The sequence below is a fragment of the Streptomyces sp. NPDC111628 genome (genome assembly GCF_055635195.1).
Map to the genome: position 1 here is coordinate 395,568 of NZ_JBVKBZ010000005.1, position 54,693 is coordinate 450,260.

Annotated in this window: 54 protein-coding genes and 1 pseudogene (1 of these 55 cut by a window edge); 35 read left to right on the forward strand and 20 right to left on the reverse strand. The window is 75.0% G+C overall.

Annotated elements, in window-relative coordinates:
- Window positions 1–65 precede the first annotated feature (65 nt).
- A pseudogene (locus tag ACZ7MF_RS27640) lies at window positions 66–284 on the forward strand (glycosyl hydrolase family 28-related protein); the annotation flags it as partial.
- A gap of 233 nt (window positions 285–517) precedes the next feature.
- Here the strand turns inward: ACZ7MF_RS27640 and ACZ7MF_RS27645 are convergent.
- Together ACZ7MF_RS27645 and ACZ7MF_RS27650 are read right to left on the reverse strand one after the other, a co-directional pair.
- On the reverse strand, window positions 518–1,396 hold the full coding sequence (locus ACZ7MF_RS27645; protein WP_471480633.1) for a serine hydrolase: 879 nt from the start codon (window positions 1,394–1,396) through the stop codon (window positions 518–520).
- Between the two features lie 658 nt (window positions 1,397–2,054).
- Complete coding sequence (locus tag ACZ7MF_RS27650) at window positions 2,055–2,987, reverse strand: LysR family transcriptional regulator (protein WP_356862155.1); 933 nt, start codon at window positions 2,985–2,987, stop codon at window positions 2,055–2,057.
- 115 nt (window positions 2,988–3,102) lie between these two features.
- Between ACZ7MF_RS27650 and ACZ7MF_RS27655 the strand changes: the two genes are divergently transcribed.
- Both ACZ7MF_RS27655 and ACZ7MF_RS27660 read left to right on the forward strand, forming a co-directional pair.
- On the forward strand, window positions 3,103–4,230 hold the full coding sequence (locus tag ACZ7MF_RS27655; protein ID WP_471480635.1) for a CE1 family esterase: 1,128 nt from the start codon (window positions 3,103–3,105) through the stop codon (window positions 4,228–4,230).
- A gap of 17 nt (window positions 4,231–4,247) precedes the next feature.
- A complete protein-coding gene (locus ACZ7MF_RS27660; RefSeq protein ID WP_471480637.1) occupies window positions 4,248–5,903 on the forward strand; it encodes a penicillin-binding transpeptidase domain-containing protein in 1,656 nt (551 codons plus the stop codon).
- A gap of 28 nt (window positions 5,904–5,931) precedes the next feature.
- Here ACZ7MF_RS27660 and ACZ7MF_RS27665 read toward each other — a convergent pair whose 3' ends face one another.
- Window positions 5,932–7,071 (reverse strand): cytochrome P450 family protein, encoded by a 1,140-nt coding sequence (locus ACZ7MF_RS27665; RefSeq protein WP_471480639.1) that lies wholly within the window; start codon window positions 7,069–7,071, stop codon window positions 5,932–5,934.
- A gap of 134 nt (window positions 7,072–7,205) precedes the next feature.
- On the opposite strand from ACZ7MF_RS27665, the gene ACZ7MF_RS27670 reads away from it, so the two are divergent.
- Window positions 7,206–8,015, forward strand: coding sequence for a TetR/AcrR family transcriptional regulator (locus tag ACZ7MF_RS27670; protein WP_471480641.1), 810 nt, complete (start codon window positions 7,206–7,208; stop codon window positions 8,013–8,015).
- A 12-nt stretch (window positions 8,016–8,027) separates the two neighbouring features.
- On the opposite strand, the gene ACZ7MF_RS27675 is transcribed toward ACZ7MF_RS27670, so the two are convergent.
- The 3 genes from ACZ7MF_RS27675 to ACZ7MF_RS27685 all read right to left on the reverse strand — a co-directional run bounded on the left by ACZ7MF_RS27675 (window position 8,028) and on the right by ACZ7MF_RS27685 (window position 9,897).
- Window positions 8,028–8,276, reverse strand: coding sequence for a twin-arginine translocase TatA/TatE family subunit (locus ACZ7MF_RS27675; RefSeq protein WP_356862165.1), 249 nt, complete (start codon window positions 8,274–8,276; stop codon window positions 8,028–8,030).
- Between the two features lie 103 nt (window positions 8,277–8,379).
- Window positions 8,380–8,835 (reverse strand): tellurite resistance TerB family protein, encoded by a 456-nt coding sequence (locus ACZ7MF_RS27680; protein ID WP_471480643.1) that lies wholly within the window; start codon window positions 8,833–8,835, stop codon window positions 8,380–8,382.
- Between the two features lie 108 nt (window positions 8,836–8,943).
- Window positions 8,944–9,897, reverse strand: coding sequence for a sporulation protein (locus tag ACZ7MF_RS27685; RefSeq protein WP_471480644.1), 954 nt, complete (start codon window positions 9,895–9,897; stop codon window positions 8,944–8,946).
- A gap of 270 nt (window positions 9,898–10,167) precedes the next feature.
- Here ACZ7MF_RS27685 and ACZ7MF_RS27690 point away from each other — a divergent pair, with 270 nt between their 5' ends.
- The 11 genes from ACZ7MF_RS27690 (at window position 10,168) to ACZ7MF_RS27740 (ending at window position 23,687) form a co-directional block, all read left to right on the forward strand.
- On the forward strand, window positions 10,168–11,547 hold the full coding sequence (locus ACZ7MF_RS27690) for a hemolysin family protein (protein ID WP_471480646.1): 1,380 nt from the start codon (window positions 10,168–10,170) through the stop codon (window positions 11,545–11,547).
- Entirely contained in the window at window positions 11,544–12,566 is a 1,023-nt protein-coding gene (locus ACZ7MF_RS27695) for a hemolysin family protein (RefSeq protein WP_471480648.1), read from the forward strand. The genes ACZ7MF_RS27690 and ACZ7MF_RS27695 overlap by 4 nt, the downstream gene beginning before the upstream one ends.
- Window positions 12,567–12,640: 74 nt before the next feature.
- Window positions 12,641–13,156 carry a hypothetical protein gene (locus ACZ7MF_RS27700; RefSeq protein WP_471480650.1) on the forward strand — a complete coding sequence of 172 codons (516 nt, stop codon included), beginning with the start codon at window positions 12,641–12,643 and terminating at the stop codon, window positions 13,154–13,156.
- Window positions 13,157–13,244: 88 nt separating this feature from the next.
- Window positions 13,245–14,702 (forward strand): MFS transporter, encoded by a 1,458-nt coding sequence (locus tag ACZ7MF_RS27705; protein ID WP_471480652.1) that lies wholly within the window; start codon window positions 13,245–13,247, stop codon window positions 14,700–14,702.
- 155 nt (window positions 14,703–14,857) lie between these two features.
- A complete protein-coding gene (locus ACZ7MF_RS27710; RefSeq protein ID WP_471480654.1) occupies window positions 14,858–15,856 on the forward strand; it encodes an alpha/beta hydrolase in 999 nt (332 codons plus the stop codon).
- On the forward strand, window positions 15,853–17,061 hold the full coding sequence (locus ACZ7MF_RS27715) for an acyltransferase family protein (protein ID WP_471480656.1): 1,209 nt from the start codon (window positions 15,853–15,855) through the stop codon (window positions 17,059–17,061). The genes ACZ7MF_RS27710 and ACZ7MF_RS27715 overlap by 4 nt, the downstream gene beginning before the upstream one ends.
- Window positions 17,062–17,150: 89 nt before the next feature.
- Window positions 17,151–18,188, forward strand: a complete 1,038-nt coding sequence (locus ACZ7MF_RS27720) for a fatty acid desaturase family protein (RefSeq protein WP_471481207.1) — start codon at window positions 17,151–17,153, stop codon at window positions 18,186–18,188.
- Window positions 18,189–18,254: 66 nt separating this feature from the next.
- Window positions 18,255–19,496 (forward strand): sensor histidine kinase, encoded by a 1,242-nt coding sequence (locus ACZ7MF_RS27725; protein WP_471480658.1) that lies wholly within the window; start codon window positions 18,255–18,257, stop codon window positions 19,494–19,496.
- Entirely contained in the window at window positions 19,493–20,170 is a 678-nt protein-coding gene (locus ACZ7MF_RS27730) for a response regulator (protein ID WP_471480660.1), read from the forward strand. Before ACZ7MF_RS27725 ends, ACZ7MF_RS27730 begins: the two co-directional genes overlap by 4 nt.
- Window positions 20,171–20,331: 161 nt before the next feature.
- Window positions 20,332–21,174 carry an ABC transporter ATP-binding protein gene (locus ACZ7MF_RS27735; RefSeq protein WP_471480662.1) on the forward strand — a complete coding sequence of 281 codons (843 nt, stop codon included), beginning with the start codon at window positions 20,332–20,334 and terminating at the stop codon, window positions 21,172–21,174.
- A complete protein-coding gene (locus ACZ7MF_RS27740; RefSeq protein ID WP_471480664.1) occupies window positions 21,171–23,687 on the forward strand; it encodes an ABC transporter permease in 2,517 nt (838 codons plus the stop codon). The genes ACZ7MF_RS27735 and ACZ7MF_RS27740 overlap by 4 nt, the downstream gene beginning before the upstream one ends.
- A 413-nt stretch (window positions 23,688–24,100) precedes the next feature.
- Here ACZ7MF_RS27740 and ACZ7MF_RS27745 read toward each other — a convergent pair whose 3' ends face one another.
- From ACZ7MF_RS27745 to ACZ7MF_RS27755, 3 genes are read right to left on the reverse strand one after another with little or no spacing between them, the layout of a single operon-like run.
- Entirely contained in the window at window positions 24,101–26,653 is a 2,553-nt protein-coding gene (locus ACZ7MF_RS27745; protein ID WP_471480667.1) for an FtsX-like permease family protein, read from the reverse strand.
- A 2-nt stretch (window positions 26,654–26,655) separates the two neighbouring features.
- Complete coding sequence (locus ACZ7MF_RS27750; RefSeq protein WP_471480669.1) at window positions 26,656–27,414, reverse strand: ABC transporter ATP-binding protein; 759 nt, start codon at window positions 27,412–27,414, stop codon at window positions 26,656–26,658.
- Window positions 27,411–27,680 (reverse strand): hypothetical protein, encoded by a 270-nt coding sequence (locus ACZ7MF_RS27755; protein WP_471480671.1) that lies wholly within the window; start codon window positions 27,678–27,680, stop codon window positions 27,411–27,413. Before ACZ7MF_RS27755 ends, ACZ7MF_RS27750 begins: the two co-directional genes overlap by 4 nt.
- Window positions 27,681–27,912: 232 nt before the next feature.
- Here ACZ7MF_RS27755 and ACZ7MF_RS27760 point away from each other — a divergent pair, with 232 nt between their 5' ends.
- From ACZ7MF_RS27760 to ACZ7MF_RS27770, 3 genes are all read left to right on the forward strand, one after another.
- A complete protein-coding gene (locus ACZ7MF_RS27760) occupies window positions 27,913–29,163 on the forward strand; it encodes a sensor histidine kinase (RefSeq protein WP_471480673.1) in 1,251 nt (416 codons plus the stop codon).
- 436 nt (window positions 29,164–29,599) lie between these two features.
- Window positions 29,600–30,271 (forward strand): hypothetical protein, encoded by a 672-nt coding sequence (locus ACZ7MF_RS27765; RefSeq protein ID WP_471480676.1) that lies wholly within the window; start codon window positions 29,600–29,602, stop codon window positions 30,269–30,271.
- 257 nt (window positions 30,272–30,528) lie between these two features.
- A complete protein-coding gene (locus ACZ7MF_RS27770) occupies window positions 30,529–30,732 on the forward strand; it encodes a cold-shock protein (protein ID WP_003975194.1) in 204 nt (67 codons plus the stop codon).
- 50 nt (window positions 30,733–30,782) lie between these two features.
- On the opposite strand, the gene ACZ7MF_RS27775 is transcribed toward ACZ7MF_RS27770, so the two are convergent.
- On the reverse strand, window positions 30,783–32,159 hold the full coding sequence (locus tag ACZ7MF_RS27775; RefSeq protein WP_471480679.1) for a hypothetical protein: 1,377 nt from the start codon (window positions 32,157–32,159) through the stop codon (window positions 30,783–30,785).
- A gap of 113 nt (window positions 32,160–32,272) precedes the next feature.
- Between ACZ7MF_RS27775 and ACZ7MF_RS27780 the strand changes: the two genes are divergently transcribed.
- Window positions 32,273–33,556: a molybdopterin-dependent oxidoreductase gene (locus ACZ7MF_RS27780; RefSeq protein WP_471480681.1), complete on the forward strand. Its 1,284-nt coding sequence runs from the start codon at window positions 32,273–32,275 to the stop codon at window positions 33,554–33,556.
- Between the two features lie 349 nt (window positions 33,557–33,905).
- On the opposite strand, the gene ACZ7MF_RS27785 is transcribed toward ACZ7MF_RS27780, so the two are convergent.
- The 3 genes from ACZ7MF_RS27785 to ACZ7MF_RS27795 are packed head-to-tail and all read right to left on the reverse strand — an operon-like array spanning window position 33,906 to window position 36,045.
- A complete protein-coding gene (locus ACZ7MF_RS27785) occupies window positions 33,906–34,694 on the reverse strand; it encodes a class I SAM-dependent methyltransferase (RefSeq protein WP_471480683.1) in 789 nt (262 codons plus the stop codon).
- Window positions 34,691–35,332 (reverse strand): TIGR04282 family arsenosugar biosynthesis glycosyltransferase, encoded by a 642-nt coding sequence (locus ACZ7MF_RS27790; protein WP_471480686.1) that lies wholly within the window; start codon window positions 35,330–35,332, stop codon window positions 34,691–34,693. The genes ACZ7MF_RS27785 and ACZ7MF_RS27790 overlap by 4 nt, the downstream gene beginning before the upstream one ends.
- Window positions 35,329–36,045, reverse strand: coding sequence for a glycosyltransferase family 2 protein (locus ACZ7MF_RS27795; RefSeq protein WP_471480688.1), 717 nt, complete (start codon window positions 36,043–36,045; stop codon window positions 35,329–35,331). The genes ACZ7MF_RS27790 and ACZ7MF_RS27795 overlap by 4 nt, the downstream gene beginning before the upstream one ends.
- A gap of 114 nt (window positions 36,046–36,159) precedes the next feature.
- Here ACZ7MF_RS27795 and ACZ7MF_RS27800 point away from each other — a divergent pair, with 114 nt between their 5' ends.
- Complete coding sequence (locus tag ACZ7MF_RS27800; RefSeq protein WP_471480690.1) at window positions 36,160–36,912, forward strand: response regulator transcription factor; 753 nt, start codon at window positions 36,160–36,162, stop codon at window positions 36,910–36,912.
- A 2-nt stretch (window positions 36,913–36,914) separates the two neighbouring features.
- Window positions 36,915–38,027, forward strand: a complete 1,113-nt coding sequence (locus tag ACZ7MF_RS27805; protein ID WP_388518944.1) for a sensor histidine kinase — start codon at window positions 36,915–36,917, stop codon at window positions 38,025–38,027.
- 17 nt (window positions 38,028–38,044) lie between these two features.
- Here ACZ7MF_RS27805 and ACZ7MF_RS27810 read toward each other — a convergent pair whose 3' ends face one another.
- The gene (locus ACZ7MF_RS27810; protein ID WP_471480693.1) at window positions 38,045–39,049 is read right to left on the reverse strand and encodes an NAD-dependent epimerase/dehydratase family protein; all 1,005 of its coding nucleotides are present in this window, start codon (window positions 39,047–39,049) and stop codon (window positions 38,045–38,047) included.
- 199 nt (window positions 39,050–39,248) lie between these two features.
- Here ACZ7MF_RS27810 and ACZ7MF_RS27815 point away from each other — a divergent pair, with 199 nt between their 5' ends.
- The 5 genes from ACZ7MF_RS27815 (at window position 39,249) to ACZ7MF_RS27835 (ending at window position 41,700) form a co-directional block, all read left to right on the forward strand.
- A complete protein-coding gene (locus tag ACZ7MF_RS27815) occupies window positions 39,249–39,644 on the forward strand; it encodes an LPXTG cell wall anchor domain-containing protein (protein ID WP_471480695.1) in 396 nt (131 codons plus the stop codon).
- Window positions 39,641–40,267: a class F sortase gene (locus ACZ7MF_RS27820; protein WP_471480696.1), complete on the forward strand. Its 627-nt coding sequence runs from the start codon at window positions 39,641–39,643 to the stop codon at window positions 40,265–40,267. The genes ACZ7MF_RS27815 and ACZ7MF_RS27820 overlap by 4 nt, the downstream gene beginning before the upstream one ends.
- Window positions 40,268–40,329: 62 nt before the next feature.
- On the forward strand, window positions 40,330–40,821 hold the full coding sequence (locus ACZ7MF_RS27825) for an RNA polymerase sigma factor (protein WP_003975205.1): 492 nt from the start codon (window positions 40,330–40,332) through the stop codon (window positions 40,819–40,821).
- Window positions 40,805–41,350 carry a hypothetical protein gene (locus ACZ7MF_RS27830; protein WP_471480697.1) on the forward strand — a complete coding sequence of 182 codons (546 nt, stop codon included), beginning with the start codon at window positions 40,805–40,807 and terminating at the stop codon, window positions 41,348–41,350. Before ACZ7MF_RS27825 ends, ACZ7MF_RS27830 begins: the two co-directional genes overlap by 17 nt.
- The gene (locus ACZ7MF_RS27835) at window positions 41,347–41,700 is read left to right on the forward strand and encodes a DUF952 domain-containing protein (protein WP_471480698.1); all 354 of its coding nucleotides are present in this window, start codon (window positions 41,347–41,349) and stop codon (window positions 41,698–41,700) included. The genes ACZ7MF_RS27830 and ACZ7MF_RS27835 overlap by 4 nt, the downstream gene beginning before the upstream one ends.
- A 7-nt stretch (window positions 41,701–41,707) precedes the next feature.
- On the opposite strand, the gene ACZ7MF_RS27840 is transcribed toward ACZ7MF_RS27835, so the two are convergent.
- The 4 genes from ACZ7MF_RS27840 to ACZ7MF_RS27855 form a co-directional block, all read right to left on the reverse strand.
- Window positions 41,708–42,037 carry an SCO5918 family protein gene (locus ACZ7MF_RS27840; protein ID WP_471480700.1) on the reverse strand — a complete coding sequence of 110 codons (330 nt, stop codon included), beginning with the start codon at window positions 42,035–42,037 and terminating at the stop codon, window positions 41,708–41,710.
- A gap of 78 nt (window positions 42,038–42,115) precedes the next feature.
- Window positions 42,116–43,699 carry a DEAD/DEAH box helicase gene (locus ACZ7MF_RS27845; RefSeq protein ID WP_471480702.1) on the reverse strand — a complete coding sequence of 528 codons (1,584 nt, stop codon included), beginning with the start codon at window positions 43,697–43,699 and terminating at the stop codon, window positions 42,116–42,118.
- 283 nt (window positions 43,700–43,982) lie between these two features.
- The gene (locus tag ACZ7MF_RS27850) at window positions 43,983–44,186 is read right to left on the reverse strand and encodes a cold-shock protein (protein WP_003975209.1); all 204 of its coding nucleotides are present in this window, start codon (window positions 44,184–44,186) and stop codon (window positions 43,983–43,985) included.
- Window positions 44,187–44,470: 284 nt separating this feature from the next.
- Entirely contained in the window at window positions 44,471–45,328 is an 858-nt protein-coding gene (locus tag ACZ7MF_RS27855; RefSeq protein ID WP_471480704.1) for an oxidoreductase, read from the reverse strand.
- 162 nt (window positions 45,329–45,490) lie between these two features.
- Here ACZ7MF_RS27855 and ACZ7MF_RS27860 point away from each other — a divergent pair, with 162 nt between their 5' ends.
- Together ACZ7MF_RS27860 and ACZ7MF_RS27865 are read left to right on the forward strand one after the other, a co-directional pair.
- Window positions 45,491–46,153 carry a DNA-binding response regulator gene (locus ACZ7MF_RS27860; protein WP_356862229.1) on the forward strand — a complete coding sequence of 221 codons (663 nt, stop codon included), beginning with the start codon at window positions 45,491–45,493 and terminating at the stop codon, window positions 46,151–46,153.
- 106 nt (window positions 46,154–46,259) lie between these two features.
- Complete coding sequence (locus ACZ7MF_RS27865; RefSeq protein ID WP_471480706.1) at window positions 46,260–46,991, forward strand: ferritin-like domain-containing protein; 732 nt, start codon at window positions 46,260–46,262, stop codon at window positions 46,989–46,991.
- A 75-nt stretch (window positions 46,992–47,066) separates the two neighbouring features.
- Here ACZ7MF_RS27865 and ACZ7MF_RS27870 read toward each other — a convergent pair whose 3' ends face one another.
- Complete coding sequence (locus ACZ7MF_RS27870; RefSeq protein WP_356862233.1) at window positions 47,067–47,651, reverse strand: TerD family protein; 585 nt, start codon at window positions 47,649–47,651, stop codon at window positions 47,067–47,069.
- 130 nt (window positions 47,652–47,781) lie between these two features.
- Here ACZ7MF_RS27870 and ACZ7MF_RS27875 point away from each other — a divergent pair, with 130 nt between their 5' ends.
- From ACZ7MF_RS27875 to ACZ7MF_RS27885, 3 genes are all read left to right on the forward strand, one after another.
- Window positions 47,782–48,402, forward strand: coding sequence for a VOC family protein (locus ACZ7MF_RS27875; RefSeq protein WP_471480708.1), 621 nt, complete (start codon window positions 47,782–47,784; stop codon window positions 48,400–48,402).
- Between the two features lie 78 nt (window positions 48,403–48,480).
- Window positions 48,481–49,770, forward strand: a complete 1,290-nt coding sequence (locus tag ACZ7MF_RS27880; RefSeq protein WP_471480710.1) for a phosphatase PAP2 family protein — start codon at window positions 48,481–48,483, stop codon at window positions 49,768–49,770.
- 108 nt (window positions 49,771–49,878) lie between these two features.
- Window positions 49,879–50,304, forward strand: coding sequence for an ATP-binding protein (locus ACZ7MF_RS27885; RefSeq protein WP_356862239.1), 426 nt, complete (start codon window positions 49,879–49,881; stop codon window positions 50,302–50,304).
- Window positions 50,305–50,339: 35 nt separating this feature from the next.
- Here ACZ7MF_RS27885 and ACZ7MF_RS27890 read toward each other — a convergent pair whose 3' ends face one another.
- Window positions 50,340–51,815, reverse strand: coding sequence for a SpoIIE family protein phosphatase (locus tag ACZ7MF_RS27890; RefSeq protein ID WP_471480712.1), 1,476 nt, complete (start codon window positions 51,813–51,815; stop codon window positions 50,340–50,342).
- A gap of 258 nt (window positions 51,816–52,073) precedes the next feature.
- Between ACZ7MF_RS27890 and ACZ7MF_RS27895 the strand changes: the two genes are divergently transcribed.
- The 4 genes from ACZ7MF_RS27895 to ACZ7MF_RS27910 form a co-directional block, all read left to right on the forward strand.
- Window positions 52,074–52,427: an ArsR/SmtB family transcription factor gene (locus tag ACZ7MF_RS27895; protein ID WP_356862243.1), complete on the forward strand. Its 354-nt coding sequence runs from the start codon at window positions 52,074–52,076 to the stop codon at window positions 52,425–52,427.
- A 48-nt stretch (window positions 52,428–52,475) separates the two neighbouring features.
- Entirely contained in the window at window positions 52,476–53,099 is a 624-nt protein-coding gene (locus tag ACZ7MF_RS27900; RefSeq protein WP_471480714.1) for a carbonic anhydrase, read from the forward strand.
- A gap of 163 nt (window positions 53,100–53,262) precedes the next feature.
- The gene (locus ACZ7MF_RS27905) at window positions 53,263–53,784 is read left to right on the forward strand and encodes a toxin-antitoxin system HicB family antitoxin (protein ID WP_471480716.1); all 522 of its coding nucleotides are present in this window, start codon (window positions 53,263–53,265) and stop codon (window positions 53,782–53,784) included.
- Window positions 53,785–53,907: 123 nt separating this feature from the next.
- Window positions 53,908–54,693: the 5' portion of a DUF4097 family beta strand repeat-containing protein gene (locus tag ACZ7MF_RS27910; protein ID WP_471480717.1), read on the forward strand. 57 nt of this gene lie beyond the right edge of the window; only the first 786 of its 843 coding nucleotides appear in the window; the start codon lies at window positions 53,908–53,910; its stop codon lies off the right edge, out of view.

Consider the following 54,693-nt stretch of genomic DNA (forward strand, 5'->3'; position numbering starts at 1 on the left):
CGGCACGGGGCGGTGCCGGCCTCGGGCCGCCGTCCGTCCCGCGTCACCGGTGGAAGGAGCAGCCCATGACCGCGCCGTGGACGGCGGACGCCCATGAGTACGGCCTGGTCGGGGACGGCACCGCCGACGATCGGCCGGCCCTGCAGGAGCTGGTGGACGTGCTGGGCGACGCCACCGCCGAGGACGGGCGGCCGCGCACGGTGCGCGTGCCCGCCGGGCGGTACGTGCTCCGGAACGAGCCGGTGCTCTGGCGCAGCGGCGTCTCGCTGATCGGCGCCGGACGCGGCGCCACCTGCTTCGCGCTGTCCAACCGTTCCTATTCAGTGAGCAGGAGTGAGTCTTGGACCCATTCCTGTGCACTGCGGACATCCCGAACGGTTTTGGATGTCCTGGTCACCCGCTTTCGCGCCGCGTCCGGGGGCACGGATCGTGTCCGCGGTCCGGGAAGGCGGGGGCGGGTTCCCGCACGCCCACACAGTCAACGGCCAGCAGTTCCCAACCCCGGTGCCCTCGCTCGTCAGGGTGCGCGCAATGAGTCCACCGCGATCCGGGCCGCGGTGCCGATCACCGCGTCCGCCGCCGGGAGTACGGCCGCGGTGTGGGCGGTGCGGGTGAAGACGGCCACGGCGTAGCGGCCGCCGTCGGGGTACTCGACGACGCCGACCTCGTTGCGCAGGGTGGGCAGGCTGCCGGTCTTGCCGGCCACGTGCACGTCGTCGAAGGGGAAGCCCGAGGCCAGGCGGTGCGGCCACACCTGGAGGCCCATGATCCGGCGCATCGCGGCGCCGTACTCGGGCGGGCAGGCCTCGTCCCGCCACACCGCGCCGAGCAGGCGGGTCATGTCCCGGGGGGTGCTGTGGTTGGTGCGGGCCGGGTCCAGGGCACGCAGCCGGGTGATGACGTGCGGGTCGGTCAGCGCCGGGGCACCGGCGGGCCCGGCGTCCTCGCGCATGGTGCCCAGCATCTCGCCGAAGCCGTACACCGCCCGCGTCCGGGTGAGGCCGAGCCGGGCCGCGGTGCGGTTGACGGCGTCCAGGCCGACCCGGCGCAGCAGCAGGTCGGCGGCGGTGTTGTCGCTGACGGACATCATCAGGAACGCGGCGTCGCGCAGGGACAGCAGGACCGGGTCGAGCATGGCCGCGAGCCCGGTGGGTCCCGGGGTGCGTCCGGTCGGCGGGCACTCGATCCGCTCGGTGAGGTCCAGCTCCCCGGCCGCCGCCAGCTCGTGCAGCGTCACCAGCACGCACAGCTTGTGGACACTGGCCGTGCAGACCGGCTGGTCCGCCCCGGCCCCGACCTGCGCCCCCGAGTCGATGTCCACGGCGTGCAGCCACCCGGTGACCCCGGCATCGGCGAACGCGGCGTCCAGCCGGGCGGCGGTGACGGTATCGGTCATGACCGGCCCTCCGATGCCGCGTTGGGCCCGACTGGCCGGACGCTCGCAACGACCCGCGCCCCGGCCCGGGCACGCGCGTTCCGGAGGGCGCCGCCGAGGGTGTGTGGGCGGGCAGGGATCGTCGGGCGTCGGTGGTCGGTGTCGATGGGGATGCCGGGGTGCGCCGGTTGGTGGCGGAGCGTGGTGTCGGCGGTCGTGGTCGGGCCCCCGGTGCCGGGGTCGGGGCGGCCTGGCCGGGCGGTCGTGGCGACGAGCGCCCCGGTCCGGGCGCTGGCGTTGGTGGGGGTCGTGGGGTGCGCCGGTTGGTGGCGGAGCGTGGTGTCGGCGGTTGTGGTCGGGCCCCCGGTGCCGGGGTCGGGGCGGCCTGGCCGGGCGGTCGTGGCGACGAGCGCCACGGTCCGGGCGCTGGCGTTGGTGAGGGTGGTGTGGGGCGCCGGTCGGTGGCGGAGGGTGGTGGCGGTCGTGGTCGGGCCTCCGGTGTCGGGGGCGGGGCCTGCCGGCCGGGCGGTCGTGGTGGTGCGTGCCCCGGTCCGGGCGCGCGTGTTTCGGAGGGTGTCGACGAGGGTGTGTGGTCGGGCTTCCGGTGTCGGGGGTCGGGGGTCGGCGTTGGTGGGTGTGGCGGGGTGCGCCGGGCGGTGGGCGAAGGCGGCGGTGTCGGTCAAAGCCAGTACTCCGATGCCGGGCGAAGGTGCAGGGGCCGGGCGGGTGCCTCGGAGTGGGCGCCGGCCGTGGTGCGCAGGGCGTGGGTGGCCGCGTCCGCGAAGGCGCCGACGGCGGCGTCGCCGCGCCCTTTGGGCCAGGCCGCGGAGTGCCGCCAGGCGGGCGGGGCCCCGGCCAGCGGGCGCCAGACCAGGTCCTGGTCGCCGGGGGCCACGAGCCGGGTGTCCCGGGGGCCGAGGGCGACGGCCCCGGACGACAGGACCAGGCCGCGGACGAAGCTCGCGCCCTGCCCGTGCCGTACCGCGGCGGGCGTGTAGCCGCCCCGGGCGCAGGCGGTGAGCAGGTCGTCGTAGACCGCGGGCGCGTCGGCGCGCGGGAAGAGGACCAGGTCGTAGCCGGTGAGGGCGGCGAGCGGCACGGCGTCCAGCTCCGTCTGGGGCGCACCGCGCGGCAGCAGTACGCCGAGGTCGCGGCGGAGCACCGGGCCCAGCTCCAGGCCGGTGACGTCGCACGGGTGGTGGATGAGGCCGACGTCCAGCTCGTGGGCGGCGAACCCGGCGAGCTGCTGCGCGGTGGTCAGCTCGTGCAGCTCCAGTTCGAGCCCCGCGTGCCGGCGGCGGAAGTCGGCCAGCAGCGCGGCGACCGTCTCGCCGGAGATGTCGGGGGACAGGGCGGCGCGCAGCAGACCGCTCTCGCCGTCCCGGATGCGGCGCGCCGCGGTCCGCAGCGCCTCGGCGCGGGCCAGCAGCTCACGGGCCTCGGCGAGCAGCAGCGTGCCCGCCTCGGTGATCGTCACCTGCCGGCTGGTGCGCTCGAAGAGCCGGACGCCCAGCTCCTTCTCCAGCCGCTGGATGCGCTGCGACAGGGGCGGCTGGGCCATGCCGAGCCGGGCGGCGGCACGCCCGAAGTGTGACTCTTCTGCAACAGCCACGAAGCACTCCAGGTGCCGCACCAGGTCCACGACCAGTAATCATATCGGGGATTGATCGATCCGACATTCATATCGGTCTTGGACAGGGGCTCGGCGGGGTTGCTCTCCTCGGGCCATGCGCTCCTTCCGTGAACGTGACCGTGCCCCCGCCCGCGCCGGTGACCGCGTCCGTGACCGTGACCGTGACCGTGGCCCCGCACTCCGCGCCCGTCGGTGGCCCGGCGCGCTCGCCCTCGCCCTCGTCCTCCCCCTGGCCGGCTGCGCCACCGACGCCGACTCCGGCCGTCCGGAAGCGGCCGCGTCGAGCGGCCCGTCCGCCACCGGCAGCAGCGCGGGCAGCGGCGCGGGCAGCGGTACGACCACCGCGGCGCCGGAGGTCCGCGCCCAGCTCCGGGTGGACGGTGACGTCCGCCAGTACCTCCTGCACCGGCCCCCCGCCCCTGCCCCTGCCGCCGACGGCGACGGCGACGACGGCACGAGGCCCCTCCTCATCGCCTTCCACGGTCGCGGCGCCGACGCGGCCGAACTGCGGGCGAAGACCCGGCTGGAGCGGGCCGCCACCGCGCGCGGCATGCTCGTCGCCTTTCCCGAGGGCCTCGGCCACGGCTGGGGCGCGGGCACCCGGGCGACGAAGCAGCGCCCGGACCCCGGCCTGGACGTGCGGTTCACCGAGGCGCTGATCAAACACCTGGTCCGCACCGAGCGGGCCGACCCCGGTCAGGTCTACGTCGCCGGGTTCTCCAACGGCGGCTCGATGGCCCTGCGCATGGCCGCCGAACGCCCGGCCCTGCTCGCGGGTGCGGCCTCGGTCTCCGGCCAGCTGCCCACGGGTGACGCCGCGGTGGAGCCCACCGGGCCCGTCCCCGTCATGGTCGTCTACGGCGCCGACGACCCCGTACGGCCCCTCGCGGGCCTGCCCTCCCCGCCCCCGGATCCCGAGGAGCCGATCCTGCCGACCCGGTCGGCCCGGGACAGCGCGGCGGCGTTCGCGGCGGCCGGGGGCGCGGGCGAGCCGGTCACGCGGGCGGAGCAGGGCTACGACCGGACGGTGTGGCGGCTCGCGAAGGACGCCCCTGGCGGCACCCGGCCGACCGACGGCACCGTGCAACTTCTCGTCGTCGACGACGCCGGTCACACCTGGCCCGGCTCGACCGTCCCCCCGCCCGAGGGGTTCGGCCCCGTCAGCGAGGCCCTCGACGCCACCGACACGATCCTCGACTTCCTCACCGGCACCGGCCGCTGACCGACAAGGACCTTCCCATGCCCGACGCTCCTCACCTCACCTCTCCCCACCTCACCCCTCCCCGCCGCCGCAGGCCCCGCAACGGTGTGCGGGCCGTCGCCGCCGTGGGTGTCGTCCTCGCGATTGCCGCGGGCGGTTCGTACGCCGCCGGGTTCGGCCCCTTCGCGCGTGGCGACGACGGACCCGACCCCGCCGCGATGAAACAGGCGCGAGCCTTCCTCGCCGACTGGGCCGCCGGGCGGCTGCCGAGCGCGGCCGGACGCACCACCGAGCCCGGCAAGGCGCAGGAGGTGCTCCAGAGCTTCACCGCGGGGCTCGACATCGAGAAACCGAAGCTGACGGCGGCCGACGACGGTGTGCAGGAGGACGAGGACGGCACCCTCGGCATCCCCTTCACCGCCCGGATGCCGGTCACCGGCCTGGGCACCTGGACGTACGAGTCGGAGCTGCCGCTGCGCGAGCAGGACGACGGCGGCTGGAAGGTGGACTGGCGGCTGTCGCTGGTGCACCCGCGGCTGAGCGGGACGGAGAAGTTCCGTCTGGAGCGCGAGGAGAGCGCCCCGCCGAAGGTCACGGATCGCGCGGGGGTCTCCCTCGTGGGCGCCGACTACCCGTCCCTGGCCCCGCTCCTGGGCCGGCTCGCCGGTGACGCGGGCGGCGGCGGTCCGCGCGGCGCGGTCGAGCTGGTCGACCGGACCAGCGGCGAGACCGTGCGCACCGAGGCGTCCTTCGGCAAGGCGCCCGACCCGGCGACGGCGGACCGGCCCGTGCGCACCACCCTGGACGCCGGCTGGCAGTCGGCCGCCGAGCAGGCCCTCGGGAAGGCCGACGGCAAGAACGCCTCCCTCGTCGCCCTGCGCATCGACAACGGCGAGGTGCTCGCCCTCGCCAACTCGCCCTCCTCCGGCTTCAACCGGGCCGCCTCCGGCACCTACGCACCCGGCTCCACCTGGAAGATCGTCACCAGCAGCGCCCTGCTGCTCAAGGACGCGGTCGCGCCCGACGACGTCGTGGACTGCCCCAAGTACCTGACGGTCGGCAAGGAGTTCCACAACGTGGAGACCTCCGAACACCCCGGCGCCACCTTCCGCAAGGACTTCACGGAGTCCTGCAACACCGCCTTCATCAGCCTGCGCGGCAAGCTCGACGACGGGGAGCTGGGGAAGGTCGCGCGCACCTACTTCGGGGTCGGCCAGGAGTGGCACATCGGCATCCCGACGTACGACGGCTCGGTGCCGGCGCCCAAGGACGAGACGGAGAAGGCCGCGTCGATGATCGGGCAGGGCCGGGTCCAGGCCAACCCGCTGATCATGGCGTCGGTGACGGCCACCGCGGTCTCCGGAGAGTTCCACCAGCCGTCCGTCACCGCGGGCAACGAGGACGAGACCCGCACCGAGCCGCTCCCCGACGAGGTCGTCACCCAGCTGCGCGGGCTGCTGCGGGCCACCGTCACCGACGGCACCGCGCGCGTCCTGGCCGACCTGCCGGGTGAGATCGGCGCCAAGACCGGCACCGCCGAGGTCTCCGACGACCAGGACAACAACGGCTGGCTGGTCGCCCACCGGGGCAACGTCGCCGTCGCCGTGGTCGTCGAGGAGGGCGTCACCGGCGGCGGCTCGGCGGGGCCGGTCGTGCACAGCCTGCTGTCGGCCGTACCGGAGGACCCTTCCTGAATCCGTCCCGAGCCCGTCCCGAGCGGGATCAGCCGAGCCGCACCGGCAGTTCCACCAGCCCCCGCAGCAGCGTGCTGGTGCGCCAGGTGAGCGTCGCCGGGTCGGCGGCGAGGGCGAGCGCGGGATGCCGGTCGAGCAGCAGGCGTACGGCGACGGCGGCCTCGACCCGGGCCAGCGGGGCGCCCAGGCAGTGGTGCAGGCCGTGGCCGAAACCGAGGTGGCCCTGCGGACGGCGGCCGATGTCGAAGCGGTCGGGGTCGGGGAAGTGCGCCGGGTCGCGGGAGGCGGCGGCGAGGGAGACGAGCACCGGGTCGCCCGCCGCGATCGCGGTGCCCGCCAGTTCCAGCGGCTCGGCCGCGAAACGGAACGCGGAGGCGTGGACGGGCGAGTGGTACCGCAGCGACTCCTCCACGGCGGCCTCGGCCAGCGCCGGCTCGGCGCGCAGGCGGGCAAGCTGGTCGGGGTGGGTGAGCAGGCCGTGGACGGTGGCGGAGATCAGGTTGACGGTCGTCTCGTGCCCCGCGACGAGGATGAGGAAGGCCATGCCGAGCAGTTCCCCGGCGGTGAGCCCGCCGCTGTCGGCGGCGCCGACCAGGTCGCCGAGCAGCGTGCCGTCCGGGGTGCGGCGCTTGGCGTCGGTCAGCTCGGTGAGGTAGCCGGTCAGCGCGGTCGCCGCCGACCCGGCCGCCTCGGGCGAAGTGGGCATGACCAGCTCGTTCGACCAGGTGTGGAAGCCCCGGCGGTCGGCCTCGGGCACGCCCAGCAGCTCGCAGATCACGGTGACGGGCAGCGGCAGCGCGTACCGGGCGACCAGGTCGGTGGTGCCCGCTCGCGGCAGCGCGTCCAGCAGCTCGCCCGCGATGCGCTCGACGCGCGGGCGCAGGGCGGCGGTCCGGCCCGGCGTGAAGTGTCCGGCGACCAGGCGGCGCAGCCGCGTGTGCTGCGGCGGGTCGCTCTGGAGCATGTTGTGGCCGATGGCGTGCCCGCCGTCGCTCTGCCAGGACGCGGAGTGCCGGATGTCGTTGCGCAGCCGGGGGTCGGTGAGCGCGGCCCGCGCCGCGTCGCGCGTCACCACCAGCCAGCTCTCCCCGCTGCCCGGCACGAGCACCCGGTGCACGGCACCCCGGGCCCGCAGGGCGGCCAGTTCCTCGGGGGTGGGCGCGGTCATGGGGCCTCCTGGGGAAGGCAACTAAACGGGGAGTAGTCCCCATTTCGTCGGTCGACGATAACATCGGCGTTCGGAGCACGGGGAGCACTCCCCGGTTTCGTACGACCGGAGACCCGGAGACCCGGAGGACGAGGATGACCGTCGGCGCACGCGACGGAGCGCCCCGGCAGCGACGCGACGCGCGGCGCAACCGGGAGCTTCTGCTGGAGGCGGCCCACGAGGTGTTCACCGAGCAGGGGCTGGACGCGGCGCTGGACTTGATCGCGCGCCGGGCGGGGGTCGGCAACGCGACGCTCTACCGCCACTTCCCCACGCGTGCCGCCCTGGTGGACGCCGTGTTCCGGGACTCGCTGACCGGCACGATGGACGCCGGGGAGCGGGCCAGGAAGGCGCCGGACGCGTGGGCCGGGCTCACCGGCTATCTGGAGGTGGTCTTCGGCACCCTGGCCGCGGACCGGGGCTCCAACGACCTCATGACCACGCACCTGCGGGATGTCGAGAGCTTGGAGGCCGTGCACGAGCACAACCGCCGGACCGTGGAGACGCTGTTGACCCGTCTGCGCGAGGAGGGCACCGTCCGTGCCGACGTCACCACCGAGGACGTCCTGTTCGGGCTGGCGGCGCTCGGCCGCGCCGTCCCGGCACTGACCGCCGCGACCGCGGCGACGACGGCTGCCGCGTCTGCGGCCGCGACGGATGCCGGGTCCGCGGCGACGACGGATGCCGGGGCCGCGGCGACGACGGCTGCCGGGTCCGCCACCGCGGACGTACCCGCGCCGGACGCCTGGCGCCGCCCCCTCGCCCTGTTCCTGGGCGGCCTGCGGGCCGCACCGGCCGCCGCGGCCCTGCCCGCGCCCGCGCTCACCGCCGCCGAACTCGGCGAGGTCCTGCGCGAGCTGGGCCCGCACCGCACCCGCGCCGGGGACCGCGAGCCCGGCGCGTGAGACGGGCCGGGCTCAGCCCCGGGGGCCGGTGCCCGTGTCGGTGCCGCTGCCGGTACCGGTACCGGGGTCCCCGCGCTCGACCGTCTCCCCCGGGATGACGCGCGGCGTCCCCGGTTCGTCCGCGTCCCTCGCCGCGCGGGCCTCGGACTTGAGGATGCGGGCCGACTTGCCCGCCGAGCGGGTCAGCTCGGGGAGCTTCTTGACGGCCAGGACGGCCGCGACGACGACGAGAATGATCGCGAGCTCGCTGAGTCCGAACACGGCGCTCTCCTGATGGACGTACGGTGCGGGCCCGCGGCACGGGCCCGCGCACGGAATCTACGGCACGGCCGGCGGGCCCGGCGCCCGCGGGGCCCGGTGGTTCTCAGAGGTCGAACTCGTGCGGCGGCAGGTCGAGGGCGTAGCACGCCTCGCGGACCACGGCGCGCTCGTCCTTGTCGAAGTCCCCGTCGGCGCCGCCGATCACGATGCCGATCTGGACCACGGCCCGGGCCTCGGCGGGCTTCTTCTTCGCCTTGGCGATCTCCTGGAGGATGCCGACCTTGCCGAAGGCGAAGTCGGCGGTCAGCTTGTCCAGGTTCTCCTCGAAGCGGCGGCGCAGGTCGTCGGCGGGGAAGTTCTGCAGCACCTCGTTGGTCGAGATCAGCTGGGCGACCCGCTGCCGCTCCGAGGCGTCGACGGTGCCGTCGGCCGTGGCGACCAGCGCGCACATCGCCATGCTCGCGTCGCGGAAGGCGCCGCTCTTGAGGTCGTTCTTCTTCGCCACGAGCTGCGTCTGCATCTGCGACGCGGACTCCTTGAAGCGGTCCCACAGGGCCATGAGAACTCCGTACTCCGTACCGGTCGGACGGGAAGGGGGATCGGGCTGGTCGGGGCTGGTCGGGGAGACCGGGACCGGCCCCGAGCCTCTACAGCACTGTAGAAGCTATCAGCCTTCCCCGTCGTCGGAGTCGCCCTCGAAGAAGTCCCCCGCCTCGTCGACGACTTCGGCCGCCACCATCCCCCCGGCGATCCCCGCGGCCCCGGCCATGACGGCCGCGCCGACCCCGGAGTCGTGGCCGTACACCGCGTGGGAGCCGTACGACGCCCGGTGCTCGACCAGCTCCCGCATCCAGCCGTCGACGAGGGCGTCCCAGCCCTGCGGTCCGGCGGGGCCCTCGTGCGGGACGGTGAAGCGGCTGAGCGCGTCGTGACCGCCGTGGTCGCCGTGGCCGCCGGAGAGCGGGCCGCCGTGCTTGTCCGCCTCCAGCACCACCTCGAGGGCGCCGGGTACGGCCAGGAAGGTCAGCTCGATCTCGTCGACCTGGTGGGCGTAGCGCGGGGGCGGGGTCAGCTCGATCTCCTGGTAGAAGGGCAGCTGCTGCCCGGTGCCGCCGATGCGGCCGTACTCCAGGTCGGCGGAGCGGAAGCCGAAGCCGAGCCGGCCGAGGGCCGCCAGGACGGCCTCCTGGGCCGGCAGCGGCGCCACGGCGAGCGGGTCCAGGTCGCCGCTGTCCCGAGCGCCGGCGACCGCCAGCTCGGTGCGCACGCCGAGCACGACGCCCAGCTGCTGCCCGTACAGCTCGGTGGCCGGGGTCTCCCAGGGCAGCGGCACCGTGAACGGGATGCTCGTCTCCTCGCCCGCCGCGAGCCGGAAGGCGCCGCCGACGACGTGCCGGTCGAAGACGAGCACGCCCTCCCCGTCGCCGTACTCCTCGTGCTCGGTCTCCACGCGGGCCACCAGCTCCAGTGCGACGTGCTCGACGTCGTGGTCGGCGGTGCCGCCGACGAGGTGGACCCGGCCCGACAGGCTGCCTCCCGGCCGGGCGGCGCCCGGGTCGAGCGTCGTGTCCACCGTGGGTCCGCCCACGCCGAGGGAACCGAGCAGCCGCTTGAACACCATCGAGGCGTTCTCTCCTTCACGTTCGTGTGGGGAACAACCGGAGCCGTCCGGCCGTTCTCTACAGGCGAGTAGAAGCATAGGGGTCTCAGGACTCCCGATCTCTTTGCTCGTCCTTTACCATGAGGGGGAACCCTCGGGCGCCCGGCTGGTACCGGTGCCCACCGACCCCGTTAAGGAGTCCCGTTCCGTAATGGAGCCTCCCAGTACCGGCCGTGCCGCGGCCGGCCCGCCAGTGCCCCCGTATGCGCGTGAGGGAAGCGGGGTGGCACGGTGACCGAGGTCCTGCTGCTCCTGCTGGCCCTCCTCCTCACCCTGGCCTGCGCGCTCTTCGTCGCTGCCGAGTTCTCCCTGACGACCGTCGAGCGCTCCGACCTGGAGCGTGCCGCCGAGTCCGGTGAGCGCGGCGCTGACGGCGCCCTGAGGGCCGTACGCTCCCTGACCCTCCAGCTGTCCGGCGCCCAGCTCGGCATCACGGTGACCTCGCTGGTCATCGGCATGCTGGCCGAGCCGTCGATCGCGGTGCTGCTGCGCGGCCCGCTGACGGCGATCGGCCTGGGCGGCGCCGCCTCCACGGTGGCGACCCTGCTCGGCGTGATCCTCTCCACCGTCGTCCTGATGGTCGTCGGCGAGCTGGTCCCCAAGAACTGGGCGATCTCCCGCCCGCTGGCCGTCGCGAAGGTCGTCGCGGGCCCGCAGCGCGGCTTCACCACCGCCTTCGGCCCCTTCATCCGGCACCTGAACAACACGGCGAACCGTTTCGTGCGCCGCTTCGGCCTGGAACCGGCCGAGGAGCTGGCCTCCGCCCGCAGCGCCGAGGAGCTGGTCGCCCTCGCCCAGCACTCGGCCGCGGAGGGCGCCCTGGAGGCGGACTCGGCGGAACTCTTCGTCCGTACGCTCCACCTGAGCGACCTGACCGCGGAGAACGTGATGACCCCGCGCGTGGACGTCAAGGCCCTGGAGGCCCACGCCACCGCCGCCGACGCCGCGAACCTCTCGCACGCCACCGGCCTGTCCCGCTTCCCGGTCTACCGGGACAGCCTGGACGAGGTCGTCGGCACCGTCCACATCCGCGACGTGCTGGCCCTGGAGCCGGAGCGGCGCAGGTCCACCTCCGTCACCGAGCTGGCCACCGCGCCGCTCCTGGTGCCGGACAGCCTGCCCGCCGACCGCCTCCTGGAGCGCATGCGCGCCACCCGCACCATGGCCGTCGTCATCGACGAGTACGGCGGTACGGCGGGCGTCGCGACGGTCGAGGACATCGTCGAGGAGGTCGTCGGCGAGGTGCGCGACGAGCACGACCCGGTCGAGATACCGGACCTGCTGCCCGCCCCCGCGGACCCCGACGGCCGCGCGGCCTGGGAGGCCGACGGCTCGCTGCGCCTGGACCACCTGGAGCGCATCGGCCTGACCGCGCCGGAGGGCCCGTACGAGACCCTGGCCGGACTGGTCGCCACCCACCTGACGCGCATCCCCGCCAAGGGCGACGTGGTCGCCCTGGACGGCTGGCGCATCGACGTCCTCGACGTCGACCACCACCGCGCCGACCGCCTCCGCGTCACGGCCCCCGTGCCGGAGGACGCCCGGTCGGCCCACGAGCAGCAGCCGGCCGTCGCCCGGTCGGCGCGGGACGAGCGGGAGCTGGCCCGATGACCGTCGTACAGCTCTTCATCGGCGCGCTGACGCTGCTGACCAACGCGTTCTTCGTGGGCGCCGAGTTCGCCATGATCTCGGTGCGCCGCAGCCAGATCGAGCCGCGCGCGAAGACGGGCGACAAGCGAGCCCGGATGACCCTGTGGGGCCTGCAGCACATCTCCCAGATGATGGCCACGGCCCAGCTCGGCATCACCGTCTCCTCCCTGGTGCTCGGCGCGGTCGCGGAACCGGCCATCGCGCACCTGATGGAGCCGGTGTTCGAGGCGGTCCACATGCCGCACGCGCTGGTCCACCCGGTCGCCTTCGCGATCGCCCTGGCCCTGGCGACGTACCTGCACATGCTGATCGGCGAGATGATCCCGAAGAACATCGCGCTGGCCGCCCCGGCGACCACCGCGCTGATCCTCGGCCCGCCGCTGGTCGCCCTCACCCGGGCCCTGAAGCCGGTCGTCTTCGGCATCAACGCCTTCGCCAACACGCTCCTCAAGCTGCTGCGGGTGGAGCCCAAGGACGAGGTCGAGGCCGTCTTCACCGACGACCAGCTGGCCCGCATGGTGGTCGACGCCAGCGAGGCCGGACTGCTCACCCCGGCCGACGGCGAGCGCCTGCGCGACGCGCTGGAGCTGGGCACCCGCCCGGTCGGCGAGATCCTGGTCCCGGCCCAGAAGATGCGCACCGTCCCGCACACGGTCACCCCGGCCGAGCTGGAACGCATGGCCGCCGACGCGGGCTACTCCCGCTTCCCGGTCACCGGCCCAGGCGGCACCGTCCTCGGCTACCTGCACATCAAGGACACCCTGGGCCTGACCGACCGCGAGAGCCCCTTCCCGCGCACCGCCCTGCACCGCGTCACCCGCGTCCGCATCGACACCCCCCTGGACGACACCCTCACCGCCCTGCGCACCGAGGACAGCCACCTGGCCGCCGTCACCGGCGAAACGGGCTCGGTCCTGGGCTTCGTCACGATGGAGGACGTCCTGACAGAACTGGTGGGCCCGACGACGCCGGTGGCCTGACGCCGGGAACCTTCCACCGGCCAGGTTCGTCTCCTCCGGCGACAACGGCATCCGTACTGTCGGAGGAGACGCCCATGGCCATGGTCGGCCTGTTCTGGATCACTGAGGGCTGTGCGTACGTGGGGGGCAAACCCACCGGTGCGGCGCCCGGTGTGCGGCTGACCGAGGGCGGGGTGGAGATCCTGGGGCCGGAGCAGGACCGCCGGGCCTGGGCCTGGGACGAGGTGCGCGGGCTGGACGTGCGGGATGTCGCCGTGCGGTCCCCTGCGCGGCGGCTGGCGTCCATGGCGTTCGACTCGGTTGTCGTGCTGATCACGGGCGACGGTGAGCAGCCGCCGCTCTTCACGGTGCTGGTGGAGACGGAGGGCGACGGCACGGTCGAGGCGAGCGTTCTGGCCGCCGTCACCGGGGGTATCCACACCCCGGACGAGTACGACCTCTCCCGTACCCTTCTCGCCCGCCTCGCCGACGGCACCACCACCGTCGGTGAACTGCTCGGCTGGCGCCGGGACGAGCCCGAGGACGTCGCCCCCACGAAGGAGCAGCGCTTGGCGCTGCTGCGGGAGTGGACGGCGGCGGCCTCCGTCTGAGCGCGGTTACCGCATTTCGGCGGACTTCCCGGCCGCCGCACCCGTGTGACACCCCTTCACCGGCGCGGCAGTGATAGGGGTCGGGGATGTGACGCGAGCGGAGACGGGTGCCGGCGGTTCTGCGGACGGGCCGCGGCGGGGTGCGCAGGCCGCGCTGCTCGCCGCCACGTTCATGGGCATCCTCGACGTGCTGATCGTCAATGTCGCCGCGCCCTCGATCCAGCGCGACCTGGGGGCGGGATTCTCCGACATCCAGCTCGTGATCAGCGCATACGTGCTCGCCTACGCCGTCGGCCTGACCACCGGAGGACGACTGGGCGGCGCCTACGGGCACAAGCGGGTCTTCGTCACCGGCCTGCCGGCGTTCGCGGTGATGTCGACGGCGTGCGCGGCGGCGCCGAACGTCGACGTGCTGGTGGTCCTGCGCATCGGGCAGGGACTGGCCGCCGCCCTGATGCTCCCCCAGGTGCTGGCGCTGATCCAGACCGTCTTCCCGCCGGAGGAACGCCCCCGGGCGCTGGCACGGTACGGCGCGACCCTGGGGCTGGGAGCGATCGCCGGGCAGTTGCTCGGCGGGCTGCTGCTCGACCTCGACGTGCTCGGCCTGGGCTGGCGTTCGGTGTTCCTGGTCAACGTGCCGGTCGGCCTGGCCGCCGCGGCGGGCGCCGCCGTACTCCTCCCGGCGTCGCGGCCCGGACCGCGCCGGCGGCTCGACGTTCCCGGGCTGTTGCTGGCCGCGCTCGCCATGACGCTGCTCGTCTACCCGCTGATCCGGGGCCAGGCGAGCGGTTGGCCGCTGTGGATCTGGCCGTCGTTCGCCGGCTCGGTGCTGGCGCTGGCCGCGCTGTGGCGGGTGGAGCGGAGCTGCGCCGAGGCCGGCGGCTCGCCCCTCGTGCGGCCCTCCCTCCTGCGCAGGCGCGGGTTCAGTCTCGGCCTGGCCGTCGTCGTCGCCTTCTACAGCGGCAACTACGGGCTGTTCCTGCTGCTCGCCTACGTCTTCCAGGAGGGCATGCACCTGTCGCCGCTCGGCTCGGGCACCGCCTTCCTGCCGCTCGGCGTCGGGTTCGCCGCCGCGTCGATGGCCGGACGGCGACTGGTCGACCGGCACGGCAAGAACGTGCTGGTCGCAGGCGCCGGCACCATGGCGGCCGGCTATCTCGTTCTCATCGTCACCCTGTTGCCCGGCCCCGCGTCGTCCGCGCCCCTGGCAGCACTCGCCATGGCCCCGGCGCTGCTCGTCGCCGGTGCGGGCGGCGGCCTCGTCGCGGCACCGCTGGTCGGCAGCATCCTCGCCACCGTCCCCGCCGAGGACGCCGGTGCGGGATCCGCCGTGCTGCTCACCGTCAACCAGGCGGCCATCTCCCTGGGCGTGGCCGTCTTCGGCACGCTCTTCGTCGCCCTGCTCGGCACCGATCCGCAGGCCGCGGCGGCGAACGTGACGGTCACGGACTTCACGGACGCGCTGATCGGCTGCTCGTGGCTCCTGGTGGCCCTCGCGGTGATCACCGGCCTCCTGATCCGGCGGCTGCCACGACGGGCGGGGTGAGCCGACAATCCCGGGGATCCGGCCCACTTCCCGGTCTGCTCCACCCCCTACCGGGGTATCACCCCCGGCTTGGCTCCCCAGAGTGACGTCCCGGCTCGCACCGTCTTCCTACCTTCCCTCCGTCAGCGTCACGACGAGACGGAGGAGGCGGACGAATGGGTCGCTTCAGGAGCTTCAAGAGGGTCCTGACCACCGCCGTACTGACCACGCTCCTGGTCGGCGGCGCCGCCGGCTGGGCGTCGGCGAGCAGTGAGAGCGCGCCCGGCGGCCCGCTCCCCGGTACCGCCGCCTGGCTGGCGGACGACTCCCTCGGCAGGGAGCTGCCGGACCCCGCCACGGCCTCCCCGGCCGAGGTGGCGGCGTTCTTCGCCGGGCTGAGCGGCGCCCAGCGGCACGGACTCGTCGAGGATCATCCGACCGTCGTGGGCAACCTCGACGGCGTCCCCGTGCACCTCCGTTACGAGGCCAACGCGCCCGCGGGGGACCGGGTGCTGGCCTACGACCCGCGCGGGCGGGGGACGATCGCGCGGGTCGTGGGCGACCTGGAGAACGCCGCCCACGTCTCGGTGATCGTCCCGGGCTCGGACATCGACGCCTCGGCCTTCGACCGTACGGCGCAGCGTGCCGCCGATCTCCAGGCGGCGGCGGGCGACGACACGGCCGTCATCGCCTGGGCCGGGTACACCACGCCCTCCGGCATCGGCCCGGACCTGGCGACCGGGCGGCTCGCCGAGGCGGGCGCCGAGCGGCTGGTCCGTCTCACCGAGGGGCTGGACGCGGCCGGTCTGCCCGACCCCTCCCTCTTCTGCCACAGCTACGGCTCGGTGGTCTGCGGCCTCGCCGCCGACGACACCGACGCCGAGGACATCGTCGTCATGGGCTCGCCCGGCATGCGCGCCGACGACGTCGGCGACCTCGGCACCGACGCCCACGTCTGGGCGGCGAAGTCTCCCGACGACTGGATCGACCGCGTCCCCAACGTCGAGTTCCTGGGCCTCGGCCACGGCGCCGACCCCACCTCGCCCGGCTTCGGCGCGACCGTCCTGCCCGCCGACGACGTCCCGGCGCACGACGAGTACTTCGCGCCCGGCACGTCCACCCTGGCCGCGTTCGCGGCGATCGCGGACGGAGAGCTGGACGGAGAGCTGTCATGAGGGCGCTCACCAAGCTCGCGAAGTTCAGCACCGGGATCGACGAGCGGACCCCGGCCCACCGCGACCGTGCGATCGACGGCCTGCGCGCGCTGGCGCTGCTGGCCGTGCCCACCGGTCACTGGCTGGTCGGCGGCTTCACCCTCGACGGCGGCGGACTGCACAACGCCAGCCCGCTGGCCACGTTCGGCGCCTTGGCCCCGGCGAGCTGGATCCTCCAGATGCTGGGCATCTTCTTCCTGGTCGGCGGCTACTCCTCGTACCTCTCCTACCGGCGTCGCAAGGGGTCGGTCCGGGAGTGGACGGTCGGGCGGCTCAGGCGGCTGGGGCGTCCGGTCCTCGGTGTCACCGCCGTATGGGCGCTGCTGCTTCCCCTTCTGCACTACGGCCTCGGTGTGCCGGGCGACACCCTGCACACCGCCTCCACGCTGGTCGTCCAGCCGTTGTGGTTCGTCGGCGTCTACGCCGTGATCACGGCTCTCACGCCGTACTGCGTCCGCGCGTCCCGGCGCCTCGGGGCCTGGGCCGCGGCGCCGTTGGCCGGGTCCGTCGCGGTGGTCGACTTCCTGCGGTACGGGCCCTTCGCGGACGCGATGCCCTCCTGGCTGAGTCTGCTCAATCTGCTGCCGGGCTGGATGTTCGCCTACCAACTGGGCGTGTCCTGGGCGGACCGGCGGATCGGCCGGCGCGGGGCCTGGCTGCTGCTGGCGGGCGGTACGGCGCTGTTCGCCGTGCTGCTGCTCGCCTTCCACTACCCGATGTCGATGGTGGGCGTGCCCGGCGAGGCCCGGACCAACTCCCACCCGCCGTCCCTGCTGGTCCTGGCACTCGCGGCCGCCCAGTCCGGTGCGGCGATCCTGCTGCGCGACCGGCTGGCCCGGCTGCTGCGGCGGCCCGCCCTGTGGGCGCCGGTGGTGATCGTCAACCTGTCGGCGATGACGATCCTGTGCTGGCACCAGACGGCGATGCTCGCCGCCGCCGTCCCCGGCTCGTACTTCGGTGAGATCCCCGGGCTGACCGCCGTACCCGACACCGGCGGATGGGTCCTTGCGCGGCTGGCCTGGATGCCGCTCTTCGCGGGGCTGCTCGTGGCGATCGCGAAGTTCGCCCGGCCGCTGGAGGCCCCGTGGGACCGCACCGGCACGGCCCGGCGTGCGGCGGCGGCGGTGCTGGCGGCGGGCTTCGGCTACTTCGCGCTGGCGGCGTGAGCCGGCAACTCCCAGCGACCCGGCCCGACCCGACCCGGCCCGACCACCATCCCCGAGCACACCATCAAGGAGCCCCCATGCCCCCGCCCATGCCCCTGCCCCGAGAAGACGTCCCGGCGGACACCGGCAGTGAGTTCACGCCCCTGCTGCGCGTCGTCAAGGAGCAGCAGCTGCTCGAACGGCGCACCGGCTGGTACGCGCGCACCATAGCGGTCAACGCGCTGGGTCTCGCCGCCGTCGGCACCGGCATGGCGCTGCTCGGCGGCTCCTGGTGGGTGCTCGCGCTCGCGCCCGTCCTCGCCGTCCTGTGTGCCCGTACGGCGTTCGTCGGCCACGACGCGGGCCACGCCCAGATCAGCGGCAGCCGCGCCGTGAACCGCCGTATCGGACTCGTCCACGGCAATCTGCTGCTCGGCATGAGTTACGCGTGGTGGAACGACAAGCACAACCGCCACCACGCCAACCCGAACCACATCGACAAGGACCCCGACGTCGCCGCCGACGTCCTCGTGTTCACCAGCGGGCAGGCCGCCACGCGCACGGGCTTCCGCGGCCGGCTCACCCGGTACCAGGCGTGGCTGTTCTTCCCGCTGACCCTGCTCGAAGGCCTCGCCCTGAAGCTGCACGGCTTCCAGCACCTGCGGCGCCAGCAGGGCCGGGCGCGCCTGGTGGAGGGCGCGCTCCTGGTCGCCCACGTCGCCGGGTACGTCACCCTGCTCCTGACGACCATGCCGCTCGCGCACGCCCTCGTCTTCGCCGCGCTCCACCAGGCCCTGTTCGGGCTGCACCTGGGCATGGCCTTCGCGCCCAACCACAAGGGGATGGACATGCCCGACCCGGACCCCGACGCGGAGAAGTGGGGGCACCTGCGGCGCCAGGTCCTCACCTCCCGCAACATCCGGGGCGGCTTCCTCACCGACTGGTTCCTCGGCGGCCTCAACTACCAGATCGAGCACCACCTGTTCCCCAGCATGCCCCGCCCGCACCTCGGGCTCGCCCAGGCCGCGGTCAAGGCCCACTGCCGCGACCTCGGCATCCCCTACGCGGAGACCGGCCTCGTCGACTCCTACCGGCAGGCCCTGCGGCACATGCACGAGGTGGGAGAACCGCTGCGTGCCGACATCTGAGGAGCCGACGCCGTGCGCCCCTCCGGACGCCGTCGCGGCGCACACCGGGCACCTAGGCTGGTGCCCATGACCCCAGTGGAGGCGGAACGCCCGCGCGCGCTGCTCGCGGGCGCGTCGCGGCGGTGGGTGCGGCTGCTGCCGTGGGCCGTGGCGTTCGTGCTGTGCGTCGCGCTCCTGCCGACGACCATCGTGGTCCTCACCGCCGACTACGGGCTGAACGGGGGCCTCGCGAGCGCGCTGGCCGTCGCCCAGGCCGCCCCGCTGCTGCTCGCCGTCGTACGGCCGCTGCACGCCTGGTACGTGGTCTTCGCCGCGGACGTGGCCGGTGCGCTCGCCCTGCTCACCGTCGACTTCCAGGAGCGGCTGCTGTGGCCGTTCCCGCCCATGGAACTCGTCGGATACGTCGGCCTCTGCCTCGCCCTGGGCCTGCGCGAGCGGCGCCGCACGCTGCTGCTGGTGTGGCTGGCGACGGCGGGCGCCAACGTCGGCCTGGGGTTCGTCGCGCCCCACGGCACCGGCGCCAAGGACCTGTTGCTCACCATCCTCGGGGGCGTCGCGCTCCTGCTGGGCGGCGTGCTGCGCGAGCGGTACGAGGTGCAGCGCAGGCTGGTCGAGCAGGAGACGATCAGCGAGGCCGAGCGGGGCCGGCGGACGCTGCTGGAGGAACGCGCCCGCATCGCACGGGAGCTGCACGACGTGGTGGCGCACCACATGTCCGTCATCACCGTGCAGGCGGACACCGCGGAGTACCGCCTCGCGGCGCTGCCGCCGGACGTGCGGGAGGAGTTCACGTCCATCGCCGCGACCGCGCGGGAGTCGCTCGGCGAGATGCGACGCCTCCTCGGGGTGCTGCGCAACGAGGAGGCGCACGGCGAACTCGTGCCCCAGCCGGGCCTCGCACAGATCGGGCAGCTGGTGGAGGCGACGGCGCGGACGGGCGGGCCGGTGGAGTTCACTCCCTGCGACGCCGAGGTGCCGGAGGCGGTGGGCCTGTCGGCGTACCGGATCGTCCAGGAGGCCCTCGCGAACGTCGTACGGCACGCGCCCGGCGCCGCGACGCACGTGTCGCTGTCGGTGTCGGGGCCCAGCGACGGGCAGGGCGGGGAGCGGCTCACCGTCCTGGTCGTCAACGACCCGCCGCCCGAGCCGCCCGCCGGGCCGCTCGAAGTGGGCGGCACCGGGCACGGGCTGGTCGGCATGCGCGAGCGGGTAAGGCTCGTCGGCGGCACCCTCGACGTGGGGCCGCTGCCGGACGGCGGCTTCCGGGTCGCCGCACAACTCCCCCTGACGGAAGAGGAGACCACGTGACGACGCGCGTCATCATCGTCGACGACCAGGCCATGGTGCGGGCCGGCTTCGCCGCGCTGCTGGCCGCCCAGAGCGACATCGACGTGGTGGGCGAGGCCCCCGACGGCGCGCAGGGCGTCGAGCTGAGCCGGCGTACGCATCCGGACGTCGTCCTCATGGACGTGCGGATGCCCGAGATGGACGGGCTGGAGGCCGCGCGCCGGCTGCTGTCGCCCCCGCCGGGGGTGACCCACCGGCCGAGGGTGCTGATGCTCACCACGTTCGACGTCGACGACTACGTGTACGAGGCGCTGCGGGCGGGCGCCAGCGGCTTCCTGCTGAAGGACGCGCCGCCGGCCGACCTCATCGCGGCGGTCCGCGTCGTGGCCTCGGGCGACGCGCTGCTCGCGCCCTCCGTGACGCGCCGCCTGATCGCGGACTTCGCCAAACAGCGCCCCGCTGCCGCACGGGGCAAGCCCGCGCTGCGGCTCAAGGGGCTGACGGAACGCGAGACCGAGGTCCTCACCCTGGTCGCCCGCGGCCAGTCGAACACGGAGATCGCCCAGACCCTGGTGCTGGCCGAGCAGACGGTCAAGACGCACGTCAGCCGCGTCCTCACCAAGCTCGACCTGCGCGACCGCGCGCAGGCGGTGGTCTTCGCCTACGAGTCGGGGCTGGTGGCCCCGGGAGAGTAGGCCCGCCCGGCCGGTCCCGCGCACCCGGCCGCTCTCCTTCGCCCCCTACCGGGGTATCACCTCCACATTGGCTCCCGGGTATGACGCCCGGCGCCGAGCCGTCCCCGCACTCTTCACCTCGTCACCAAGACGCACGAAGCACGGACGAGGGAGACGGCACCATGAGGCTACGCAAGGGCAAGCGGCAGAAGGCGGACGACCGGGCGGGGGCGGACCACCGCCCCGAGGTCCCGGCCGCCACGCCCGGGCTCGCCGTCGAGCTGCGCGGGGTCCGGCGGCAGTACGGCCGCGGCGCGGGCACCGTGCACGCCCTCGCCGGCATCGACCTCGCCCTGCCGCGCGGCACCTTCACCGCCGTCATGGGCCCGTCCGGGTCCGGCAAGTCGACCTTCCTTCAGTGCGCCGCCGGGCTCGACCGGCCGTCGGCGGGATCGGTGCGCCTCGGCGGCACGGAGATCACCGGCATGAACGAGAACGAGCTGACCGAGCTGCGCCGCAGCCGCCTCGGCTTCGTCTTCCAGGCCTTCAACCTGCTGCCGTCGCTCACCGTGGAGCAGAACGTCCTGCTGCCCATGCGCCTGGCCGGGCAGCGCCAGGACCACCGCCGCGCGGCCGAGGTGCTCGCCCAGGTCGGGCTCGCCGACAAGGCACGGCGCCGGCCCGGCGAGCTGTCCGGCGGCCAGCAGCAGCGCGTGGCCGTCGCCCGCGCCCTGGTCACCGCCCCCGACGTGATCTTCGCCGACGAGCCCACCGGCGCCCTCGACACCGGCACCGCCGCCGAGGTCCTCGGCCTGCTCCGGCAGGCGGTGGACACCCTCGGCGCCACCGTCGTCATGGTCACCCACGACCCGGCCGCGGCCGCCTGGGCCGACCGGGTGCTGTTCCTCGCCGACGGGGCCTTCGCCGACCACCTGGAGCGGGGTTCGGCGGAGCAGATCGCGGCGCGGATGACCGCGCTCACCGGCCGGGCGCGGGCGATGGCCGGGGCGGGGGTGGCGGCATGAGCCTCAAGCCCAACGGCCTGGCCCGCGCGGCCGTACGTTTCAAGCCCGCCTCGTTCGCGGGCACGTTCGTCGCGCTGATGATGTCGGCGCTGATCGTCGCGGCCTGCGGTGTCCTGCTGGAGACCAGCCTCCGCGCCTCGGTGCCGGCCGAGCGGTACGCGAACGCACCGGTCGTCGCGGCGGCCGACCAGTCCGCTCGCGTCGTCGCCGACACCGTCGACGGTCCCGAGGAGACCGAGTACCCGCTGCCCGACACCGCCCGCGTGGACGCGGGGCTCGCGGCGAAGGCCGCCGAGGTGCCGGGCGCGGCCACCGCCGTACCGGACTTCACCTTCCCGGTGCACGGTGACGACTCGTCAGGCGGCGCGCTCACCGGCCACGGCTGGGGCTCGCACGCCTTCACCGGTACCGCGCTGTCGAAGGGCGCCGCACCGCACGCGGGCGAGGTCGTTTTCGGCGCGGACGCGGCCCGTACCGCCAAGGCGGGCGTCGGCGACACCGTCGTACTGGAGACGGCCGACGGCCGCGCCGACTTCCGGGTGTCCGGGCTGGCCGAGGCCGGTGCCGGGGACACCGCGGGCGAGGGGGCGGGCGGCGGGGCCACGGCCTGGTTCGCCGACGCCGAGGCGCCCGTGCTGGCCGGGCACCCCGGCCAGGCCGACGCCGTCGCCGTGATGGCGAAGGACGGGGTCGACCCGGACGCCCTCGCCGCCGCCGTGGAGAAGGCCCTCACCGGAACGGGCGTGCAGACGCTCACCGGGGACGACCGCGGCGAGGTCGAGGACCACGGGCTGGCGTACGGCAAGGAGACGCTCTTCGCGATCGGCGGTTCCTTCGGCGGGATCGCCACCCTGGTCGCGGTCTTCACCGCGGCCGGCACGGTCGCCCTCTCCGTGGGCCAGCGCACCCGCGAGTTCGCGCTGCTGCGTGCCGTCGGAGCCACCCCGCGGCAGATCCGCCGCGCGGTCGCCTCCGAGGCGCTCCTGGTCGCCCCGCTGGCCGGGCTGCTCGGCTGCCTGCCCGGCATCGGGCTCGCGCACTGGTGGTTCGGGCAGATGCAGGACCGCGGCGCGGTTCCCGAGGCGGTCGAACTGCACGTCTCGGGGTTCCCGCTGCTGGCCGCCGTCGGCGTCGGTCTGCTCACGGCGCTGGGCGCCGGCCTCGCGGCCGGGCGCAGGCCCGCGAAGATCAAGCCGGGGCAGGCGCTCGCCGAGGCCTCGGTGGAGCGGCTGCGGCCGGGTGTCGTCCGTACCGTCCTCGGTCTCGCCGCGGTCGGCGGCGGCTCGGCGCTCGCCGGTGTGGCGGCCTCCGCCGCCGGTTCCGACGCGGCCAACGCCTCCCTCGGCGTGGTCATGCTCTTCATGCTGGCCGTCGCGCTGCTCGGCCCGATCCTGGCCCGGGTGTGCGCGGCCCTCTTCGGCCTGCTGCTGCGCGGCGGTGACGCCTCCGCGTCGCTGGCCGCCGCCAACTCCCGCACCAACGCGCGCCGGCTGGCCTCCGCGATCACGCCGATCGTGCTGGCGATGGCCTTCGCCTCGACGCTGGTCTTCATGCACACGAGCGAGAGTCACGTCGCCTCGGAGCAGCTCCGCGACGGCATCACGGCCGACCACGTCGTCACCGCCCCGGCCGGCCTGCCCGCCGACGCCGCCGACCGGGCCGCCCGCGCGCCCGGCGTCGACGCGGCCGTGAGCCTGCTGGACACGCAGGTGCTGGTGCCCGTCCGGGGCGGCGGCGAGACGTCGCTCCAGGGGACGGCCACCCAGGGCATCTCGGGCTCCGGCGCCGAGCTCGCGAAGGTGCAGGACCTGGACGTGCGCGAGGGCAGCCTGGACCGCGTGGGCGAGGGCCGCATCGCCATCGACAGGACCCTCGCCACCGCCACGGACACCGGCCTCGGCGACAAGCTGTCGCTCTACCTCCCCGACGGCACGAAGGCCGCCCCGGAAGTCGTCGCCGTCTACGGCCGCGGCCTGGGCCTGCCGGCCGTGACCATGGACCGCGCCTCCCTGGACGGGCACGTCACGTCCGCCTTCGCCGACACCCTGCTGGTCAGCGGCGGCGACGCCGAGCCGCTCGCCCCCCTCGGCGAGGTCACCGACGCCTCCGGCTACGCGCTCGCACAGAACGTGGACCGCGAGTTCGGCGCCTGGGCCAACTACATGATGGCCGCCGTCCTGGGCGGCTTCGCCGCCGTCGCCGCGGTCAACACCCTGGTGATGACGGTCCTGGACCGCCGCCGCGAACTGAACACCCTCCGCCTCGTCGGCTCCACCCGGCGCCAGGTGCTGCGCATGCTGGGCTGGGAGAGCCTGCTGGTCTCGGCGGCGGGCGTGGCCCTGGGCACCGCCATCGCCATGATCACGCTGACCCCGATGATGCGCGGCCTGACCGGCGAGTTCCCGCACGTCCCGCCGCTGCTGTACGCCGCCTTCGCGGCAACCGCCGCAGCCCTCGGCCTGGCCGCCGTCACCCTCCCGGCCCGCACGGCCCTGCGCGACCGGGGTGCCTGACACCTCGACCGCCCGCGCGGACCCACCGGGCCACCCGACGAGGGCCCGCCGGCAGGCGTCCGGGTCGTGGTGGGTCGCGCGTCTCCCGTCCGGTCGGGGGACGCGCCCTGCCGGTCCGGTCGGGAGGCGCGTCGCGGCCGTGCTGACGGGTGTCTGCCGACGGGCCCCGGGGAGCACCTCCTCCCGAGGGCCCGCCGGCAGGCGTCCGGGTCGTGGTGGGTCGCGCGTCTTCCGTCCGGTCGGGGGACGCGCCCTGCCGGTCCGGTCGGGGGGCGCGTCGCGGCCGTGCTGACGGGTGTCTGCCGGCGCGCCCCCGCCCGCCCGGTCGGCGGCGGTCCAGTGGCCCCGACCGAGCGCCCCGCCCGCCTGGTAGCCGCCCGTCCGGCGGCCCCGGCCCGCCCCCAGTCATCGGGTCACCCCGCTCTCAGCCCGTCCGCCGGAGGTGTGCGCAGGGCGTGGCGGGTGGGGAGTTCGGTCGTGAGGTACGACGTCAGCGCCACCGTCGCCGCCACCGCCGGGAGGAGCCAGGCGGGGCCCGCCGGCCAGGGGCGGCCGAGGAAGCCCTGGCCGAGGAGGGCCAGGGGGAGGGCGGACAGCAGGAGGCCGGAGACGAGGGCCGCGGCGGCGATCACCGTGGCCTCGCGGCGCATCATCGCGCGGATCTGCCGGGGCGTCGTGCCGACCAGGCGCAGCGCGGCGATCTCCGTCCGGCGCTGGGCGGTGGCGGCGACCAGCTTGTTGGCGATGCTCAGCAGCAGATAGCCGAGGAGCACCACGACCACCGCCAGGTTGATCCACACCTCGGGCGGCGCGTCCGCGCCGGTGGTGTCCGCGGCGGTGCTCGCGAGGGCGAGGCCGGGGCGGCCGGCGGCCAGCGCGGTGAGGCCCGCCCCGGCCCTGGACGTGCCGTCGGTGCGGACCAGGGCCCGCTGGTCCAGGCCGGTCGTGGTGTGCCCGGCGGCCAGTTGGCGGGAGAGGACGACCGGGCCGAAGCCTAGCCCCCGGTCGTACACGGCGACCACCCGGGCCTCGACGCGCGCCCCGTCGCCGAGCACCAGGCGCACCCGCTTGCCGACCCCGGCGTCACGGGTGCGGGCGGCCTCGGCGCTGACGGCGACCGTCGCCCCGGTCAGCCGGTCCAGGCCGCCGTCCCGCACGCCGAGGTCGAGGACGTCCCCGGCGTCCGGCGTGAGGATCATCGCCGAGGCGGACTCGACCGCGGGCTCGCCCAGCTCCTCGTACTCCCACACCACCGTGGTCGTCCCGGCCGGCGCCGCGGCCCGTACGCCGGGCACGTCCCGCACGGCAGACAGGGTGCCGTCGGGCAGCCCGCCCAGCGCCGGTGCCGTCAGCTCGTACTGCGCGAGCGTGCCGGTGCGGGTGTCGTCGGAGGTGGCGGCCAGCACCGTGGTCTGGGTGAGCGTGTACGTCAGGACGAAGACGATGCCCATGGCCAGCGGGCTGACCACACCCGACAGCCGCAGCGCGTAGGCCCGTACGTTGGACAGCGCCAGCCACGTCGGCGCCGCGACCCCGGGCCGCAGCCGTCGTACGGCGGCCTCGCCCGCGCTCCTGACCAGCGCCGGGCCGCACAGCGCCAGCCCGATCGCGGCGAGGATGCCCGCGATGGAGGTGACCGAGGCGCCGAGGACCGTCCGGGACAGCAGCGGCACCACCGAGAGAGCGCAGGCGCCGAGGATCAGCAGCAGCCCGGCCCCGGTCCGTGCCCGCGACGGGGTGCGCGGCTCGCTGCGCGACTCGGCGACCGCCTCGGTGGCCGGCATCCGCGAGGTGCGCCAGGCCGCGCACCGGGCGGAGAGCTGCACGGCCGCCGCGATCAGGAGCACCGTGGCGAGGGCGGGCAAGGGACTGACGGTGAGGGGGAGTTCGGACGGGAGTACGTCGCGGTCGGCCAGCAGCTCCCGGAAGTGGCCCGCCAGCAGGTAGCCGGCCGCCACGCCCGGCACCAGGGCGAGGGCCGCGACGACCGTCGACTGCCCGGCGGCCAGCCGCCGGATCTGCTTCGGCGTCGCGCCGACCGCCCGCATCAGCGCCAGGTCGCGGCGCTGCCCGGCGATGGTCACGCCCAGCGCCCCCGCGACGACGAACCCGGTGATCAGCAGCACGATCCCGCCGAGCGAACCGGCGAGCAGGATCAGCAGCGAGCGCGCCGAACCCACGCCCGGCGCCACCGCCTCGCCCCGGTCCGCGCCGGTGGTCACCCGGAGACCTGTGCCCGCGACCTCCTCGCGGACGGCGGCGGCCACCCGCGCCCCGGCACCGTCGGCGGCCCGCAGGCCGATCAGGTCGACGGTCCCCGCGCGCGGGCCCTGGCCCCCGGCGTCGCGCCCGGCCAGCGCGGCGGCCGTCCCGTCCGCGAACCAGACGCCGCCGTCCGCACCCGGGGCGTCGACCAGCGCGGAGATCCGGTAGGCGGTGGCGGGGCGGCCGCCCGCCACGATCCGGACCCGGTCGCCCACCGCGAGGCCCGCCGCGTCGGCCGCCGCCGCGTCCACGGCGACCCCCTTCGCACCGGATGGCACCCGCCCCTCGACGCGCGCGCCCGCCAGCAGCCGGGTCGAGGACCAGCCGTGACCCGCCGTCCCCGGGTTCTGGGCGACGGGGACGGGCCGTCCGCGCCCGTCGAGGAGAGCCGCCGGGAAGCCGATGTCGCCGACGGCCGCGGTGACGCCGGGCAGCGCGGCCAGCCGGTCGACGAGCGAGCCCGGGACCGTGGCCCGCTCGGGCAGCGCGACCGGCAGGTCCCCGCTCGGGTGGAACTCCTGGTCGGCGGCGACCACGACGTCCGCGCCGCCGAGCCGCCCGGGCGGCAGCTGCGAACGCAGCCCGGACTCGGCGAGCACGCCGGTGGTGGTGATCAGGGCCGCGCCGCCCAGCACCGCGCACGCCACGGCGAGCAGTGCGGTGATCCGGTGCGCGGCCATCCGCAGGGCGAGGTGCAGCATGCCTACCGCTCCCCCAACGCGACGAGACGCTCGGCCAGTTGCGGGGCCGTCGGCCGCTCCAGGGCCTCGACCACCCGGCCGTCGGCCATCACCAGCGCCCGGTGGGCGCGGGCCGCGGCGGCCGGGTCGTGGGTGACCATGACCACCGTCTGGCCGAGGTCGTCGACGAGATCGCGCAGCAGGCCGAGCACCTGGTGGGCGCTGCGCAGGTCGAGCGCGCCGGTCGGCTCGTCCGCGAAGACGACGGCGGGCCTGGCCGCCAGCGCCCGTACGACGGCGGCCCGTTGCTGCTGGCCGCCGGACAGCTCGGCCGGACGGTGCGACAGCCGGTCGGCCAGCCCCACCCGTTCGGTCAGCGTGCGCAGCCAGTCCCGGTCCGGGCGCCGACCGGCCAGCCGCAGCGGCAGCGTGATGTTGTCCTCGACGCTGAGCGAGGGGATGAGGTTGTACGCCTGGAACACGAACCCGACGCGTTCGCGGCGCAGTTCGGTACGGCGGGTCTCGTTCAGGCCGGAGATCTCCCGCCCGTCGATGCGGACGCTGCCGGAGGTGGGGGAGTCCAGCCCGGCGGCGCAGTGCATCAGGGTGCTCTTGCCGGAGCCCGAGGGCCCCATCACGGCGAGGAACGTGCCGCGCTCCACGGTCAGCGACACCTCGTCGAGTGCGCGGACACCGCCCGGGTAGGTCCGGGCGACCCGGTCCAGCGCGATGGCGGGCGCCCGGCGCGCGGTGACGGTCGCGGCGGGGACGGCGGTGCTCATCGCCGCCCCCGCAGGCCGCGTACGACGAGGGCGCCGGCGGCGAGGACGGTGACCACACCGCTGGCCAGGTGGAGCGGGGCGGCGGCCCCGGTGAAGGAGAGGGCCATGTTGGCGACCGCGCTGAGCACCACGACGGCCCACAGCAGCGCACGCACGACGTCCCCGCGGGAGACGGCGTCCGGGCCGTCGCCGTGGGCGGTGGGGATGGTCCGGGCTGTGCCCAGGCGGTAGGGGTCCTGGTGGTCCTGGCGGTCCTGGTGCGTCATGGCTGCGGCCTCCGTCGGCGTCGCTCTCGGTCGTCTCCGACGCTAGGGAGCGAGACCCCCCGCGGCCGATCCCGTGGGCCGCCCGGTCCGGGGTACAGCAGGCTGTACTTTCCGGCTCCGCACCCGCCGAAGGCCCGTCCGGCGGCATAGGGTCGGGCACGCCGTACGCACGCCGTACGCACGCCGTAAGCACGCCGGAGCGGTGCGTACGGCCCGGAGGGGAGGCAGAGGGATGACGGTCCCGGTCGCGTCCGTGCGGGAGACCGCCGTACGGACCCTGCGCGCCGCCCGTGCCGCGACGGGGCAGCTCGTCGGCGGGCTCGGTACGGCGTTCCAGGGGCTGGGCGTGCTGGTGCTGCTGGCGGTGGCCGCCGTGACCGCGCCGGCCGGCGTGGGGCTGCTGCTCGCCCCCGGCGCACTGCGGGCCCTGCACGCGCTGGCCCGCCGGGAACGCGAACGCCTGGCCGGCCGGGGCATCGAGATCGTCCCGCCCGACCCGCCGCCCACCCGGCTGCGGCTGGCCCTGGCCGACCCCACCACCCGGCGCGAGCTGGGCTGGCTGGTCCGGCACGCCACCCTGGGGTTCCTGCTGGGCCTGCTCGGCCTTCTGCTGCCGCTGTGCGCCGTCCGGGACACCACCTTCCCGCTGTGGTGGCGGCTGAGCCCCGGGGACGCGACGACCACGTCCATCGGCATCGGCACCGCCCACAGCTGGCCGGACGCGCTCGCGGCGGTGCTGCTGGGCGTGGGCTGGACCGCGATCGTCCTGGGCCTCGGCCCGGGCATGGCACGCCTTCAGGCCGCCCCGGCCCGGCGGCTGCTGGTGGCGGGCCCGGACACGGACCTGTCCCTGCGGGTGGCCGAACTGACCGCGACCCGGGCCGCGGCCCTGGACGCGCACGCCACCGAGCTGCGCCGGATCGAACGGTCCCTGCACGACGGCGCGCAGAACCGGCTGGTGTCGGTGACGGTGCTGCTGGGCGCGGCACGCCGGATGGCGGCGCGGGACCCGGCGGGCGCCGACGAACTGCTGGAGCGGGCGCAGTCCGCCGCCGAGCAGGCGCTGGCGGAGCTGCGTTCGGTGGCCCGCGGCATCCTGCCGCCGGTCCTGGCCGACCGGGGCCTCGCCGGCGCGCTGTCGGGCCTCGCGGCGGACTGCGGGGTGCCGTGCCGCGTCGAGGCCGACGTGCCCGAGCGGTGCGCGGCCTCCGTCGAGGCGACGGCGTACTTCGTGGTGGCCGAGGCACTCACCAACATCGCGAAACACAGCGGCGCCGCCCACGCCTCGGTCACGGCCCGGGCCCGTGGCGGCCGGCTGCGCCTGCTGATCGAGGACGACGGCCGGGGCGGCGCCGACGAGGAAGGCGGCTCGGGCCTGACCGGCATTCGCCGCCGCGTCGCGGCCCTGGACGGCACCCTCCACCTGACCAGCCCACCCGGCGGCCCCACCACCCTGGACGTGGACCTTCCCTGCGGGCGGTGACCCACCCGGATCGGGGCGGGGGGCCGGGAGCGCCCTGGGTCCGACCGGGGTCTGTGGCCGTGTCGCAGTGTTGGACGCCCTCCCGGGCCTGACCAGCCGGCCCGGCGGCCCCACCACCCTGGACGTGAGACCCCCCTGCGGGCGGTGACCCACCGGGACGGGGCCGGGGGTCGGGGTGCCTCGGGTCCGACCGGCATCCGCCGCCGCGTCGCGGGGTTGGACGGTCCCCCGCTGGGCCTGTCCAGCCGGCCCGGCGGCCCCACCACCCTGGACGTGGACCTTCCCTGCGGGCGGTGACCCATCGGGACGGGGCCCGGGGCCGGGAGTACCGTGGAGGGACCGGGGGAATTCCGTGCACCGGACCCGACACCGGTGCCGCTCCCGGCGATCGACGACACCGGGCCGGGCCCGCCGAGCCCGGGGCAGGACTCGCCTCATGACGGTGCACGTGCCGGTGCGGCCGGCGACCACAGAGCCTCACGAGCGGCCCGCCGGCACCCACCGGCCGGGCCCGCGGCGGCCGGGGCCGGTACAGCGCTCCTCGCCGCAGGCCGGGGAGCGGCTGCGGCCACTGACCCGGCGTCAGATCGAGGACCGGTTCGCCGAGCTGGGCGACCTGTACGCGCAGACCTCCGGCGGCGGCCCCCGGGCGTGGAACGTGGCCCGGGGCGCCTTCCTGCGCCGGCTGGCCGCCGACGTACGGCGTCCGGGCTTCGGCCTGCTGATAGCGGAGACCACCGTCCTGGCCGGCTGCGCCTACGGCTACCCCGTGCCCGGCGGCGACCCGCGCGGCGTGCGGGGTCTGGAGCGGTACCTGACCGGGAGCGTGCTGCCCGTCGCCGCGTCGGGCAGGCTCTTCCTGGTCTCCGGGATCGTCGTCCCGGCCCGGGTGCGCCGGGAGCACCACGACCGGGCCTGGAACCTCGCCCGCCGCCTGCAGGCCCGCCTGCTCGCCGAGCACGACGCCGCCCTCGGCGTCACGCTGGTGGACCGAGCCGACGGCGCGACCGTACGGGCGCTGCGTTCCTGGGGCTGGCGCTACGCGGAGGGCGACACCCTCCAGTCGTCCGTGCTCGGCCCGTACGGCGTCCTGGTCCTCGGGCCCTGAGCGACACCGCGTGGTGGGTGGAAATCCCGACCCCGTTGAAACATATATTCGTTCAGAGCGGGAATAAATTCCGGCGCGAAAAATACCGATCTCTGTCGGCGATTTCTTACCGGGTTGTCGATTCATTTCGTGCTAGGCTGGACATCAGTTGCAGTTGTGGTTGCCATTTGTGTTACCGGGTTTCCGGGCAGGTGATCATCGCGGCGATGGGGGGCTCGCACAGTGCGGGCCTTCAACACTGCCTAGGAGAAAAAAGCATGGCTTCCGGTACCGTGAAGTGGTTCAACGCCGAAAAGGGCTTCGGTTTCATCGCGCAGGACGGCGGCGGCGCCGACGTCTTCGCCCACTACTCGAACATCGCCACCCAGGGCTTCCGCGAGCTCCAGGAGGGCCAGCGGGTGAACTTCGACGTCACGCAGGGCCAGAAGGGCCCGCAGGCGGAGAACATCGTTCCCGCGTAACACCACGCGTGTCGAGGGCCCGCACCGCACGGTGCGGGCCCTTCGTGTGTTCACCAGCCGGTCGCCACCAGGTGGTTCAGGAGCAGCGCCAGTACCGCCTGCGCCGTCAGCCAGCCGCGCGGCCGGGTGAGGAACGCGCAGGCCGCAAGGAGCCACAGGGCGAAGGGGAGCCAGATGCGTTCCGTCTCCGCCTTGCTCATGCCGGACAGGTCGGCGGCCAGCAGGGCCAGCAGCCCGGCGGCCACGAGGACCGCCAGACGGACCTCCCCGGCCCGCCCCTCGTCCGCCCCCACCTTGTCCGCCCGCACGCCCTCGGCGCGCCGCCGGACCAGTACGCCCCCGGCCCGCCGCAGTCCCGCCACCGTCGCCAGGCCCGTGATGAGCACCGTGCAGGCGAGGTTGGCCCACACCCAGTACGCGTAGGGGCGGACACCGGCCGCGCCCTCGTAGTACCGGGTGACCAGCAGGTGGTACGCCTCCCACCAGTCGAACCCGGCCGCCGTGAACGCCACCGGCACCACCGCCGCCCCCGCCAGCAGCGGCACGAACAGCACCGGCCGCGCCCGCACCCCGCGCCGGCCGAGCAGGAGCACCGCCGCCGCGACCACCGCGAACAGCGTCAGGCCGTACGAGAGATAGCAGGTCAGCCCGAAGAGCAGCCCCGAGCCCGCCGCCCACCACAGCGAGCGCCCGGTGACCGCGAGGGCCAGCAGCGCCACCGCCCAGGCGGCGACCGCCGCGAAGCAGCCGTCGGCGGACGTGCCCATCCACACCGCCGCCGGTGCCAGGGCCAGGAACGGCGCCGCCCGCCGGGCGAGCCGTTCGCCCGCCAGGGTCCGCACCGCGACCAGCACCGCCACGCAGCCCGTCGCGCCCACCGTGATGGTCAGGGCCCCGGCCCAGCCCCCGCCGCCGAGCCCGATCCGGTCCAGCAGTACGTAGCCGAGCGTGGCCCCGGGCGGGTGACCGGCGACGTGGGCGGGCCAGTTGTCGGGGGAGTGGAGCAGGATGTGCCCGTTGAAGTCGCGCAGGGTCGCGGGGATGTCGTGCCAGCGGTCGATGACCGAGAGGTACTCCTGGCGCGTGGTGAGCCGTCCGGCGATGCCGCGTTCCCAGCCGTCGACCAGGGCCAGCGACCAGGTCCAGGCCATCGCCGTGCCCCAGGCCGCGGGCAGCAGCGCGCGCCACGGCAGCCGGGCGGCGACGGCCGGGCCGTACGCCACCGCCCCCACCGCCACCAGGACGGCCGCCGGGGTGCCGGGGCCCAGGTGCGGGTCCCAGCGGCCCAGCAGGGGCGGCCAGCCGACGATCAGGTCGTCGTAGGTGTACACGTACCGGCCGACCAGGACGGCGGCCGTCACGAGCAGCACGGCGGCCGCTGCGGCGTACAGGTCGCGCGGGACGGCGCGCGGGCGGGTCTCGGTCACCCCGGCACCGTAGGCCGGGAGATCACACGACGGGCGGTGCGCACGGCGGACGTCAGCGTTTCGTCATGGGTCGCGGACCGTTCCGGCGGCCGGTCCCGGCCTACGGTCGGGACATGCGCGACCTCGCCCCACGGCTCCCCTCCTCCCCGGGTTTCTGGCGCAGCCCGCTGCGCGGCCCCCGGTTCACCTCGGTGCTCGGCCTCGTCCTGCTCGTCGGCATCACGGTGCTGTTCGTGACGGGACTGGTGTCCTACGCCGCCTACAACCCCGATCTGGCGCCGGTCAACGACAAGACCCCGGACAAGGGGATCCTCGGCTTCTACCTCTTCGCCTGGCCGACCGACCCGCCCTGGCTGTACCGGCTCACCCAGGGCGTGCACGTCACTCTCGGGCTGACCCTGATCCCGGTGCTGCTGGCCAAACTGTGGTCGGTGGTGCCGAGGCTGTTCACGCTGCCGCCGGTCCGCTCGCTCGCCCACGCGCTGGAGCGGATCTCGCTGCTGCTGCTGGTCGGGGGCGCGCTGTTCGAGTTCGTGACCGGCGTGCTCAACATCCAGCTGGAGTACCTGTTTCCCGGCTCCTTCTACCCGCTGCACTTCTACGGTGCCTGGGTCTTCTTCGCCGCGTTCGTCGCCCACGCCGTGCTGAAGACGCCGCAGGCGCTGCGCAACCTCCGGGCGATGCGCGAGGAGCGGGAGGAGCGCGAGGAGCGGGAGGAGCGGGGCGAACGGGAGGAGTTGGACGACCTGGTCTCCCCGCGCCCGGCCGCGCCCACCGTCACGCGGCGCGGGGCGCTGTGGTTCGTCGGGGGCGGCTCACTGCTGATGTTCGCCACCAACGCCGGGCGCAGCTTCGACGGGCCGTTGCGGGCCACGGCCGTGCTCTCCCCGCACGGCGGGCCCGAACCGGGCGGCGGGCCGAACGGGTTCCAGATCAACAAGACCGCCGCCCACGTGGGCATCGACCCGGCCGAGACGGGCGAGGACACCTGGCGGCTCGTTGTCACCGGGCGCTCGGGGACCGTCCGGTTCAGCCGGGCCGAGCTGCTCGCCATGGAGCAGCACAGCGTGGCCCTTCCCATCGCCTGCGTCGAGGGCTGGTCGACGTCCGACCAGTGGTGGCGCGGCGTGCGGCTGCGGGACCTCGCCGCCCGCGTGGGCCACGAGGACGACCCGCCGGACGTGTTCGTCGAGTCCCTCCAGCGGCGCGGCGCCTTCCGCAGCGGGGCCCTGCGCGCCAACCAGGTGGCCGACCCGCGTTCCCTGCTCGCCCTGTTCGTCAACGGCGAGGAACTGAGCCCGGACCACGGCCACCCGGCCCGGATCATCGTGCCCGCCGCGCCCGGCGTGCTGAACACCAAGTGGGTGGCGCGGATGACGTTCGGAGACCTCCGATGAAGCTCGTGCGCAGGCCGTCGCGGCCGGGGCGGCCGTCGGCGCCGCGGCGCGTGGTCGGCAGCCCCTTCCAGATCCTCCTGCTGGCCTGCTCCTTCGCGCTCGCGGGCTACGCGGGCGTGCGGCTGCTCGCCGGCGACTGGCTCGGCGTGGTCCTCTGGTTCGTGGGAGCGGCGCTCCTGCACGACCTGGTGCTGCTGCCGCTGTACGCGGTGCTGGACCGGGCGGTCACGGGCGGTCTCGGCGCGGCCCGCCACCGGGAGTGGACCTCGTACGTCCGGTTCCCCGCGGCCTTCTCCGGGCTGCTCCTGCTCGTGTGGTTCCCGCTGATCGGCGGCCGGGTCGACGCGAGCTACGCGGGGGTCACCGGGCTGTCGGCGGACGGCTTCCTCACCCGCTGGCTGCTGATCACGTCGGCGCTGTTCGGCGGCTCGGCGCTGCTGCTCGCCCTGCGGCTGCTGCGCAGCGCGACGAAGCGGCGCTCCCCCGAGGTCCACTGACCGGCGGTCCGCCAGCCGGCGGCGCCCGCGCGGCGCAGCAGGGCGCGGGTGCCGATCCGCGCCCAGGGGAAGGGGCTGCCGGGCGCCGCGTGGCCGTCGGTGACGTCGACGAGCTGCACGTGGACGCGTTCGTCGACGTCGGCCGGGGCCGTCTCGGCGATCAGCAGACCGCCGGGCGCGAGCAGGGCGGCGACGCGGCCGAGCAGGGCGTGGGGGTCGCCGCCGATGCCGACGTTGCCGTCCATGAGGAGCACGGTGTCCCAGCGTCCCTCGCCGGGCAGCGGCTCGAACACGGAGCGCCGCAGCGACTGCCCCCCGAGCCCCACGGTGCGGGACACGGCGGCCTCGCTGACGTCGATGCCGAGGACGGTGCGGCCCCGGGCGGCGAGTTCGGCCACCAGCCGGCCGGGGCCGCAGCCCACGTCGAGCACGGCCCCCTCGCACCGGTCGAGGACGTCCAGGTCGACGGCGTCGGCCCGCGCGCACCAGCGCTCCACCTCCAGCGGCAGCAGCCAGCCGTCGGTGCGGCGCAGGAACAGCGGCCCGTGTCCCGACCGCAGGGCGGCGGCGTAGGGGTCGGAGGTCTCCCAGGCGGGGGCGGGGGACGGCCTGCCGGGCGCGAGTCGCGCGGCGCCCTTCACCGGCTCGCCCGCCGCCGGTCCGCGGCCGGTGCGCAGGCCGCCAGCCGGGCGGCGAACCGGCCGCCCGGGGCGAGGGCGGCGACGGCGCGGGCGTCGGCCGCGGTGTCGACGTCGCGCAGCGGCGGCAGCTCCCGCACCCGCAGCCCCGCCGTCAGGAGCCGCTCGCGCTGCACGGCCCCGGTCACCGGCGTCGACATGGGCACCCCACGCAGCAGCGCGGGTTCGGGCCGGGCCAGGCCCAGTGCCCAGAAGCCGCCGTCCTCGGCCGGGCCGAAGTACGCGTCGCAGTCGCGGAAGTCCACGTCGAGGAGGTCGGGCGTCACCTGCGGGGTGTCCATCCCGATCAGCAGGGCGGGCCCCGCACACCCGGCGAAGGCGTCCGCGAGCCGTTCGTCGAGCCCGCCCGCGATCTGCGGTACGACGTCGAAGCCGGGCGGCAGCCACGGGCCCGGGGCGCCGTCGAGCACCAGGACCCGGCGCCGCGCGGGCGTCGCGGCCACGGCGGCCAGGGTGTCGGCGAGGGCCGCCTCGGCCAGCGCGGCCGCCTCGGCGGGCGTGAAGGGCGGGGTGAGCCGGGTCTTGACCCGGCCGGGTCGCGGTTCCTTGGCGATGACGAGGAGGGTGGTCGTGGCGGTCACCTCGGGCTCCCCTCACGGATCTGGCCGCGGGCCGGCGGCTCGGCCAGCACGCGGCGCATGTCCCGTACCGCGTGCCAGGTGCCGCGCCAGGTCCCGGTCACCTTCGAGGCGCCGGTGCGGGGCAGGTACGGGACGTCGTGCTCGGTGATCCGCCAGCCCGCGTCGGCGGCCCGCACCACCATCTGCAGCGGGTAGCCGCTGCGCCGGTCGGTGAGGCCGAGGCCGAGCAGCCGTTCGCGGCGGGCGGCGCGCAGCGGGCCGAGGTCGTGCAGCCGCAGGCCGGTGCGGCGGTGCAGCATCCGGGCGAGGGCGAGATTGCCCGCGCGGGCGTGCGCGGGCCAGGCGCCCCTGGTCTGCGGCCGTCGGCGGCCGAGCACCAGGTCGCAGACCCCGGCGCGGACCTCGTCCACGAAGGGGATCAGCAGCGACGGATCGAGGGAGGCGTCGCAGTCGCAGAAGCAGACGACGTCGGCGGTCGCGGCTCTCAGTCCGGCGTGGCAGGCGGCGCCGAAACCGCGGCGCGGCTCGGTCACGACCGTGGCGCCGAGCGAGCGGGCGAGGTCCGCCGAGCCGTCGGTGGAGCCGTTGTCGACGACGAGCGCACGCCAGCCGGCCGGGACACGGGCCAGGACCCAGGGGAGGGCTTCGGCCTCGTTCAGGCAGGGGAGTACGACGTCGACGTCGGGAGCGGGCGAGGTGGTCACGGCGTTCACCCTACGAACCGGAACCGGACGAATCGGGCTTCCACTCCTTACGAAACACGGACGTCGCGCACCCGGCCCCGCCCGGGAGGGCCGCCGGCGAGGCGACGGTGCGAGGCTGGCTGCATGCACCAGCAGCCCCACGAGCCCGCTCCGACGGACACGTCCCCCGACGCACCCCCGGACGGCCCCGCGCGGATTCTCGTCGTGGACGACGATCCCACCGTCGCGGAGGTCGTGGCCGGGTATCTCGACCGGGCCGGTTACCGTGTCGACCGGGCCGGGGACGGTCCGGACGCGCTCGCTCGGGCCGCCGGGCACCGGCCCGACCTGGTGGTGCTGGACCTGATGCTGCCCGGCATGGACGGCCTGGAGGTGTGCCGTCGGTTGCGGAGCCAGGGGCCCGTGCCGGTCATCATGCTGACCGCCCGGGGCGACGAGGACGACCGCGTCCTCGGACTGGAGGTCGGCGCCGACGACTACGTGACCAAGCCGTTCAGCCCGCGGGAGCTGGTGCTGCGGGTGGAGTCCGTCCTGCGCCGCACCCGGCCCGCCCCGGCACCGCGCCCGCCGTCCGCGGCCGGTCTGACCGCCGACCCGACCGCCCGCAGGGCCACCAAGGACGGCGCCGGACTGGCCCTGACCCTGCGCGAGTTCGATCTCCTCGTCTTCTTCCTGCGGCATCCGGGGCGGGCGTTCGCCCGGGAGGAGCTGATGCGCGAGGTGTGGGGCTGGGACTTCGGGGACCTGTCCACCGTCACCGTCCACGTCCGCCGGCTGCGCGGCAAGGTCGAGGACGATCCGGCCCGGCCCCGGCTGATCCAGACGGTGTGGGGCGTGGGCTACCGCTTCGACCCCGCGGGCCGGGAGGCGGACTGACCGTGCACGCCACCCTCCTCATCGCCCTCTACGCCTTCGCGGGCGCCGCCGCCACCGGTCTGGTGGGCGCGGCCGTGCTGCGGCTGATCCGGCGGCGCTCACTGACCGCGTCCCTCGCCGTGGTGGCCGCGGTCGCCGTCCTCGCGATGCTCGCGGGCACGCTGGCCGTCGCCTGGGCGATGTTCCTGTCCCCGCACGACCTGTCCGTCGTCACGACCGTCGTGGCGATGGCGGCCGTCGTCTCCCTGGCCACCGCGCTGCTGCTGGGCCGCTGGGTGGTCGCCCGCAGCCGCGAACTGGCGGCCGCGGCACGCTCGTTCGGCGACGACGGGGACTACGCCGCCCCCAGCACCCCGGCCACCGCCGAACTGGACGCGCTCAGCCGCGAACTGGCGGCCACCAGCGCCCGGCTCGCCCAGTCCCGCGAGCGGGAACGCGCCCTGGAGACCTCCCGGCGCGAGCTGGTCGCCTGGATCTCGCACGACCTGCGTACCCCGCTGGCCGGGCTGCGCGCCATGTCCGAGGCGCTGGAGGACGGGGTCGCCGCCGACCCCGACCGCTACCTGCGGCAGATCCGCGCCGAGGTGGAACGCCTCAACGACATGGTCGGCGACCTCTTCGAACTCTCCCGCATCCACGCCGGCACCCTCGTCCTCGCCCCGGCCCGCATCTCGCTCTACGACCTGGTCGGCGACGCCCTCGCGGGCGCGGACCCGCTCGCGCGCGAGCGGGGCGTACGGCTGGTCGGCGACGCCGTGGCGGCCGTACCGGTCGAGGTGGACGGCAAGGAGATGAGCCGGGTCCTGGGCAACCTGCTGGTCAACGCGATCCGCCGCACCCCGGCCGACGGCACGGTCGCGGTCGCCGCCGAGCGGTCCGCCGACGGCGTGGTGGTCTCCGTGACCGACGGCTGCGGCGGCATCCCCGAGGAGGACCTGCCGCGGGTCTTCGACACCGGCTGGCGCGGCACCCACGCCCGTACGCCCCCGGCCGGGGCGGGTCTGGGCCTCGCCATCGTCCGCGGCATCGTCGAGGCCCACCGGGGCCGGGCCACGGTCCGCAACATCCCCGGCGGCTGCCGCTTCGAGGTGACCCTGCCGCCGGCGGAGGCCTGAGGACCGGGGGCCAGAGGTCACTCTCCCCGCAGGCCCGCCCGTGCGAACTCCCGCATGCCCTCGGTGAATCCGACCCGGGGACGCCAGCCCAGCTCGGTCCGCAGGCGCGCGGAGTCGGCGGTGATGTGCCGGACGTCGCCCAGGCGGTACTCGCCGGTGACGACGGGCTCGGGTCCGCCGTACGCGGCGGCCAGGGCGGTGGCCATCTCGCCCACCGTGTGCGGCTCACCGCTGCCGGTGTTGTAGGCGCCGAGGACGCCCCGAGGCGGCCGGGCGGACTCCAGCGCGGCGACGTTCGCGGCGGCCACGTCCCGCACGTGCACGAAGTCCCGGCGCTGGCGGCCGTCCTCGAAGACGCGCGGCGCCTCACCGCGGGCCAGCGCGGAGCGGAAGAAGGAGGCGACCCCGGCGTACGGGGTGTCGCGGGGCATCCGGGGGCCGTACACGTTGTGGTAGCGCAGCGACACCGCCGTCGCGCCGGTCGTCCGGGCCCAGGCGGCGGCCAGGTGCTCCTGCGCCAGCTTGGTCGTGGCGTACACGTTGCGCGGGTCGGCCGGGGCGTCCTCGGCGACCAGCCCCGGGGCCAGGTCCGCGCCGCACTGAGGACAGGTGGGCTCGAACCGGCCGGCGTCCAGGTCGGCGACGGCGCGCGGACCGGGCCGCACCACCCCGTGCTGCGCACACGCGTACCGGCCCTCCCCGTACACGACCATCGACCCGGCGAGCACCAGCCGCCGCACGCCCGCCCCGGCCGCCGCGGTGAGCAGGACGGCGGTGCCGAGGTCGTTGCGGGAGACGTACTCCGCCGCGTCGTCGAACCCGTTGCCGAGGCCGACCATCGCCGCCTGGTGGCACACGGCGTCCACTCCGGCGAGCGCCCGCGCGAGGGCCGCCGGATCGCGCACGTCGGCGCCGGGGTCCTCGCGGACGTCGTAGCCGACGGGCTCGTGCCCGTGCTCCCGCAGGGCCTCGACGACATGGGACCCGATGAAACCGGCACTGCCGGTGACCAGTACGCGCATGTCCGACACGCTAGGCCCGGGCAGGCGCCGGGCCGGGTGTGCCGACCCGCACGTCACGGGTCCGTAAGAAGCGGGACGGCCGCGGACCCGAGGCGACTTTGCCATTCCTTTACAACCCGGCCGTCCCCCGCCTCGTCTCTCCGTCCGACCCGCATCACCACCCCCACGTGGTGCGCCGACGACGAGAGAGAGCGACCCGATGCGCCGAACCATCCTCACCGCCGTGGCCCTGGCCTGCACCGCCGTACTGGCGGGCACCGGGACCGCGTTCGCCGACGACCCCAGCCCGGTCCCCTCCGCCCCCGCCGAGAGCGCCCCGAGCCCCGGCACCGGACCGCGCGACGCGACCCCCGCACCCGCGCCGTCCGTCAGCGCCCCCGCCGCCGAGCCGACCGAGGTGCCGTCCCCCGTGCCCGCCGACGGCCAGGTCTCCGTCGTACCGGAGGGCGCGGCCGACACCGGAGTGGCCGGGCCCTCGGACCCGGAGGGGACCGACGAGGGGCTGATCGGCGCGAGTGCCGGCGGGGTGCTCCTCGCGGGCGGAGCGGTCCTCTTCGTCGTACGCCGTCGACGGGCGGCGGCGACCGGCGCATGATCCCCCGCCCCGGCCGCACCCTCGCGACCGCCGCGCTGGCCGCGCTGCTCGTGGGCTGCGGCGGCGGCCAGGGGGACGGCGACACGACACCCGACCGGCCGGCGCCCGCGACGGCCGCGGCACCGCCCGCGCAGGCTCCCGCCAAGCCGGTGCAGCCCCTGGCCCGTTCGGAGCCGGTGGGGCTGCGCATCCCCGCCATCGGGGTCGACACCCCGGTGACGGGTCTCGGGCTGGCCGCGGACGGCACGGTGGAGGTCCCGCCCGTCACGGACGACGACCGCGCCGGCTGGTACCGGCACTCGCCGACGCCGGGGCAGGTGGGTCCTTCGGTCCTCCTGGGCCACGTCACGGTGGGCAGGTACGGCGACGGGGTCTTCCGGCACCTCGCCCGGCTGCACCGCGGCGAGCGGATCGAGGCCCGCCTGGAGAACGGCACCGCCGCCGAGTTCACGGTCAACGCCGTACGGACGGTGGCGAAGGCCGACTTCCCGACGGACGACGTCTACGGGGACGTGACGGGACCGGAGTTGCGGCTCATCACCTGCGGCGGTCCGCGCGACGGCGCGGAGTACCGGGACAACGTGATCGTCTTCGCCCGACTGAGCGCCACCAAGGGCGCCTAGGACAAGGCCCCGGCAGGGGCCTCGGTGCGCGCACCGCATTACCCTCACGACCATGGAGAGCGTTGAAACGGTCCCGTGACAGGGCGGCGTCCGAGCTGTTCGCCGCCCTGTATCCGCGCCTCGCCGGCTGGTGCCGCCGGCTCGTCGACGACGACGAGACGGCCCACGAGATCGCCTCCGAGGCGTTCACCCGGCTCTGGGCCCGCTGGACGTCCGTGGAGGAACCCCGCGGCTTCCTCTACGTCACCGCCGCCAACCTGGTCCGCGACCACTGGCGCAAGCTGGAGCGCGAGCGCCGGGCGGTGCGCCGGGTCACCGCGGAGGTCGCCGTGCGCCCGCACCCCGAACAGGCCGACCCCTCGGTGCGGCTGCTCGTACAGTCGCTGCCGGAGCGACTGCGCGTGCCGATCCTGCTCCACTACTACGCCGACATGCCGATCCGGGAGGTGTCCGTGCTGACCGGACGCAAGGAGGGAACCGTCAAGGCCGACCTGCACGCGGCCCGCGAACTGCTCCGCGTCCATCTGAGGAGAAGCCTTGACCACACGCCTTGAGGACGAGATGGACGAGCCCGGATTCGAACGGGACGGCGACGATCCGCTGCTGGTCGTGCTGCGTCCGGGCGCCGACTTCCTGGGCCCGCCGCCGGGCCGTTACGAGGCGATCCGCCGGGCCGCGTCCCGGCGGCGCCTGCTGCGCGCCGCCGCCGGTGCCGCCGCGACCGCTGCCGCCGCCGCCCTGATCGCGCTGCCGCTGAACTGGGCGGCCCCCGCACCGCCCGCGCGTCCGACGCCGCCCATGGCGCCCGCCCCGGCCGCCCCCACGCCGGAGGCCACACCGAGTCCGGCGCCGCCGAGCGACTCCACCCGGGCGCCCGGCCCGGGCCCCGCACTGCCGACCGAGGAATCCGCGCCGACCGGTGCCACGCCGTCGCCGTCCGAGCCGTCGCCGTCCACGCCGTCGTCGTCCGAACCGTCGGCCGAGCCGAGCGATCCGCCCGCGCGGCGGGCACCGTCGAGTGCGCCCGGCACCGTGGTGCCCACGCCTGCCACGGACGGAACGGCTGCTACAACGGGGCGATGATCTACCACGTGGTGCCGCTGGCCGAGTGGAACGCCGACCCGGGCCGGCCGTACGCGCCCGCCTCCCTCACGGAGGACGGGTTCGTCCACTGCTCGCCCGACGAGGAGACCACGCTCGCCGTCGTCAACGCCTTCTACCGCGACGCGCCCCGGCCGCTGGTGGCCCTGCTCGTCGACGAGGACCGGCTCACCGCGAGGTGCGGGTGGGAGGCTGCCGCACCCGCGCCGCCGCCGGGTGTCGCCGGGGGCACCCTCTTCCCGCACGTGTTCGGCCCCCTCGACCGTGCGGCCGTCCAGCGCGTGCTGGAGGTCCGCTGGGACGACGGGGGCCGGGCGACGGGCCTGTTCTGATCCGGCCTCAGAGTTCCTGCGGGGTGCTGACGGTGCCGCCGAGCAGCGCGGACGCCGTCTCGACCGGCGTGGTGGCGGGCGCCGACGGCGCGGGTTCGGCGCCGGGGGCGGGGTGGCAGGTGAAGCCGAGGCGGGCCATGGCCCGGGTCACCTCGCCGCCGCTGAAATCGCGCCGGTCCTGCCGGGTGACGACCTCGCCCACCTGCTTGACGGGGTAGCGGCGGCGGCCGATGGTCACGGACTCACCGGTGACGGGTTCGGGCGTGACGCCCTTCATCGAGTCCAGCACCCCGCCCTTGGTGAGGTCGAACGGATACCGGGCGATGACACAGCGCATGATGCCTCCAACGAGCGGAATGGAGCGGGTGGGGTCAGGACCCGGGTCCGGACCGGGTCCGAACCCGGGGCGGGTGTCCTAGGCCGCCGAGCCGGTCGAGCCGCCGGTGGACTGGCGGCGCGGCCTGCGGCGCGGGGACTCGCCGGTGGGCCGCCCCTGGGCGGCGCGGCCCTGGCCGGCGGTGCGGGGCTGTGCGGCGCCGGTACGGGCCTGGGTGCCGGCCCCCTGTCCGCCGCTGCGTCCCTGCGCGGAACGGCCGCGGCGGCCGCGGGACGAGGACCCCGCGCCGGCGGCGGCGCGCCGGGGGCGCTCCACGACCGGTGCGGCGATGACGACGGGGACGCCCGAGGGGGCCTGCGCACCGGTGATGCGCGCCAGCTCCGACTCGCCCGCGCGGACCGGGGTGACCTGCGGGGTGATACCGGCCAAGGACATCAGCCGGGTCATCTCGCGCCGCTGGTCCGGCGTCACCAGGGTGACGACGCTGCCGGACTCGCCGGCCCGGGCCGTACGGCCGCCCCGGTGCAGGTAGTCCTTGTGGTCGCCGGGCGGGTCCACGTTGACGACCAGGTCGAGGTTGTCGACGTGGATGCCGCGGGCCGCGACGTTGGTCGCCACCAGCGCCGTCACCTGCCCGTCCTTGAACTGGGCGAGGGTCCGGGTGCGCTGCGGCTGGGACTTGCCGCCGTGCAGGCCGGCGGCGCGCACCCCGCTCTTCAGCAGGTGCTTCACCAGCCGGTCCACCCGGTGCTTGGTGTCCAGGAACATGATGACCCGGCCGTCGCGCGCCGCGATCTCGATGGTCGCGCGCTGCTTGTCGTCCTCGTGCACGTGCAGCACGTGGTGCTCCATCGTGGTGACGGCACCGGCCGACGGGTCGACGGAGTGGACCACCGGGTCGGTGAGGTAGCGGCGGACCAGCTTGTCGACGTTGCGGTCCAGGGTGGCCGAGAACAGCATCCGCTGCCCGTCCGGCTGCACCTGGTCGAGCAGGGCGGTGACCTGCGGCATGAAGCCCATGTCGGTCATCTGGTCGGCCTCGTCCAGGACCGTGATGGTGACGTCGCCGAGGGCGCAGTCGCCGCGGTCGATGAGGTCCTTGAGCCGTCCGGGCGTCGCGACGACGACCTCCGCGCCGGAGCGCAGCGCGCCGGCCTGCCGGCCGATGGACATGCCGCCGACCACGGTGGCCGACCTGAGGCCCACGGCGCGGGCGTACGGGGTGAGCGCGTCGGTGACCTGCTGGGCCAGCTCCCGGGTGGGGACGAGGACCAGGGCGAGCGGACGCCGCGGCTCGGCGCGCTTGCCCGCCGTGCGGGCCAGCAGGGCCAGGCCGAAGGCGAGCGTCTTGCCCGAACCGGTGCGGCCGCGGCCGAGCACGTCGCGTCCGGCCAGGGAGTTCGGCAGGGTCGCCGCCTGGATCGGGAACGGCACGGTCACGCCCTGGTCGCCCAGCGCGGTCAGCATGCGGGCCGGCAGGTCCAGTTCGGCGAAGGTCTCGACGGCGGGCAGCGCCGGGGTGACGGTCTTGGGCAGGGCGAACTCGCCGCCCTGGGGCGCGGCGGCCGGACGGCGGCCGGAGTTCTGGGGGCGGCCGGCCGAACGGGAGCGACGGGGACCGTCGCCGGCGCGTCGTCGGTCGTTGGTGCGTGCGCGGTTCATGGGGAACCTTCCTTGATACGGCACGTATCAAGGGAGACCCGCAGCGGACGAGCGGCGCAGGGAATCGCAAGAACGAGCCGGACCGGTCGATTTCGGCGTGATGGGCCGGACGGACCGGGAGAATTGGTGAATGCGGGGGAACGCGGAGATACGGGGAACACGGGTAGGTCGAATGCGCGGGGGGATTTCCGTGGCCCCCACGGGACGCCGTGCGCCCGGAAACGCGGCGAGCTGGGGCCCGCACCCCAAGGTGCGGGCCCCAGCTGCGCGGTGTGCGTGAGCGTCAGGCCGGGGTGATGTTCTCGGCCGTCGGGCCCTTCTGGCCCTGCGCGATGTCGAAGGTCACCTTCTGACCCTCGAGCAGCTCGCGGAAGCCCTGCGCGTTGATGTTCGAGTAGTGGGCGAAGACGTCGGGGCCGCCGCCGTCCTGCTCGATGAAGCCGAAGCCCTTTTCGGCGTTGAACCACTTCACGGTGCCGGAAGCCATGTTTTCTCCTTCGGTACGGTGCTCGGAGTTCACCCTGTGTGCACTCCGGTCGCCGCGATGATCACCCCGTCGGAAAAAACCTTCAGGCAACCACAACTGCAACTTCCTCCGACAGTAGCACGCCGTGATCGACCGGGTGCCGGCGATAATCTTGGCCCGATCGGCCGCCGCGGGAATATTCCCGGGACGGCCGCCGGGTCCTCCCCGCCGACCTGCCGGACCGCGCCGGTACGTGGCGCGGAAACCCCCGTACCGAGACAAAGGACACGTCCGTGCGGGCCGGTTCAGCGGAGGTCGGCGAGGTCCTCGGCGGTCAGGACGATCGACCCGGCGGCGGTGTTCTCCTCCAGGTGGGCCGGGGAGCCCGTGCCGGGGATGGCCAGGGTGACGGGCGAGGAGGCGAGCAGCCAGGCCAGGGCGATCTGCGGGACCGTGGCGCCGTGCCGGTCCGCGACCTTGGCGATACGGTCCCCGCTCAGGTCGCTCAGGCCCCCGCCCAGCGGGAAGTACGGCACGTAGGCGATGCCGGCCTCCTCGCAGCGGGCCAGCACCTCCGTGTCGTCGCGCTTGTCGGTGTGGAAGTGGTTCTGGACGGCCGCGACGGGTGCGATCGCCCGCGCCTCGGCGAGGTGCCCGGCGTCCACGTGGCTGAGGCCCAGGTGCCGGATCAGGCCCTCCTCGCGCAGCGCGGCCAGCGCCTCGAAGCGGGCGGCGACGGACTCGCCGTGCGGCGGCGGCTCGATGCCCCCGATGCGGAGGTAGACCAGGTCGAGGCGGTCGACCCCGAGGCTCACCAGGTTCTCCTCGACCAGCGCCCGCAGTGCGCCCGGATCGCTGGTCGCCTCCAGGCCCCCGTCCGGGGTGCGCAGCGGGCCGACCTTGGTGGCGATCACCAGGCCGTCCGGGTAGGGGTGCAGGGCCTCGCGGATCAGGTCGTTGGCGCGGACGGAGCCGTCGCCGCTGGCGTAGAAGGCGGCGGTGTCGATGTGGTCGACGCCGAGTTCCACGGCACGGCGCAGCACGGCGCGGCCGGTCTCCGGGTCGCGGGCCGGGCCGTGGAAGCTGTTGGTGGGCAGGCGCATGGCTCCGAAGCCGAGCCGCCCGATCGGAAGGTCGCCACCGAGGCGGAAGTCGTTGCTCATGCCCTCACCCTGCGCGGCGCGACGCCCACCCGACGAGCCCGTGGCAACTTGCTGCCAAGCGCCCACCCACGGCACGGCACCTCCCGCCGGAGCACAGTGGCCGCCGGCCGTCGGCGACCCTGGGGCCCGTGACGCCGGGGCCGTAGGCGGCACAATGGCCGTATGGCCCCGATGGCAGAGAGCATGACGGTGCACGGTGACACGGAGTTGCTGGCCCGGGCCGGGCATCTCTTCTCCTCGGTCCGGGAGGAGTTCGTCTGTGCCGCGCGCGACCTCGACACCTGGCCCCGCCCCGCCGCCCGGCAGGTCGCCCAGGAACGGGTGCGGGACAGCGGTGCCGCGCACGTCCGCAAGCTGCTCAGCCCGGCCGCGCTGGCCGACGAGGGCGGCCGGGCGCACCTGGCCGAGCTGGCCGCCCGGGGTGCCCGGGTGCGGATCGCCGCCGGTGCGCTGCCGCACGAGACGATCATCATCGACCGGCGTTGGGCGATCCTCGCCGGTGCGGACTCGCCCGGCGGGCGTGCGTACACCGTGACCGGTGCGCCCACCCTGGTCGGCGGCGTGCACGCCCTGTTCGAAGCCGCCTGGGAGGCGGCCACCGACCTCGCGTCCTTCCTGCGGGGCGACCAGCCGCACCTCGACGCCGGGAGCCGGACGGTGCTGCGGGCGCTGGGCTCGGGCGCCACGGACGAGGCCGCCGCACGGGAGCTGGGCATGTCGCTGCGCACCTACCGGCGCCGGGTCGCCGGACTGCTCGACGCCCTCGACGCCGGGTCGCGGTTCCAGGCGGGCGTGCGCGCGGGCGAACTCGGCCTGAGCGGCTGACGGGTCGAGCGGCTGAGCGGCTGAACGGCCGGGGGAACGGTTCGGTGCCCCGCTGCGTCGTCCCCTTCCAGGGCACGGCGGCCGTGTCCCGGGGAGGGGCGGGGCAGTGGGTACGGACGGGTTCGCCAAGTGGACACGGCGGTTCGAGGACGAGCGGGAGCGCAGAGCGGCGCAGGGCGATCCGGACTGGGCGCGGGGCGCCGTACTGCACCGGGCGGTGTGGGCGGGCATCCAGCGTTTCCAGGTCGGCGAGGACGGTGACGGCGCGAACCTCGTCGCCAAGGCCGAGGAGGCGGGCGACGCCGACTACGCGCGGGCGGTGCGGCTCTTCGTCGCCGAGGAGCAGAACCACGCCCGGCTGCTCGCCCGGCTGCTGGCCGCCGGGGGCCGGCCGACGCTGAGCGGCCACTGGAGCGACACCGTCTTCGTACGGCTGCGGCGGCTGCTGGGCCTGCGCACCGAACTGCTGGTGCTGATGATCGCCGAGGTCGTGGCGCTGCGCTACTACCGGGCCCTGCGGGACGGCACCGACGACGCGCTGGCCTCGGAGGTGGCGGGCCGGATCCTGGCCGACGAGCGGCGCCACGTCCCCTTCCACTGCGAGCGGCTGCACCACTCGCTGGCCGAACTCCCCGCGGTGACGCGCCGCCCCGTGATGGCCCTGTGGCGGCTGCTCCTGCTCGCGGCCACCGTGGTCGTCGCCGCCGACCACGGCGCGGGGCTGCGCCGGCTCGGCGTCGGCCGGCGCCGGTTCACGGCCGACGTCATGGCCTCGGCCGCCGAGGTGGCCGACGCGGTGCTCACCCCGCGGCCGGACGCCTGGTCCGGCGACGCGTGAGGACCCGCGCCGCCGGCCGGGCGCCCGCCGTGGCGCCGTACTGCCGCCGTGGGGCCGTACCGCCGTACCGCCGTACTACTTGCTGACGGCGAAGCGCATCAGGGCGTGCTCGTCGCCCTGCTTGATCTTGCCCGTCTCGTTGACGACCTCCAGCTTCCAGGTGCCGCCGACCCGCACCGCCTTGGCCACGGCGCAGCCGTTGTCCTGGCTGAGCAGGCTGGGCCAGATGTCGGCGACCTGCTCCGCGCTGCCCCCGGTCGCGTCGTAGACCTTGAAGCTGATGTTGCGCGCCTTCTGGAAGGAGCTGCCCTTCTTGTACGCGGCGGCGACGAACACGATCGAGGTGATGACGCTCGGGAGCCGCGCGAACTCGACGGTCACCGTCTCGTCGTCGCCGTCCCCGTGGCCGGTCTGGTTGTCGCCGCTGTGCAGCAGCGAGCCGTTGCCCATCGGGTCGAGCGAGTCGAGCCCGGCGAGGCGCACCGGGTCGCCGCCCTGGAGCGCGACGGCGATCAGGTCGAGGTCGGTGCCGGTCTTGCGCCGCAGCTTGCCGAGCACTCCGCCGCTGCTGCCGGCGGTGGGGTCCCAGGAGACGCCGATGGACAGGTGGGTCACTCCGTCCAGGTCCGCGGGGCCGCCTTCCTTGGTGAGCGTGATCATGTGTACGTCATCCTCCGTGGTCGTGCCTGTGCCGCAGAGTCTGCCTGGCGCCGGAACGTTTCGGCAGGGCGGGGCGGCCGGTCAGTTTTCGAGAAGCACCGCGGACCCGCCCGCCCCTACCGTCTAGGACATGAACTCCATCGACTCCGTCACCCTCGAGGTGGCCGACACCGAGGCCGCCGCCCGCTTCTACGCCGACGCCTTCGGGCTCGACGGATCGCGGGTGCGGCTCCGCGCCTCGGACGACCCGACGAGCGGGTTCCGCGGCTTCACCCTGTCGCTCGTCGTCGCCCAGCCCGGCAACGTCGACGCCCTGTTCACCGCCGCCGTCGACGCCGGCGCCACCGTTCTCAAGCCCGCCGCGAAGTCGCTGTGGGGCTACGGCGGAGTCGTGCAGGCACCGGACGGCACGGTCTGGCAGATCGCGACCTCGGCGAAGAAGGACACCGCCCCGGTCACCCGCGACGTGGACGAGATCGTGCTGCTGCTGGGCGTCGAGGACGTCAAGGCCACCAAGCGGTTCTACGTCGAGCAGGGCCTCACCGTGGGCAAGAGCTTCGGCGGGAAGTACGTCGAGTTCGCCACCGGCCCGGGCACCGTCAAGCTCTCCCTCTACAAGCGCCGGGCCCTCGCCAAGGTCGCGGGCGTCTCCGCCGACGGCACCGGCTCGCACCGTCTCGTCGTCTCCGGCGGCACCCGCCCGTTCGCCGACCCGGACGGCTTCGCCTGGCAGCCGGAGCTCAGCCACTGATGGGCTAGTTTCCTGTGCATGTCTTCACGGGAAACACCGCGAATACCCAGGGGCGGGACGCGGGCGAGACTCTGGGCCGTGGCGGGTGCGGCGACCCTCGCGTTCCTCGTCGCGCTGGAGATCGCCGCGCGCCGCTACGGCCTGCCGGGGCCGATGACCAACCAGGCCAAGGAGCTGGTGTTCGCCCCCGCCTCGGGGCCCCTGCTCTACGCCGGGCTGGCGCTGACGATGGTGGTCCTGACCTGGCGGCAGCGGTTCGTGGCGGCGGCCGTCGCGGTCGGCATCGACCTCGCCGTCGTACTGGTGCGGTGGGCGGCGGACGCCACCGCGTCCGGCGGCCACACCTTCGGCAACGGCGCGCTGTGGGTGGTCCTGGGCTGCGGGGCCGTCGCCCTGACGCGGCGCACCGGCCCGGAGCGGATCCTCCTGCTCAAGGGCGTCGGGCTGGGCCTGCTGCTGGTGGCCGGCCGCAAGACGGGCGACGCCTGGCTGCTGATCACCTCCAAGACCCGGCCGGACGTCCTCGACCCGTACGTGGCGACCGCCGACCACGCGCTGGGCAACCCCTCGTGGCTGGTGGGACGGGCCGTCGCGGCCACCGGCCCGGTCGGTGAGCACCTGCTGGACTGGGTCTACGCCCAGCTCGCGGTGGCCGCGGCCGTCGTCGCCCTCTACCAGCTGCGCAAGGTGGGCGCCGAGCGCCGGTTCCCGCGCCACCACCTGGTCCGCACCTTCCTGCTGATAGGCCTGCTCGGGCCGGGCATCTACATGATCTTCCCGGTCGTCGGACCGGTCTTCGCCTACGGCACGGGCGCCTTCGGCACCGGCGGCGCGGAGTGGGCGATCGCCGACCTGTGGCCCCACACGCTCCCGCCGGTCGGCCCGCCCCACGCGTTCACGTACGACGGGGTCACCCCCCGCAACTGCATGCCCAGCCTGCACACGGCGTGGGCCACCGTGATCTTCATCCACTCCCGGAAGGGGCCGCGCGTCCTGCGCTGGGCGGGAACGTTCTGGCTGGTCGCCACGCTCACCGCGACGCTGGGCTTCGGCTACCACTACGCCATCGACCTCATCGCCGGCGTCGTGTTCGCGGTCACGGTCGAGGCGGGGCTGCGCTCCCTGGACCGCGGCTGGGACCGGTCGGGAAGCCTGCTGGTCGCCCACGGGGCGCTGGTGTTCACCGCGATCCTCGCCTCGACGCGCTACCTGTCGCTGGAGATGGCCCGGCACCCGTGGGTCTTCGGCCCGCTCCTGCTGCTGGCGATGGCCTCGGTGATCCACGGCTACGTACGGACCACGAAGGGGTGGGAACCGGTGACGGCGGCGCCGCCGGCGCTCCCGGAACCGCGGCTCGAGGCGGCCTGAGCGCCCCGGGGCCGCATGCCTGCTGAATTGCGAAAGTTCGCAAGTCGTTGGATGCTGGGGCCCCGGGTCCGCAGGAAGCCGCGGACCGGGTTCCCCTGTGGAGACGCGATGAGCACCCTGCTCCAGCCCCTGCCCCACCGGCATGTGCTCACCCTGCCCGCGGCGCCCCCGGCGGTCCGCGTGGCCCGGGAAACGGCCGAGCAGGCCCTCGCCGAGTGGGGCGTGAACCCGGGTCACCCCGCCGTCGCACCCGCCCTGCTGATCCTCAGCGAACTGGTCACCAACAGCGTCCGCCATGCGTCGCCGCCGAGCGAGCAGGTGACCGTCACGTACGTGGTCGGCGACGACTGCCTGGCGTTCGCCGTGCACGACCGGCACCCGCACCAGCCGCGGCTGCACGGCGCGGAGACCGCCGGCCGGACCGGGGGCCTGGCGACCGTCATGGAACTCACCGGCACCCTGGGCGGTACCGCGGTGGTCCGGGGCGACGGCGACGGCCGGGGCAAGAGCATCTGGATCACGCTGCCGCTGTGAGGTGCGGACCGGTGTGAGGCGCGGACCGGCCGCCCTCACGAGGAGCCGTAGCTCGTCAGGGGCGGGGTGCGCAGGGCGATGACGGCCTTGTCGTCGTGGCCGTTGCCGGGCCGGTGGGCGACCAGGGCACGGCACAGGTCCTCGGGCTCCAGCCCCACCAGCCGGGAGGCCGTGACGGCCAGGGCGTCCAGGCCCCGGTCCAGCGGCTGGCCGGGGACCTCCACGAGTCCGTCCGTGAACAGGATGACGGTGCTGTCCACCGGCAGGGGCCGGCAGTGGTCGGGCCGCGGCAGGTCGGGCGCCACCCCGAGGGGGAGTCCGGGCTCCACGTCCAGGTAGCGGACCCGCCCGTCGGGCAGCAGCACGAGCGGCGGCGGGTGCCCCGCGCTGGACCACCGCAGCTGCCACGTGCCGTCGGCGGGCTCCAGCCGTGCGAGGAGCGCCGTGGCCACCGGGGCCTCGTCCAGGGCCGCGTTCATGATCCGGTCGAGCCGGGCGAGGGAGGTGCTGGGCGCGGCGCCCGGGTCGTAGTACAGGGCGCGCAGCATGTTGCGGATCTGGGACATGTCGGCCGCGGCCCGCAGGTCGTGCCCCACGACGTCGCCGATCACCGCCGCGCAGGCCCCGCCGGGCAGCAGCATGGCGTCGTACCAGTCGCCGCCCACGGCGGCGGGCGCGCTCGCCGGGCGGTAGGCCGCGCCCGCGCTGAAGGGCCGCAGGTCGGGCAGGCGCGGCAGCAGCAGCCGCTGGAACTGCTCGCTGCTGTTCTGGACCTGCTGGTAGAGGCGGGCGTTCTCGATCGCCACGCCCGCCGTGCCGGCCAGTGCGCGGATCACGCCCTCGTCGTGCCGGTCGAAGGGCTGCCCGTCCTTGCGTTCGGAGAGGTAGAGGTTGCCGTAGATCCGGCCGCGCACGCTGATCGCCACCCCGAGCAGGCTGCGCATCGGCGGATGTCCGGGCGGGAAGCCCGCCGATTCCGGGTGCCGCGAGATGTCCTTGACCCGCAGCGGCTCGGGGTGGTGGATCAGGTGCCCCAGCAGGCCCCTGCCCCGCGGCAGCTCCACCCCCTCCAGGTCGGCCAGCTCCTTCGTGGTGAGCCCCAGCGGAATGAACTCCGCCAGGAGCCTGCCCTCCTGGTCGAGGACGCCCATGGCCCCGTAGCGGGCGCCCACCAGGTCCATCGCGGTGCGCACGATGCGACGCAGCACCGCGGGCAGCTCCAGCTCACCGGTGATGTTCACGACCGCCTGGAGCAGCTCCTGGAGGGTCCGCTGGGCGCGGGCCAGGGCGTGCAGCTGCTCGCCGATCCGGTTCAGGTCGGAGCTGAGGGGCAGGTCGAGGAGCGAGGCGTACGGCTCGTCGGCGCCGTGGCCGGAAGCCTCTGCGGGCCCCTTCCCGGAGCGGCCGGAGGCCTCTGCGGCCCCCTCCCCGGCCCCCTCCCCGAAGCCCGGGCCGGGGTCCACGTCGGCCGCGGCCGGCTCGTCCGGCGAGCGCCGCCGTTCCTCCGCCATCACGCGTGCCTCGCCTCCCGCCGTGCGGTTCGCCTTCCGCCCAGCCTCGCCCGGCGGCGCGGGGCGTGCCGCCCGTGCGCAGCCGGTCGGAGTAACCGGGCACCGCCCCGGTGCGACCGGGTTCGTCCCGGCGGATTCGGCCTGGCGGGTGGCTCGGGCGAGGATGGGCGGCATGCTGATGAGGACGGGACGGGCGCGACGCGCCCAGGGCGGGCCGACCGGGCCGCGCCGCCGCGGCGCGAGGAAGGCGAAGGCACGATGAGCACGCCGCTGTACCAGTTGAAGGCCGAGTTCTTCAAAACGCTCGGCCACCCGGCGCGCATCCGCGTCCTGGAACTGCTGAGCGAGCGCGAGCACGCGGTGGCGGAGATGCTCCCCGAGGTGGGGATCGAGCCGGCCCACCTGTCCCAGCAGCTCGCGGTGTTGCGCCGGGCGAACCTGGTGGTGTCCCGCAAGGAGGGATCGACCGTGTACTACTCCCTGACCAGCCCGCAGATCGCCGAGCTGCTCAGGGTCGCGCGCGGCATCCTGTCCGGTGTGCTCGCCGGACAGGCGGAACTGCTCGCGGACCTCCGGGCCGGCCGGCCCGAGCCGGGGCCCGAGCGGCCGTAGCGCCGCGGGCTCCGCGGGCCGCGGCTCTTCGGCCAGTACCGTGCAGCCATGCCTGATCTGAGCCCCTCCTCCCCTGCCGAGGCCTACGCGGCGCTGCTGCAGGGCAACGCCCGTTTCGTGAGCGGTGACCGTCTGCACCCCAACCAGGACGCCGACCGTCGGTCGGAGCTGGCCCCGCGCCAGCATCCGTTCGCGGTGCTCTTCGGCTGCTCGGACTCGCGGCTGGCGGCCGAGATCATCTTCGACCGGGGGCTGGGCGACCTGTTCGTGGTGCGCACGGCCGGCCATGTGGCGGGCGCGGAGGTGCTGGGCAGTGTCGAGTACGGCGTCAAGGTGCTGGGCGCACCGCTCGTGGTGGTGCTCGGGCACGACTCCTGCGGCGCGGTCACCGCGGCCGCCGAGGCCGAGCGCGGCGGCGCGGCACCGGCCGGTTACCTCGGGGACGTGGTGGAGCGGGTGATCCCCAGCGTGCTCGCCGCGCGCGCCCTGGGGCGTACCGAGATCGACCAGTTCGTGGACGAGCACATCCGCCGCAGCGTAGACGGGCTGGTGGGGCGCTCGGCGCTGCTGGCGAACGAGGTGGCTGCCGGCCGGTGCGCGGTCGTCGGTCTGTCCTACCGGCTGGCCGGAGGAACGGTGAAGCGCGTGGTGGCCCACGGACTCCCGGAGTAGCCACCCTGCTCATGATGCCGCCACGGTGCTCCCCGTGGCACCATGGTGGCGCCACGCGAGTTCCCGAATGTTTCCGCAGGTCGAAGCGGTTTCCATTTCGTCGCCCAGGGTTGGGCGCCATTCGGACTTGCGCGTGACGCCATTGTGGCGCCATCATGGCGTCATGGACCTCACCCCGTATGTCGACACCCTCCGCCGTGAACTCGCGGTGGCCGCCGAGGCCGGTGGCGACGAAGCCCGCGAACTGGCGGAGCGGCTCATCGCTCCGCTGGAGTCGGCGACCCGGCTGACCATGCTCAACGTGCTCTCCGCCGCGATGGACGAGATCACCCGCGACCTGGCCCCCGGTTCCGTCGACGTACGGCTGCGCGGGCTCGAGCCCGACTTCGTGGTGACGCCGCCGCCCACCGAGGGCGGTGGCTCCGCGGAGCCGGCCCCGCCCGTCGAGGCGCTCAAGGCGCCGGCGCCCGCCGACATCGACGAGGGCGGCACCGCCCGCGTCAACCTGCGTCTGCCGGCCCACCTCAAGGCGCGCGCCGAGGAGGCCGCGAGCCGCGAGGGTCTGTCCGTCAACGCCTGGCTGGTGCGGGCCGTGTCGGCCGCCGTCGACGGCGGCGGCACCGCCCCGCGTCCGCCGGAGCGGGCCCGCAACGTCGGACAGAGCTTCACGGGCTGGGTGCGCTAGGGCGGGCCCGGCCCCTGGCGCTCGCACCCGCGCCGTGCCCGCGCCCGAGAGAAACGCAGCGCAGCGCTCACACCACGTCCCACCAGCGGGGACACCCCACGGACTCACGAGGACGGTACAGCCATGCCTTCTTTCGACACTCCCCGACCGATCGCGGTGTCCGCCCACGTGGGCGCCGGTTCCATCCGGTTCACCGCGGGCGACCGGCCCGACACGGTCGTCGAGGTGCGGCCCGGCGACCCGAAGCGGGACAAGGACGTACGGGCCGCCGAGCAGACCGAGGTCTCGTACGCGAGCGGCGTCCTGACGATCAGCACGAAGGAACGCCGCTTCATCGGGCCCTCCGGCGGCGTCGACGTGACGGTGGAGCTGCCCACGGGCTCACGCGTCGACATGGAGGGCTCCTGGACCCAGGTCCTCGGCGAGGGCCGGCTCGGCGAGGTCCGGGTGAAGACCCCGGGCGGCGACGTCCGCCTGGACACGACGGGGCCGCTCCAGCTCACCGCCTCCCACGGCTCGGTCACCGTCGACCGGGTCGAGGGTTCGGCCGAGATCACCACCAGCTCCGGCAGCGTCCGCGTCGGCGTCATCGACGGCCCGGCCGTACTGAAGAACTCGCACGGCTCCACGACCGTGGGCGCCGCACTCGGCGACCTGCGGGTGAAGAACGCCAACGGTGACATCAACGTCGCCCACGCCGAGGCCTCGCTCACCGCGACCACCGCCCACGGCACCCTGCGGATCGACGAGGTGGTCCGCGGCGAGATCCGGCTGGAGACCTCCTACGGCGCCATCGAGGTCGGCGTCCGCGAGGGCACGGCCGCCTGGCTCGACGTCCGTTCGAGCGGGGGGCAGGTGCGCAACACCCTCACCGCGTCCGACAGCCCCGCCGAGACCGAGGAGACCGTC

Coding starts and splice junctions, on each gene's coding strand:
- ACZ7MF_RS27645 (WP_471480633.1), bottom strand. CDS start 1,396: ATGACCGATACCGTCACCGCCGCCCGGCTGGACGCCGCGTTCGCCGAT.
- ACZ7MF_RS27655 (WP_471480635.1), top strand. CDS start 3,103: ATGCGCTCCTTCCGTGAACGTGACCGTGCCCCCGCCCGCGCCGGTGAC.
- ACZ7MF_RS27660 (WP_471480637.1), top strand. CDS start 4,248: ATGCCCGACGCTCCTCACCTCACCTCTCCCCACCTCACCCCTCCCCGC.
- ACZ7MF_RS27665 (WP_471480639.1), bottom strand. CDS start 7,071: ATGACCGCGCCCACCCCCGAGGAACTGGCCGCCCTGCGGGCCCGGGGT.
- ACZ7MF_RS27670 (WP_471480641.1), top strand. CDS start 7,206: ATGACCGTCGGCGCACGCGACGGAGCGCCCCGGCAGCGACGCGACGCG.
- ACZ7MF_RS27680 (WP_471480643.1), bottom strand. CDS start 8,835: ATGGCCCTGTGGGACCGCTTCAAGGAGTCCGCGTCGCAGATGCAGACG.
- ACZ7MF_RS27685 (WP_471480644.1), bottom strand. CDS start 9,897: ATGGTGTTCAAGCGGCTGCTCGGTTCCCTCGGCGTGGGCGGACCCACG.
- ACZ7MF_RS27695 (WP_471480648.1), top strand. CDS start 11,544: ATGACCGTCGTACAGCTCTTCATCGGCGCGCTGACGCTGCTGACCAAC.
- ACZ7MF_RS27700 (WP_471480650.1), top strand. CDS start 12,641: ATGGCCATGGTCGGCCTGTTCTGGATCACTGAGGGCTGTGCGTACGTG.
- ACZ7MF_RS27710 (WP_471480654.1), top strand. CDS start 14,858: ATGGGTCGCTTCAGGAGCTTCAAGAGGGTCCTGACCACCGCCGTACTG.
- ACZ7MF_RS27715 (WP_471480656.1), top strand. CDS start 15,853: ATGAGGGCGCTCACCAAGCTCGCGAAGTTCAGCACCGGGATCGACGAG.
- ACZ7MF_RS27720 (WP_471481207.1), top strand. CDS start 17,151: ATGCCCCTGCCCCGAGAAGACGTCCCGGCGGACACCGGCAGTGAGTTC.
- ACZ7MF_RS27725 (WP_471480658.1), top strand. CDS start 18,255: ATGACCCCAGTGGAGGCGGAACGCCCGCGCGCGCTGCTCGCGGGCGCG.
- ACZ7MF_RS27735 (WP_471480662.1), top strand. CDS start 20,332: ATGAGGCTACGCAAGGGCAAGCGGCAGAAGGCGGACGACCGGGCGGGG.
- ACZ7MF_RS27740 (WP_471480664.1), top strand. CDS start 21,171: ATGAGCCTCAAGCCCAACGGCCTGGCCCGCGCGGCCGTACGTTTCAAG.
- ACZ7MF_RS27745 (WP_471480667.1), bottom strand. CDS start 26,653: ATGCTGCACCTCGCCCTGCGGATGGCCGCGCACCGGATCACCGCACTG.
- ACZ7MF_RS27750 (WP_471480669.1), bottom strand. CDS start 27,414: ATGAGCACCGCCGTCCCCGCCGCGACCGTCACCGCGCGCCGGGCGCCC.
- ACZ7MF_RS27755 (WP_471480671.1), bottom strand. CDS start 27,680: ATGACGCACCAGGACCGCCAGGACCACCAGGACCCCTACCGCCTGGGC.
- ACZ7MF_RS27760 (WP_471480673.1), top strand. CDS start 27,913: ATGACGGTCCCGGTCGCGTCCGTGCGGGAGACCGCCGTACGGACCCTG.
- ACZ7MF_RS27765 (WP_471480676.1), top strand. CDS start 29,600: ATGACGGTGCACGTGCCGGTGCGGCCGGCGACCACAGAGCCTCACGAG.
- ACZ7MF_RS27770 (WP_003975194.1), top strand. CDS start 30,529: ATGGCTTCCGGTACCGTGAAGTGGTTCAACGCCGAAAAGGGCTTCGGT.
- ACZ7MF_RS27780 (WP_471480681.1), top strand. CDS start 32,273: ATGCGCGACCTCGCCCCACGGCTCCCCTCCTCCCCGGGTTTCTGGCGC.
- ACZ7MF_RS27800 (WP_471480690.1), top strand. CDS start 36,160: ATGCACCAGCAGCCCCACGAGCCCGCTCCGACGGACACGTCCCCCGAC.
- ACZ7MF_RS27810 (WP_471480693.1), bottom strand. CDS start 39,049: ATGCGCGTACTGGTCACCGGCAGTGCCGGTTTCATCGGGTCCCATGTC.
- ACZ7MF_RS27815 (WP_471480695.1), top strand. CDS start 39,249: ATGCGCCGAACCATCCTCACCGCCGTGGCCCTGGCCTGCACCGCCGTA.
- ACZ7MF_RS27820 (WP_471480696.1), top strand. CDS start 39,641: ATGATCCCCCGCCCCGGCCGCACCCTCGCGACCGCCGCGCTGGCCGCG.
- ACZ7MF_RS27835 (WP_471480698.1), top strand. CDS start 41,347: ATGATCTACCACGTGGTGCCGCTGGCCGAGTGGAACGCCGACCCGGGC.
- ACZ7MF_RS27840 (WP_471480700.1), bottom strand. CDS start 42,037: ATGCGCTGTGTCATCGCCCGGTATCCGTTCGACCTCACCAAGGGCGGG.
- ACZ7MF_RS27845 (WP_471480702.1), bottom strand. CDS start 43,699: ATGAACCGCGCACGCACCAACGACCGACGACGCGCCGGCGACGGTCCC.
- ACZ7MF_RS27850 (WP_003975209.1), bottom strand. CDS start 44,186: ATGGCTTCCGGCACCGTGAAGTGGTTCAACGCCGAAAAGGGCTTCGGC.
- ACZ7MF_RS27855 (WP_471480704.1), bottom strand. CDS start 45,328: ATGAGCAACGACTTCCGCCTCGGTGGCGACCTTCCGATCGGGCGGCTC.
- ACZ7MF_RS27860 (WP_356862229.1), top strand. CDS start 45,491: ATGGCCCCGATGGCAGAGAGCATGACGGTGCACGGTGACACGGAGTTG.
- ACZ7MF_RS27870 (WP_356862233.1), bottom strand. CDS start 47,651: ATGATCACGCTCACCAAGGAAGGCGGCCCCGCGGACCTGGACGGAGTG.
- ACZ7MF_RS27875 (WP_471480708.1), top strand. CDS start 47,782: ATGAACTCCATCGACTCCGTCACCCTCGAGGTGGCCGACACCGAGGCC.
- ACZ7MF_RS27885 (WP_356862239.1), top strand. CDS start 49,879: ATGAGCACCCTGCTCCAGCCCCTGCCCCACCGGCATGTGCTCACCCTG.
- ACZ7MF_RS27890 (WP_471480712.1), bottom strand. CDS start 51,815: ATGGCGGAGGAACGGCGGCGCTCGCCGGACGAGCCGGCCGCGGCCGAC.
- ACZ7MF_RS27895 (WP_356862243.1), top strand. CDS start 52,074: ATGAGCACGCCGCTGTACCAGTTGAAGGCCGAGTTCTTCAAAACGCTC.
- ACZ7MF_RS27900 (WP_471480714.1), top strand. CDS start 52,476: ATGCCTGATCTGAGCCCCTCCTCCCCTGCCGAGGCCTACGCGGCGCTG.
- ACZ7MF_RS27905 (WP_471480716.1), top strand. CDS start 53,263: ATGGACCTCACCCCGTATGTCGACACCCTCCGCCGTGAACTCGCGGTG.